Annotated in this window: 37 protein-coding genes (1 of these 37 running past the window's edge); 7 read left to right on the top strand and 30 right to left on the bottom strand. The window is 63.9% G+C overall.

Going from position 1 to position 50,343, the window contains the following annotated elements; all coding sequences use genetic code 11:
• From C3B78_RS19400 to C3B78_RS19485, 16 genes are all read right to left on the bottom strand, one after another.
• A protein-coding gene (locus tag C3B78_RS19400; RefSeq protein WP_104999514.1) for a hypothetical protein crosses the window boundary here: on the bottom strand, positions 1-737 show its 5' portion. The gene continues 364 nt to the left of window position 1, outside the view; 737 of the gene's 1,101 nt are visible here — the first part of the coding sequence; it begins with the start codon at positions 735-737; its stop codon lies beyond the left edge, outside the window.
• A gap of 76 nt (positions 738-813) precedes the next feature.
• On the bottom strand, positions 814-4,986 hold the full coding sequence (locus C3B78_RS20190) for a CBM96 family carbohydrate-binding protein (RefSeq protein WP_234005468.1): 4,173 nt from the start codon (positions 4,984-4,986) through the stop codon (positions 814-816).
• A 42-nt stretch (positions 4,987-5,028) separates the two neighbouring features.
• Positions 5,029-6,021: a glycosyltransferase gene (locus C3B78_RS19420; protein ID WP_104999515.1), complete on the bottom strand. Its 993-nt coding sequence runs from the start codon at positions 6,019-6,021 to the stop codon at positions 5,029-5,031.
• Between the two features lies 1 nt (position 6,022).
• The gene (locus C3B78_RS19425) at positions 6,023-6,886 is read right to left on the bottom strand and encodes a glycosyltransferase family 2 protein (protein WP_324778285.1); all 864 of its coding nucleotides are present in this window, start codon (positions 6,884-6,886) and stop codon (positions 6,023-6,025) included.
• Positions 6,887-7,174: 288 nt separating this feature from the next.
• Positions 7,175-8,482 (bottom strand): M18 family aminopeptidase, encoded by a 1,308-nt coding sequence (locus C3B78_RS19430; RefSeq protein ID WP_104999516.1) that lies wholly within the window; start codon positions 8,480-8,482, stop codon positions 7,175-7,177.
• A 35-nt stretch (positions 8,483-8,517) separates the two neighbouring features.
• Complete coding sequence (locus C3B78_RS19435; RefSeq protein WP_104999517.1) at positions 8,518-9,369, bottom strand: ABC transporter permease subunit; 852 nt, start codon at positions 9,367-9,369, stop codon at positions 8,518-8,520.
• Complete coding sequence (locus C3B78_RS19440) at positions 9,366-10,313, bottom strand: ABC transporter ATP-binding protein (protein ID WP_104999518.1); 948 nt, start codon at positions 10,311-10,313, stop codon at positions 9,366-9,368. Before C3B78_RS19440 ends, C3B78_RS19435 begins: the two co-directional genes overlap by 4 nt.
• A 155-nt stretch (positions 10,314-10,468) precedes the next feature.
• Positions 10,469-11,965, bottom strand: a complete 1,497-nt coding sequence (locus C3B78_RS19445) for a bifunctional phosphatase PAP2/diacylglycerol kinase family protein (RefSeq protein ID WP_104999519.1) — start codon at positions 11,963-11,965, stop codon at positions 10,469-10,471.
• Between the two features lie 55 nt (positions 11,966-12,020).
• The gene (locus C3B78_RS19450; protein WP_104999520.1) at positions 12,021-13,214 is read right to left on the bottom strand and encodes an MFS transporter; all 1,194 of its coding nucleotides are present in this window, start codon (positions 13,212-13,214) and stop codon (positions 12,021-12,023) included.
• Positions 13,211-13,981, bottom strand: coding sequence for a DeoR/GlpR family DNA-binding transcription regulator (locus tag C3B78_RS19455; RefSeq protein ID WP_104999521.1), 771 nt, complete (start codon positions 13,979-13,981; stop codon positions 13,211-13,213). Before C3B78_RS19455 ends, C3B78_RS19450 begins: the two co-directional genes overlap by 4 nt.
• 133 nt (positions 13,982-14,114) lie before the next feature.
• Positions 14,115-15,797 (bottom strand): ABC-F family ATP-binding cassette domain-containing protein, encoded by a 1,683-nt coding sequence (locus C3B78_RS19460; protein WP_104999904.1) that lies wholly within the window; start codon positions 15,795-15,797, stop codon positions 14,115-14,117.
• 70 nt (positions 15,798-15,867) lie between these two features.
• Entirely contained in the window at positions 15,868-17,310 is a 1,443-nt protein-coding gene (locus C3B78_RS19465; protein WP_104999522.1) for an amidase, read from the bottom strand.
• On the bottom strand, positions 17,307-18,572 hold the full coding sequence (locus C3B78_RS19470; protein ID WP_104999523.1) for a M20 family metallo-hydrolase: 1,266 nt from the start codon (positions 18,570-18,572) through the stop codon (positions 17,307-17,309). Before C3B78_RS19470 ends, C3B78_RS19465 begins: the two co-directional genes overlap by 4 nt.
• 45 nt (positions 18,573-18,617) lie before the next feature.
• On the bottom strand, positions 18,618-19,994 hold the full coding sequence (locus tag C3B78_RS19475) for an MFS transporter (protein WP_234005470.1): 1,377 nt from the start codon (positions 19,992-19,994) through the stop codon (positions 18,618-18,620).
• Between the two features lie 155 nt (positions 19,995-20,149).
• On the bottom strand, positions 20,150-21,094 hold the full coding sequence (locus C3B78_RS19480) for a LysR family transcriptional regulator (RefSeq protein WP_104999525.1): 945 nt from the start codon (positions 21,092-21,094) through the stop codon (positions 20,150-20,152).
• Positions 21,095-21,161: 67 nt separating this feature from the next.
• Positions 21,162-22,817: a PucR family transcriptional regulator gene (locus C3B78_RS19485; protein WP_104999526.1), complete on the bottom strand. Its 1,656-nt coding sequence runs from the start codon at positions 22,815-22,817 to the stop codon at positions 21,162-21,164.
• Between the two features lie 105 nt (positions 22,818-22,922).
• Here C3B78_RS19485 and C3B78_RS19490 point away from each other — a divergent pair, with 105 nt between their 5' ends.
• Positions 22,923-24,410: a CoA-acylating methylmalonate-semialdehyde dehydrogenase gene (locus C3B78_RS19490; protein ID WP_104999527.1), complete on the top strand. Its 1,488-nt coding sequence runs from the start codon at positions 22,923-22,925 to the stop codon at positions 24,408-24,410.
• A 28-nt stretch (positions 24,411-24,438) separates the two neighbouring features.
• Complete coding sequence (locus tag C3B78_RS19495) at positions 24,439-25,809, top strand: aspartate aminotransferase family protein (protein WP_104999528.1); 1,371 nt, start codon at positions 24,439-24,441, stop codon at positions 25,807-25,809.
• A 40-nt stretch (positions 25,810-25,849) separates the two neighbouring features.
• Here C3B78_RS19495 and C3B78_RS19500 read toward each other — a convergent pair whose 3' ends face one another.
• The 6 genes from C3B78_RS19500 to C3B78_RS19520 form a co-directional block, all read right to left on the bottom strand.
• Positions 25,850-27,838: a penicillin-binding transpeptidase domain-containing protein gene (locus tag C3B78_RS19500; protein WP_104999529.1), complete on the bottom strand. Its 1,989-nt coding sequence runs from the start codon at positions 27,836-27,838 to the stop codon at positions 25,850-25,852.
• Positions 27,839-27,908: 70 nt separating this feature from the next.
• Positions 27,909-29,357: a phytoene desaturase family protein gene (locus tag C3B78_RS19505; protein ID WP_104999530.1), complete on the bottom strand. Its 1,449-nt coding sequence runs from the start codon at positions 29,355-29,357 to the stop codon at positions 27,909-27,911.
• On the bottom strand, positions 29,350-30,816 hold the full coding sequence (locus C3B78_RS19510) for a glycosyltransferase family 87 protein (protein WP_104999531.1): 1,467 nt from the start codon (positions 30,814-30,816) through the stop codon (positions 29,350-29,352). The genes C3B78_RS19505 and C3B78_RS19510 overlap by 8 nt, the downstream gene beginning before the upstream one ends.
• Before the next feature lie 86 nt (positions 30,817-30,902).
• A complete protein-coding gene (locus C3B78_RS19920; protein WP_199775297.1) occupies positions 30,903-31,040 on the bottom strand; it encodes a hypothetical protein in 138 nt (45 codons plus the stop codon).
• 544 nt (positions 31,041-31,584) lie between these two features.
• Complete coding sequence (locus C3B78_RS19515) at positions 31,585-32,169, bottom strand: histidine phosphatase family protein (RefSeq protein ID WP_104999532.1); 585 nt, start codon at positions 32,167-32,169, stop codon at positions 31,585-31,587.
• Positions 32,166-33,722, bottom strand: coding sequence for a CCA tRNA nucleotidyltransferase (locus C3B78_RS19520; RefSeq protein WP_104999533.1), 1,557 nt, complete (start codon positions 33,720-33,722; stop codon positions 32,166-32,168). Before C3B78_RS19520 ends, C3B78_RS19515 begins: the two co-directional genes overlap by 4 nt.
• Before the next feature lie 159 nt (positions 33,723-33,881).
• Here C3B78_RS19520 and C3B78_RS19525 point away from each other — a divergent pair, with 159 nt between their 5' ends.
• The 5 genes from C3B78_RS19525 to trxA all read left to right on the top strand — a co-directional run bounded on the left by C3B78_RS19525 (position 33,882) and on the right by trxA (position 39,973).
• Positions 33,882-34,430, top strand: a complete 549-nt coding sequence (locus tag C3B78_RS19525) for an NUDIX hydrolase (RefSeq protein ID WP_104999534.1) — start codon at positions 33,882-33,884, stop codon at positions 34,428-34,430.
• Between the two features lie 72 nt (positions 34,431-34,502).
• Positions 34,503-36,662 (top strand): murein biosynthesis integral membrane protein MurJ, encoded by a 2,160-nt coding sequence (gene murJ, locus C3B78_RS19530; protein WP_104999535.1) that lies wholly within the window; start codon positions 34,503-34,505, stop codon positions 36,660-36,662.
• A gap of 164 nt (positions 36,663-36,826) precedes the next feature.
• The gene (locus C3B78_RS19535; RefSeq protein ID WP_104999536.1) at positions 36,827-38,395 is read left to right on the top strand and encodes an ABC transporter substrate-binding protein; all 1,569 of its coding nucleotides are present in this window, start codon (positions 36,827-36,829) and stop codon (positions 38,393-38,395) included.
• 257 nt (positions 38,396-38,652) lie between these two features.
• Positions 38,653-39,609, top strand: coding sequence for a thioredoxin-disulfide reductase (trxB, locus tag C3B78_RS19540; RefSeq protein ID WP_104999537.1), 957 nt, complete (start codon positions 38,653-38,655; stop codon positions 39,607-39,609).
• A gap of 37 nt (positions 39,610-39,646) precedes the next feature.
• Positions 39,647-39,973 carry a thioredoxin gene (gene trxA, locus C3B78_RS19545; protein WP_104999538.1) on the top strand — a complete coding sequence of 109 codons (327 nt, stop codon included), beginning with the start codon at positions 39,647-39,649 and terminating at the stop codon, positions 39,971-39,973.
• A 4,206-nt stretch (positions 39,974-44,179) separates the two neighbouring features.
• On the opposite strand, the gene C3B78_RS19550 is transcribed toward trxA, so the two are convergent.
• The 8 genes from C3B78_RS19550 to rpmH all read right to left on the bottom strand — a co-directional run bounded on the left by C3B78_RS19550 (position 44,180) and on the right by rpmH (position 49,895).
• Complete coding sequence (locus tag C3B78_RS19550; protein ID WP_104999539.1) at positions 44,180-45,457, bottom strand: ParB/RepB/Spo0J family partition protein; 1,278 nt, start codon at positions 45,455-45,457, stop codon at positions 44,180-44,182.
• 62 nt (positions 45,458-45,519) lie between these two features.
• Positions 45,520-46,587 carry a ParA family protein gene (locus C3B78_RS19555; RefSeq protein ID WP_324778291.1) on the bottom strand — a complete coding sequence of 356 codons (1,068 nt, stop codon included), beginning with the start codon at positions 46,585-46,587 and terminating at the stop codon, positions 45,520-45,522.
• 89 nt (positions 46,588-46,676) lie between these two features.
• Positions 46,677-47,327 carry a 16S rRNA (guanine(527)-N(7))-methyltransferase RsmG gene (gene rsmG, locus C3B78_RS19560; RefSeq protein WP_104999540.1) on the bottom strand — a complete coding sequence of 217 codons (651 nt, stop codon included), beginning with the start codon at positions 47,325-47,327 and terminating at the stop codon, positions 46,677-46,679.
• 21 nt (positions 47,328-47,348) lie between these two features.
• The gene (locus C3B78_RS19565) at positions 47,349-47,924 is read right to left on the bottom strand and encodes a Jag family protein (RefSeq protein WP_104999541.1); all 576 of its coding nucleotides are present in this window, start codon (positions 47,922-47,924) and stop codon (positions 47,349-47,351) included.
• Positions 47,924-48,901 (bottom strand): membrane protein insertase YidC, encoded by a 978-nt coding sequence (gene yidC / locus C3B78_RS19570; protein ID WP_104999542.1) that lies wholly within the window; start codon positions 48,899-48,901, stop codon positions 47,924-47,926. The genes C3B78_RS19565 and yidC overlap by 1 nt, the downstream gene beginning before the upstream one ends.
• A gap of 16 nt (positions 48,902-48,917) precedes the next feature.
• Entirely contained in the window at positions 48,918-49,313 is a 396-nt protein-coding gene (gene yidD / locus C3B78_RS19575; protein WP_199775298.1) for a membrane protein insertion efficiency factor YidD, read from the bottom strand.
• Positions 49,306-49,716, bottom strand: coding sequence for a ribonuclease P protein component (gene rnpA, locus C3B78_RS19580; RefSeq protein ID WP_104999543.1), 411 nt, complete (start codon positions 49,714-49,716; stop codon positions 49,306-49,308). The genes yidD and rnpA overlap by 8 nt, the downstream gene beginning before the upstream one ends.
• Positions 49,717-49,757: 41 nt before the next feature.
• Entirely contained in the window at positions 49,758-49,895 is a 138-nt protein-coding gene (gene rpmH, locus C3B78_RS19585) for a 50S ribosomal protein L34 (RefSeq protein WP_003800212.1), read from the bottom strand.
• Positions 49,896-50,343: the final 448 nt, after the last annotated feature.

Consider the following 50,343-nt stretch of genomic DNA (forward strand, 5'->3'; position numbering starts at 1 on the left):
AACGCGGTCCCGGCATCAACCATGCGGTGCTCCGGCGACCAACGCCGGGAGAAGTCCGCGAGGCGCGGGTAACGGATGACGTACGGATGCACCACCGTGGTGAGGCGGCCGACACTCTTCGAGAGCTGAGGCGGGACGAGGGGCTTCCGGACCCCTTCAAACAGGTGCGGGTAGATGTTCCGGTGGTGCGGCTTAATGAACATCGGCTTCGCGTAGCCGAGCAGCGTGGCGTCCTCGGCGAGGAAAGCCCAGTCATCGCCCATGAACGACCAACCCTCGCGCCTCATCAACTTGGCGGCGGTGCTCGTCTTACCGGTCCCTCCGGCGGCCGGAAGCGCGATCGCGTGCCCCCGGTACGCCATCGTTGCCGCGTGGATCATGCCCGCACCTCGAGCCACCATGGCGGCATCCAGAACAGGGACCACGGAGGTCAACAGCTCGCCCGGCCCGTGGATGCGCCACTGGTCTCCGTCCCGCACTACCTGGAGCCGCTCGGCTTGGAAGCGGACGCTGTTTTCCGTGTACGCGAGCTCGTGCTCGAGCAGGCCCGCATCCGTCATCGGCTCCAGTTTGTTGTCCACAGTGATGTCGGCCGGCCGTTCGGTTTCGGTTGCGAAACACGCCAACATGCTCCTGAGCTGCGGCGCTGCCGGCGCCTCTGCATCGACGCGGAGCGTGACGCGGCCATGGATGTCGAACTGCAGAGCCTTGGTGTTGGTCTTGGTCTGCTTGTACATGGTGTCCCCTGTCTAGTGGTGTCGATCGGTGATATTGCTGATGTGGACGGCGCCGGCCGTGTCGGCCGGCGCCCGCCTACTTCGTCAGCGTGAGGATGAGCTTGGGTGCGTTCGTGCTGCCGGCCTCCTTGGAGTTCAGGTCCAGTCCGTCGCTGCTGTTGGCGTCCATGCCAAGTGAGAGCAGTTGGCCAAGCTCACCGGCCAGGGCGGCGCGGTCCAACAGAACGGTGTAGTTGGTGTTGGTCGTTGTCGGGCCGAGCGTGCCGATGCGGGTACCGAGGGCCGGACGGAGGGGGGTTCCGCTGTACGTGATCCCGGCCTCGGTCCAGCTGTCATCAGCGACCAGCTTGACGTTCTGCGTACCCGTTGACCCGCTCCCGGCGCTCCGCAGCTGCAACGTCGCACTCTCCAGGGTCCTGCCCGCATAGGCTGACAGGTCGAACTTCAAGTACGTGACCTCCACCGGGCTGTTGTCCACACCCAGGATTGTGCTCGTGCCATAGTTCGTCCCGGGCGCCCCGCTCGAGACAAAGCTGTCAGCGATGGCCGTGAGCGTGACCGTTTCCGACGTACCGCCACCGGAGGTGACGCTCCAGGTCCGCGTCGCTGGTGTGGCATCGGTGTTGCCGGCTGCGTCGGTGGCCCGGACGCTGAAGGTGTGGGATCCGACCGACAGCCCGGTGTAATTCCGGGGCGAGGTGCACGCAACGTGCGCTGCACCATCCAGGCTGCACTGGAACGTCGAACCAGCTTCAGTCGAGGTGAATTCGAAGGTGGCGCTGGTCGACGTCGACGTCGATGCCTCAAGTGGTCCCGACGTGATCGTCGTATCCGGAGGCGTCGTATCACCACCACCGCCGCCACCACTCATGGTGAGCAGCAGCTTGGGTGCGTTCGTGCTGCCGGCCTCCTTGGAGTTCAGGTCCAGTCCGTCGCTGCTGTTGGCGTCGATACCAAGTGAGAGCAGTTGGCCAAGCTCACCGGCCAGGGCGGCGCGGTCCAACAGAACGGTGTAGTTGGTGTTGGTCGTTGTCGGGCCGAGCGTGCCGATGCGGGTACCGAGGGCCGGACGGAGGGGGGTTCCGCTGTACGTGATCCCGGCCTCGGTCCAGCTGTCATCAGCGACCAGCTTGACGTTCTGCGTACCCGTTGACCCGCTCCCGGCGCTCCGCAGCTGCAACGTCGCACTCTCCAGGGTCCTGCCCGCATAGGCTGACAGGTCGAACTTCAAGTACGTGACCTCCACCGGGCTGTTGTCCACACCCAGGATTGTGCTCGTGCCATAGTTCGTCCCGGGCGCCCCGCTCGAGACAAAGCTGTCAGCGATGGCCGTGAGCGTGACCGTTTCCGACGTACCGCCACCGGAGGTGACGCTCCAGGTCCGCGTCGCTGGTGTGGCATCGGTGTTGCCGGCTGCGTCGGTGGCCCGGACGCTGAAGGTGTGGGATCCGACCGACAGCCCGGTGTAATTCCGGGGCGAGGTGCACGCAACGTGCGCTGCACCATCCAGGCTGCACTGGAACGTCGAACCAGCTTCAGTCGAGGTGAATTCGAAGGTGGCGCTGGTCGACGTCGACGTCGATGCCTCAAGTGGTCCCGACGTGATCGTCGTATCCGGAGGCGTCGTATCACCACCACCGCCGCCACCACTCATGGTGAGCAGCAGCTTGGGTGCGTTCGTGCTGCCGGCCTCCTTGGAGTTCAGGTCCAGTCCGTCGCTGCTGTTGGCGTCGATACCAAGTGAGAGCAGTTGGCCAAGCTCACCGGCCAGGGCGGCGCGGTCCAACAGAACGGTGTAGTTGGTGTTGGTCGTTGTCGGGCCGAGCGTGCCGATGCGGGTACCGAGGGCCGGACGGAGGGGGGTTCCGCTGTACGTGATCCCGGCCTCGGTCCAGCTGTCATCAGCGACCAGCTTGACGTTCTGCGTACCCGTTGACCCGCTCCCGGCGCTCCGCAGCTGCAACGTCGCACTCTCCAGGGTCCTGCCCGCATAGGCTGACAGGTCGAACTTCAAGTACGTGACCTCCACCGGGCTGTTGTCCACACCCAGGATTGTGCTCGTGCCATAGTTCGTCCCGGGCGCCCCGCTCGAGACAAAGCTGTCAGCGATAGCCGTGAGCGTGACCGTTTCCGACGTCCCGCCACCCGCGGCCGCGGCCGTAGTGAAGGACCAGGTCTTGTCCTGCGCCAACGCGTTACCGGCAGCATCCTCCACCCCACCGGTGCCGCCCCTGACGATCGCCGTGTACGTCGTACCCGCCGTACCCGCCTTCAGCGCCTCATTCGGGTTCAACGTCGCAACGTTGCCCGCATACGACACAACCGCGGACACAGGCGTCGCATTTGGCGGCACCGGCGCCGTCCCCTCGTACAGCTCGAACGCACTCGACGTGACCGTCGCGGCATCCATCGGCTCCGAGAACGTCGCCGTCACATCCGCCGACACCGCCACACCAGTGGCACCAGCAGCCGGCGACGTACCCGTCACCGTCGGAGCAGTCGTATCACCACCACCCGCGGCAGCCGTAGTGAAGGACCAGGTCTTGTCCTGAGCCAGCGCGTTACCGGCAGCATCCTCCACCCCACCGGCACCGCCCTTGATGATCGCCGTGTATGGCGTATCCGCCTTCAGCGCCTCATTCGGGTTCAACGTCGCAACGTTGCCCGCATACGACACGACCGCGGACACAGGCGTCGCATTTGGCGGCACCGGCGCCGTTCCCTCGTACAGCTCGAACGCGCTCGACGTGACCGTCGCGGCATCCATCGGCTCCGAGAACGTCGCCGTCACATCCGCCGACACCGCCACACCACTGGCACCAGCAGCCGGCGACGTACCCGTCACCGTCGGAGCAGTCGTATCACCAGCACTGCTGGGATCGTAATAGTGCCAGTACCGGCTTGTGGCGTTCACATCTGCGAGCACCAGGAGACCGCTTTTCGCCGTGCCCCGCGCCGCGCTGTTGAGGTTCTGTTTCGTTGACGTCACGTTGTGGACGTACTGGTCGGCGTCGACAATACGATCCGTCTTCGAGGTCGTAAAGCGGATGTCGTCCAGTGGTGTGGACTTTTCGTAGATCGCTCCTCCCGAACTGGTGCAGACGCCGGCGTTCGTTGTGCCGCTGGGCTTCGGATAGGTAGCGAAGGTACGCAGCCTCTGGGAGCTCTCGTCAATCAGGACGATCACCCGGTTCGGGCACTCCGCCACCGTCGCGATCGTGTGCTCCGACCAGGCCGACGTCGTTTTATTCATTGCCAGGAGCTGGATCAGCGGCTGGGACGCGGATGTGAACGATGTCTTGATAGCGGCGAAAACCTGGCCATCCGTGGAGTCCAGCCACTTCAAGTTCATGTGGTCATCACCGCTGCGCTGCCCAGACACCGCCGCCACGGCAGGGGTCCAGTTGGTGTTGGATGCTCCATCGACGTGATGGCTCCAGTACATGCCGTCGGAGGCATCACCTACCTGCCGACTCCACATCAAACCCATCTTCCCGTCGAACGCGATCAGGGCCGAGGTGTCATCTACGGAGACGTTGCTCAACGACGCGGGATGCTGGAACGGTGTCCCCCAGGTCTTGCCATCCGTGCCAGTGACGTTCAGGTAGATCCGGTTCCCCTGCTGCCACGTTGCCCACACACGACCTGTCGAGTCCTTGTCGATGGTCAGGGTCTCAACGCGGTAGTTGTTGATCTGTGAAGAAGAACCTGTCGCCGAGTACTTCTTTGTACCCGAGTCGTAGGTGTAGCGCCGCATCGTTGTGGGGGACCCCGCTACAGCCTGCGAACCGTCGTTGACGAACCTATAGCTCGCCACATGCAACGTCGTTCCGTCCCACAACACGTCGTGATGAGTGTCGGCCCGTGTGTCCGTCGCCACACCCGTATCGACCCAGGAACGCGTCGAGGCATTGAACCGGAAGATATGGAAATCCGAGCTGGCAGTATCCCACAGGTTGCCCCACCAGGACCCGTCGTTGAACCACAACGCACTCGTAGCCCGCTTCGTACCCGTCGGCGTCCCCGTCCCCGAATGCGACGGTCCCTCATCCCCGACATCACCCGCAGCAGCCGACGCCGCGACCGGGGACACCAGAGCACCCACCACAACCAGCAGAGCTGTCAGCAGTGCATAGAGCCGCAGATTCCGCGACGCTGGTAGACCGAAGCCAGCCACATCGAGGGAATCGTGCACAGCCGCGCCTCCGCGCGCAAAATAGTTGTTCATTTTTTCATCCCTCCGACACATTCGCGCTGTGAAATTCTGACGGTTCCGCTTTCACGCTTTCACTCACTGGACGTCCCTCCAGGCAGCATCCATGCCAACCGCGCTTCCCAGGTGCGGCGAGACGTGGGCCAGGCGCCGGCCGCGCAGATAACCGGCAGCTGTGAAGGCAAGAACTGAAACCACGGCGCCGGCCCGTCCGAGCCCTCCCGGGTTTCCGTTTCTGCCCCAGTCATAAAGTCCGGCTACAACCGCGCGCGGCAGGACCCTGCGCACATACCGCCTTTCGGGTCCGAGCGCCCTTTTGTGGCCGACCACCTGGCTCACCTGGGCCTTCGACAGGCCTTCGGACCACGACCGGGACAGCATGTAACGGAACGTGCCCCTGCTGGCGGGGACGTGATGGCGCACCACTGCTGCCGGTTCATACACAATTCGGGAACCAGGCGAGCCCATCTTTGAGCGAATGCAGATCTCGGTCTCTTCGCACCCCAGGGGTACGGCACCCTGGCGTCCTAAAGCATGGTTGAATCCCCCTACCTGGCGGAGCACGTCAAGCCGGAAAGACATGTTTGCGCCGATGACGTTCCTGACCTCGCAAGCCACCCGTGGCATCCCCAGGTGGCTGCATCCAACGATCCAGTCCAGCTCCTCGCCGAAATAACCGGGGCGGCCGGTTTCCCAAATGGGCTCCACCCGGCCCCCGACGGCAAGGACGTCGGGATCGTCGTACAAGGCCAGCAAAAGCTCAAGCCAGTCCGGTGCCGCTTCGGCATCATCATCCAGGAAGGCGACAATATCCGTATCAGCCAGGCCGACGCCCGTGTTGCGGGCCCCGGAAAGACCCTGCGGCCCCGTGTTCTGGACGACCGTGACGTCATCAACCACCACAAGAAGCCGTTCATAAAGATCAACGTTGTGGTCAATTACCAGGAGAATCTCCTGCGGACTGACGGTCTGTGCCCTGACTGATTCGATGACATCAAGCAGGTTCGCCCAGCGGTCCTCGGTATAAGTGCAGATGACGACAGTAACGGTGGGCCTGGGAAAAGTCGTCATCTCAGGCTGCTTCCCGCAAGGAAAGGAGGCTCTGGGGGTCGGTGGGGGTCCGGGGGAAACTAACGTTTGCGTATGCATATTTGACGCGTCGCAGAGCCTCAGGACGGGCGCCGGCAGTGGGTGCCTCCCACAAGACGCACTCGCGGGCCATTGTCCCCAACACGCGCCAGCCGTCCCGGAACGTCTGCAGGTTCGAAGCCCCCGAGATGCGCTCCAGTTCGATACTCGGCACCTCTGCGATCCGAAGGCCCGCCTTGGCCGCCCTGACGATCAGCTCCGTCTCGATCTCAAACCCGTCGGATTCGAGCTGAAGGACTTCCAGGCATTCACGCCTGAAGGCAATGTAGCCGTAGCAGAGATCCGAATAGTTGCTGTGCAGCACCGCATTCGCCAAGGCCGTCAGTGCCCGGTTGCCCGTGCGCCGCAGCCACGTGAGGTCCTCGGACCCGCCGCCGGTTACGTGCCGGGAACCTTTGACAAAGTCGTAGTCGTGCTGGAGGGGGGAAACAAACCAGCCGATTTCCTGAGGGTCCATGCTGCCGTCGGCATCGAGCATGACGATGATGTCGCCGGAGGCTGCAGCGAAACCAGACCGGAGGGCTACACCCTTTCCCTTGCGTTTTTCCTCCACGATCACCACATCCTTGCGGAGGGCCCGCGCAACTCCCACTGTGTTGTCCTGGGAGCGGCCATCTACGATCACTACCTCATCCACGTATGAGGGCATTCGGCGAAGCACCCAAGGCAGGTTCTTCGCCTCATTCAGTGTCGGGATTACTACGCTTACTGACGCTCTCACTATCGACAACGTTGGCTCGGAGAACGTATTCGGAAGCTGGGTGGAAATGGACAAATGCCTCACCACTTCATGACATCGACGGAAACTGGACAATGCCGCACTCAGCTTGAAGCAGGTGCGTCACTAGCGCTCTATCCGGTCAAGGTCCTGTCTCTGGCCCCAGCAACTCATCAGCCAACGACTCTGCCCGTGACGAAGAGCCTACTTTTGGTCCACCCGGGTATCACCAGTAGTGAGTACTCGCTTTTGTTTAGCCATCTTTCGGCCTGTCAGTAAGTAACGGGGTTACCGAATGGTGAATTCGTTAGGTATAGGGGTTGTCCATCCCGTGAATTTCAATAGGTAGGGGGTTGTTTAAAGAGCCGTCCTGAAAAATACTTCCGTCACCGCGGCCAGCCGCCAGGGGTCTTCCACGCCGCACATCTCGCGCGCGGAGTGCATGGAAAGCAGCGGCACGCCCACGTCGACGGTCCGGATGCCCAGCCGTGTAGCCGTCAGCGGCCCGATCGTGGAGCCGCAGGGGATCGCGTTGTTGGACACGAATTCCTGGTACTGCACCCCGGACTCCGCACAGAGCCGGGCCCAAAAGGCCGCGCCGGGCGCATCCGTGGCGTAGCGCTGGTTGGCATTGATCTTCAGCAGCGGACCGCCGTTGAGCACCGGGTGGTTGACGGGGTCATGCCGCTCCGCGTAGTTGGGGTGCACGGCGTGGCCGGCATCGGCAGACATGCAGAACGACGACGCCAGCGCCTGCCGCCGCTGGCTCACCGTGGCGCCGAGGCCGTCGGAGATCCGCACCAGGACATCTTCGAGGATGGGTCCGCAGGCACCCGAGCGGGAGTTGGAGCCGATCTCCTCGTGGTCGAACGCGGCCAGGACAGCGATCGGCGCGCCGGCGCCGCCAGCAGCAGGCGCGGCGGCATGCGCGATCAGCGCCGCAAGCCCCGCGTGCGTCGAGGAAAGGTTGTCGAGCCGCCCGGAGGCGAAGAACTCACTGTTGCCCCCGAAAACCGAAGGTGCCTGCGTGTCCGCAATCACGACGTCGTACCCGCCAATCCCGGCGGGATCCACGGAGGCGCCTGAAACGTGGGCGGCCAGCACCGCCAACAGGTCAAAGTCGGAAGCATTCCCCAGGCCCCACACGGGATTCATATGGCGCTGCTTGTCCAAAGTGAGCCCGTCGTTCACGGCCCGGTCCAGGTGGATGGCCAGCTGCGGGAACCGGAGCATGGGCCCGGTGGCCGCCAAATGCTCGGTCCCGTCCAGCATCACCAGGCGGCCGGCCAGCTGCAGCTCACGGTCAAGCCACGAATTCAGCAGCGGCCCGCCGTACACCTCAACGCCCGCCTGGAGCCAACCGTGGGCGCCGGTGGTGGCCTTGGGCTTGAGCTTGAAGGTGGGCGAATCGGTGTGTGCTCCCAGGATATTGAACCCGGTGGCCGGACCTGCGCCCTCCGGCAGGACCCAGGCGATCAGCGCACCGTCCCGGATGATGAAGAACCGTCCGGGGCCACCCTCCCAGGGCTGCAGCTCGTCCAGGCGCAGGAAGCCGGCCTCCTCCAGCCGCCGGCCTGCCTCTTGCACGGCGTGAAAGCTCGACGGCGACGCGCTGACAAAGGCGCCAAGGTCCTGGATGTGGTCTGCGGCGGAGGAAGAAGGCATGGTCTTGAGTGTAGACGGCGATCCTCCCGGCCCTGCTAGACGTCGCGTTTCTTCAGCACGATCATCGCAGCCACCAAGGGGACTACCACCCACACGCCAAGCCAGGCGGCGGCCTGCCACACCTCCAGGGCGCCATCGGCGGGTGCAGACGTCACGATCCTCTCGAAGAGATTATCCGGAAGGTACTTCCGCGCCTCCTCGAAGAACTTGCCCGGGATGAGCTGGAAGGCGATAGGGACCACGAAGAAGAGCCCCACCAGGGACATGATTCCACCTGCGGAGTTGCGCAGCAGCGTTCCCAGGGACATGCCAATCGCCGCAACTGCCGCTACATACACCCCGCTGACCCAGATGAGGCGGCGGGACTGCTCGGACCCCAGGTCTATGTCAAAGCCGTAGCTGTCCAGGATGGGGATGGCCGCGATGTAGGCCAGGAAGGATGACACCACCGTCACAACGAAGGCACAGACCGTCACCACCAGCAGTTTGGCGATGAATGCCGGGATGCGCTTGGGGACAGCCGTGAAGGTGGACCGTGCCATACCCGTGGTGAACTCGGAACTCATAAGCAGCACTGCCAGGGATCCGATGATGAGCTGGGCAAAGGCGATGCCCGATGTCGGGACCCCCGCAGTCAGGTCGGCGCCCTGGGCGGCAAAGGCCGCGGCCGCCTGGGGGTCGGTCTCTGACGCTTCGGAAAATTGCCCGATGCCCCATGCATTCAGGGCTGCAAAACCCACCATCACCAGCACCGTGGACCCCACCAGAACCAAGGTGGAGAGCAGGGTCCTGAACTTGATGAACTCCGAATTGAGGACGCGCAGGAAGCTGGGGCCCGGGCCCAACCCGTTGTGCTGCCGGCGGGATTCAAGGGCTGCCGTGCTCATTGCTTTCCTCCGGCCTGGGCGGGCGCCTCGGCGCCGCCGGTGATGAGGGAGTGGTACTCCACTTCGTCCTTGGTAAGTTCCATGTACGCTTCCTCGAGGCTCGCCTGCAGGGGCGTGAGCTCGTAGACCATGATCTGGTTGTCCAGCGCCATCCTGGCAATCTGCCGGGGCGGCAGGCCCTTGACCTCGAGGAGTTCGTAGTCCTGGACCTCCACGGAGACGCCGTCGTCAGCGAGCAGGCGCATGAGCTGCTGCGGCTGGTCGGTGCGGACACGGGCACGCGACTGGCCCTTGCCCGTGATGATCTCGCCGATGGGGGCGTCGGCAATGATCCTGCCTCGGCCGATGACAATCAGGTGGTCGGCCGTCAGCGCCATTTCGCTCATCAGATGGCTGGACAGGAAGACGGTCCGCCCTTCCGAGGCCAGGTACTTCACCAGGTTCCGGACCCAGACCACGCCCTCCGGGTCGAGGCCGTTCACCGGCTCGTCCAGGATTATGGTCTGCGGGTCCCCCAGCAGGGCTGCGGCAATACCCAGCCGCTGCCCCATTCCGAGGGAGTACCCTTTCACCTTCTTTTTCGCGACCTCCCCCAGACCTGTCATCTCGATGACCTCCCGGACGCGCTTCCTGGGGATGCTGTGGGTCGCGGCCATGGCCAGCAGGTGGTGGTATGCAGTGCGGCCGGTGTGGACGGCCTTGGCGTCAAGGAGTGAGCCCACCTCTCGCAGCGGGGCGGCGTGCCGGGCGAACGGCACACCGTTCACGGTCACCGAACCTGCCGTGGGCCGGTCGAGCCCCATGATCATTCTCATGGTGGTCGACTTGCCGGCGCCGTTTGGGCCCAGGAAGCCGGTAACGCGACCTGCGTGGACAGTGAAGCTGACCCTGTCCACGGCGGTTTTGTCGCCGTAGACCTTGGTCAGCCCTGTTGCCTCAATCATGGATGTTCCTTAGGACGGCAGCCGCGGGCTGCGGGATGCACTTCGGAAGACTGGTAGGCACCACGCTACCCACGGCAGGGCAGGATTTCGCCGGTCTCAGGGATGATTCAGGGGCAGATCAGGGTAGTCCCGTTGGATGACCGGTGCAGGAATAACTAGGGGTGGGGGGAGTAGTAGGCAAGCGCCCGGGGCCGGACGGTGTACTCCGCGCTGAGGACGCCGACCAGCGCTTCACCGTCCACTGCCAGGGCCATGGGTGACCCGCCTGCGTCGATGCGCACCCGGGTGCCCTCCGAAAGGTGGGTAATGCGCGAGGTTGCAACGGTACCGGTCAGCACTGCCCACAGCAGCCGCAGCCGGGCAAACGACTCGTCCGCCGTGATCATGCGGACGTCCAGGACACCGTCGTCCATCACGGGCCGGAGCAGGGGGGCGTGGTCCCGCGGGTAGTACCGGCCCCGCCCCACGTACGCGATCCACACTTTATGCCGGCGCCCGTCGACAGTCAGGATGGTGGGAGTGCCGGCGGCGAAGGTGCGGAACATGGCCACCACACCGGCCAGCGGTTTTCCGAGGGCGGGCTGCAGTTGCTCCCGGCGCCGGACAAAGTTCGGGTACAGGCCAACGCTGGACGTGTTAAGCATTGTCAGCCGCGCCGTTTCCGGGTTGCCGGCGAGGCCGCGCTCAACGGTGACAATGCCGACGTCGGCCATGGCTGCCTCCCCCCTCGATGCGGCTGCAACGGCCTCCTTGAGGCTCCCGGTGCCGGCGTCCCGGGCAAAGTGGTTCAGCGTCCCGCCCGGGAGGACCAGCAGCGGGAGGGATCTTTCGACGGCGGCAGCGGCAGCCGCTCCCACGGTGCCGTCCCCGCCCCACACACCGAGTGCACGGGTGCCGGGGTGCTCCGCTGTCTTCCGGATCTCCTCAACCAGGTTCTCCTCCGGCTGGACGGTATTTATATACGCTTCGGGGAATACTTCCTGCAGCGCCGCGGCTGTCTCCTCAGTGAAGGATCCGCCGAGGGTGTTCACTACGATGCTCAGCCCTTGGCCGCCAGGCAGCTCCGGCGCCTCAGCCCAGGTGCGTGCAACCTGGGGAAAGGCCGGCCGCACCGGCCACCAGTGCCGGGTCACGAGTGCAGCCCCGGCGCCAAGTGCGGAGCCGAAAAGGACATCGGACGGCCAGTGGGCTCCAGTGTGTATGCGTGAGTACGCCACTCCCGCAGCCACAGGAGCCAGTACGACGCCAAGGGCGGGCCGGACCATTCCCGCCCCTACGGCAAACGCGACCGCCGACGCCGAGTGGCCGGACGGCATGGATGAACTTGTGGGCTGGGGGTGGACGAACCGGAACACCGGAAGGTGCTCCGGCAGCGGCCGGGTCCGGGGGAGCAGGGTTTTGAAGACGCCGTTCGTGACGGCGGATGCAACAGCCTGGGCTATGAGGCCATGGAGTGCCGCGCGGCGCGTCCTTCCCGGGAAGGCCGTCATCACCGCCGCGGCGCCCATCCAGAGCTTGCCGTGGTTGGCGGAGGCGGAGAGGCGCCGGAAGAAGTCGTCGTGGTTTCCGCCAGGGAGGTCCGAAACATGCCTCAGCAGGTATCTGTCAACCCGGCTGATCCAACGATGGCTTCGGCGCCATTTGCTCTGCATCCCCTCACCCTATCGCGCTGTTACAGGCGAACCGCGGCACGCACCGGAAGCTCTGCTACCCCGCCTTGAGGGGTTTGGCTGCCCCCGCCAGGAGCAGGGCAAGCAGGATCGGCGCAAGGATGGCCAGGAGCGCCAGGTGGATGCCGGTGAGGTCGCCCAAGTATCCCAGGAGGGGGGGTCCTGCCAGGAACGAGATATAGCCAAGGGTTGATACAACGGAGACCCTGGCTGCTGCATGTTTCGGATCATCCGCCGCCGCCGACATCCCCATGGGGAAGGCCAGCGCGGCCCCAACACCCCACAATGCCGCCCCCACGGCCGCCAGCCAAACGTTTCCGGCAAGCACAAAGAGGCACAGGCCCAAGGCGGCAGCTCCCATGCTGGCCCGCAGCACGGCAGTCCGGCCGTACTTGTCGATGACCCGGCCGCCGAGGAACCGCATGGCCGTCATCGCCAGGACAAAGAGGGCAAACATCAAGGCACCGGCGGACTCGGAGGTGCCCAGCCCGTCCACGGAGGCTTTCGCAATCCAGTCATTGCCCGCACCTTCCGTCAGTGTGGCCCCCAGGACCACCACGCCGATGAGCAGGGTCCGGCTGTCCCGCCATGCTGACGGGCCCTTGGCCGGTTTCGGTTCACCGTCCGGGGTGGACGTTGGGATGTGCGGAAGGAAGTAGCGGGGCGCGGTCAGCGTCACCAGAACCACGATGCCGGCGATGACCAGCAGGTGCAGGGGCAGGCCGATGCCGAGGTTGGAAAGGCCGGCACCGATCAGCGCGCCCACAAAGGCGCCGCCGCTGAATGCCGCGTGGAACTGGGGCATGATGGTGCGCCGCAGCTTGTGCTCGACGTCGGCGCCTTCAATGTTCTGGGACACGTCCCACAGGCCGATGGCTATGCCGAAGAAGAACAGCGCGATTGCCGTGCCGGGGACCGATGCCACGGAGAGCGACAAGGCGATGCCCACCCCTGCAAGGGCAGCCAGGAGCCCGCCAAACCGCACTGTGTTGGCGGTTCCAATCTTGCCCACCACCAGGCCCGCGGTGGGCAGTGCCAGCAGTGACCCCACGGCGGTACACAGCAGCAGCGTGCCCATCTGCCCGGAGGTGATGGCCAGGATCTCCGTGACGGCAGGGATCCTGGCGGCCCAACTGGCGAAAACCAGGCCATTGATGCCAAAGACCACGAAGGTGGCGGCTGCGGCTGCCCTTAGTCCGGCGTCCTGCGAGGTACGGGTATTGATGGTCATACAGTCACTACTTCCAGGGAGCCTTGGTCGAGTTGTGCGCGCTCTTCGGCGCTGAATTTCTTGTCTGTCACCAGAACGTCCACCCGCTCAAGCCCGGAGACCAGCGCCCTCGCCTGCGCATCCCATTTGGATGCTGAGACGGCAACCACCACGCGCCCGGCGGATTCCAGGCCAGCCCGTTTCACTGCTGCATCATCGATATCGTGGGCCAGGATGCCGTCCTTGAGGTCCACGGCGCAGGGGGTTAGGACGGCCGTATCAAAGCGCAGGGAACGGATATTGGATTCAGCCATGGGGCCGCGGAAGCTCAGCTCGCCCGGGATCAAGCCGCCTCCGGGCAGCAGCAAGGCAGGGCGGGTGCCTGCGGCGTCGCCACCCGCGAGGACGTTGAGAGACCGGAGTGACATCGGCATGATGGTCAGTTCCCTCGCGAATAAGGCGCGGGCAACCTCCGTGGCGGTACTGCCGCTGTCCAGCCAGACATGTTCACGGTCAACCAGCAGGCCTGCCACGGCGGCTGCGATGCGTTTCTTGGAGTCCCGGTCCTCCAGCTCGCGCTGGCCGTAGCCCGGATTTTCACCCCGCCCAATGAGGCTGCGCGCTCCGCCGTGGACCCGGCGGAGAACGCCGTTCGCTGCCAGGATCTCAAGGTCACGGCGGATGGTCGCCCCCGATGCGTCACAGGCAACCGTCAGCTCCTCCACTGTTACCTCCTGGCGCCGGCGGAGCAGTTCGGCAATGGTGCGATGCCGCTCGTCCGTCTTCATGATCAAATGATAGCAACTATTGATCATTTGATCATCAGACGCTCTCTCACCTAATGCCGGAAATTTCCCATCGCTCTCTCACCGGTGAGAGAGCGATGGCCCAAAAGCCGCAGGGAGTGAGAGAGCGTCGGGGTTAGCGGGCGCGCTCCACGCGTTTCTCGTCCCACACCGGTTCCGGCGATTCGTACACCTTGCCGTCGGATCCGAACACCAGGAAGCGGTCGAACGTCCGGGCGAACCAGCGGTCGTGCGTCACGGCGAGGACGGTGCCTTCGAAGTGGTCGATGGCCCGCTCCAGTGCCTCCGCGGAGTGCAGGTCCAGGTTGTCGGTAGGCTCGTCGAGGAGCAGCAGCGTTGCGCCGCTCAACTGCAGGAGCAGGATCTGGAACCGGGCCTGCTGGCCCCCGGAGAGGGACTCATACTTCTGCTCGGACTGGCCGGCAAGACCGTAGCCGTCCAGTGCCCCGGCCGCTGCCTCCCGGCCCAGGCCGGAGCGGTGCTCGTCGCCGCGGTGCAGGATTTCCAGCAGCGTCTTGCCCAGGAGGTCCGGCCGGACATGGGTCTGGGCAAAGAAGCCGGGACGGATGCGGGCTCCCAGCTTTACCGTACCCTCGTGCGGCACTTCGGCGATTTCCACGTCGGAGACGGGCAGGTGCTCGCGTTCCGGATCGGTGCCGCCTGTGGCGAGCAGCCGCAGGAAGTGCGATTTTCCTGAGCCGTTGGACCCCAGGACGCCCACCCGGTCACCGAACCACACTTCGGTGGAGAACGGCTTCATCAAGCCCGTCAGTTCCAGCGACTCGGCAACGATGGCACGCTTGGCGGTTCGTCCGCCCTTAAGCCGCATCCGGACGTTCTGCTCGATCGGCAGTGCCTCGGGCGGACCGATCTCCAGGAACTTTGCCAGGCGGGTCTGGGCCGCGTGGTACCGGTTGGCCATGTCGGAGCGGAAGGCTGCCTTGTTCTTGTACATGTTGACGAGTTCCTTGAGCTTGACGTGCTCCTCGTCCCAGCGCTTGCGCAGTTCCTCGAAACGCGCATTCCGGTCCGCCCGCGCCTCCACGTACGAGCCGAAGCCGCCGCCGTGGATCCAGGCTCCGGCGCCGTTGATTCCCGGTTCCAGCGTGACGATGCGTCCCGCGGCGTTGTTCAGCAGTTCACGGTCGTGGCTGATGAAGAAGACCGTCTTTTTGGACTCGTTGAGTTTGTCCTCGAGCCAGCGCTTGCCGGGAACGTCCAGGTAGTTGTCCGGTTCGTCGAGCAGCAGCAGGTCGTCGGGGCCGGCGAAGAGGGCTTCAAGCACCAGGCGCTTCTGCTCGCCGCCGGAAAGGCTCGACGCCGGGCGGTGCTGCGCGCGGTCAAAGGGGAGTCCCAGCGCGGCCATGCAGACCTCGTCCCAGACGGTCTCGACGTCGTAGCCGCCCGCGTCTCCCCAGTCCACGATGGCCTGGGCGTAGCGCATCTGGCTGGGCTCGTCGTCGTTCTCCACCATGGCGAGCTCCGCGTCGTCCACCTCCCGCGCCGCTGCGGCCAGGGCCGGCGGGGCTGCGGACACCAGGAGGTCGCGGACCGTGGAGCCGTCCCGGACCTGGCCCACGAACTGGCGCATGATGCCCATGGTCCCGGACCGTCCGATGACGCCTTCATCCGGCAGCAGGTCTCCGGCAATAATCCGGAACAGGGTGGTCTTGCCGGTGCCGTTGGGGCCGATCAGGGCAGTCTTGGTGCCGTCCGGGACCTTGAAGGTCACTCCGTTGAGCAGCTGGGTGCCGTCGGAGAGGAAGTAATCGATACCGGAAACGTCAATATGGGCCACGCGTTCCATCCTCCCACGCGTTGCCTGCCATCGTTTTTGGCGCCGGCTGATGCCCGCAGCCCCGCGGGCATCAGCCGGCCAGGAACTCCGGCCGCCGGTCACTCCACGGCCGAACGGCTTCCACAGCGCTGCCCACCCGGAAGACTGTCGCGTCATCGAACGGATGTCCCACGATCTGCACCCCCGTGGGGATTCCGCAACCGGCGGTTCCGCTGGGCACCGCGAGGACCGGGCACCGGTTGGCGATGTTGAAGGGCGCCGTCATGTGGCCTTCCCAGTAGTGCTCCAGGTGCCTCCCCTCGCCGGTTCCGTCAAGATCGATGCCGTCCAGATAGTCGCCGTCGGCATCGAGCGACGCCACCGCGGAGGCCGGGCAGATGAGGGCGTCGTACCCTGCCATCGCCGCGGCAAGTTCAGCCTGGATGCGGGTCTCCGCGCGCACGCCATCGAGGTAGCGGTTTTGCTCGGCAGCCCGCCGGGCGTCTGCCATAAACCTGCGGGTGTAGGAGGCGAGCGTTTCGGCGGTGCCCTCGGTTTCGTCCTCCATGGCCGGCCCTAGCAGGTAGCCGAAATGGGTGAATATTGTGCGGCTGATCAGCTCCGTGGTCCAGGGAAGTTCGATTTCCTCCACCACGGCTCCGGCCTCACGCAGTGCTGACGCCACGGCGCGGGTGTTGGCTTCCACGTCCGCGGCCACCGGGTAGTTGCCCAGCCTGACACACAGTGCGATCCGCATTCCGGCGGCGGCATCCGCAGCACCCGGGGCCGAGGCCAGGTGCGGTACTCCGGCAAGTGAGGTGTGGTCGCCGGGATGCTTTCCGGCCATGACGTTGGCTAGCAGCGCGGTGTCCGCCACGGTCCGGCCCATGGGGCCGTCGCCACGGTAGTGGTCCGCGGAGAGCGGAGCCAGCCCGGGAATCCGTCCGTACGGGGCCTTGAAGCCCACCGTTCCGGTGAACGCTGCCGGCAGCCTGGTGGAGCCGGCAATGTCCGAGGCTGTGGCCAGTGGAGCCAGCCCTGCCGCCAGCGCGGCCCCCGAACCTCCGGACGAGCCGCCCGGGGAGTACCGCAGGTTCCACGGATTCCGGGTGACGCCCCACAACGGGCTGTGGGTTACCGTGGCGCAGCTGTACTCGGGTGTAGTGGTGCGGGCATGGATGATGCCGCCGGCGTGCTTGATGCGTTCGATGACGGGATGGTCCGCCGCTGCGATGTCGCCCTTCCTGGCAAGCAGCCCCTGTGAAAGAGTGCGGCCACGGAGGCCATGCTTTTCCTTCGCGGCCACCGGGAGTCCCAGAAGCGGGGCGATGTCCCTGCCCCGGGCATAGCGGGTGGCCGCCTGCCTGGCGGCCACCCTGGCTTCGTCGAACAGCGTTTCGGTCAGGGCGTTGATGGACCCGTTGACCGCTTCCGTCCTTGCTATCAGCGCGTCGAGGAGTTCCACCGGCGAAAGCTCCCGCGTCCGGAACAGCCTCAGCGCGCTGGACGCGTCAAGGTAGTGCAGTTCCGTCATGCGAGGGCGGCCGCGGACGGAGCAGGCGTTTCGGCCAAGGCACCGGCGACGAGTTCGCGCGCAATCCCGGTGAGCATGTCCACCCCGGCCACCATGTCGGCGTCGGTGGTGAACTCCCGCTCGCAGTGCGAGACGCCGTCCACGCTGGGGATGAACAGCATCACCGACGGAGCCACCGTATTCATGGCCACCGAATCGTGGCCGGCCATGGTCTGGATCCGCCGTGCGGAGAGGCCCAGGTTGGCCGCAACCTTGTCCGCCAATTCCAGTCCAGCCTCGGGAAAGCGCCGGATGGGACGGATGTCGAAGTCCTTGACGTTCACTTTGATGTCGTGCTCGCGTGCCAGCACGTCGATGTCCTTCAGGAGCTTGGCCCGGGCTGCCTTGACGATGTCCGGATCGCCCGAACGCAGGTCCGCCACCAGATGCACCCGCCGGGCCACCACGATGGGTGAGTTCGGCTCCAGGGTCAGCTGGCCCACCGACGAGACGATCGCCTCGTCCGCGAAGTCCTTGGTGACATCGTGCACCATCAGGATGATCTTGGAGGCGGCCACCAACGCGTCGTGCCGGTCGGCCATGGCCGTGGCACCGGTGTGCGACTGTTCTCCCAGTACTTCGATGTCCAGCTTCTGGGTGTACCAGCTGCTGTCCACCAAGCCGATGTTGATGCCTTCCCGTTCCAGGATGCGGCCCTGTTCGATGTGGATTTCGGCGTAGCCGGCGGCATCAGGGGCCTCGGCCGTGCCGAGGTACCCGATGCCTGCCAGGGCCTCGCGGACGGTGGTCCCCTGCAGGTCCCCTACTGCCAGCATCTTTTCCCGGTCCAGCAGCCCCGCGTACACGGAACTGCCCATGATGCTCGGTGCGAAGCGCCCGCCTTCTTCGTTGAACCAGTTCACCACCGCCAGGTTGAACTGCGGCAGCTCCGCTCCCTCAGCAACCTCCGCATCCAGCCGGCGTGCCGCGTGCAGCGCGGCAATCACGCCGTAGGCGCCGTCGAAGCGGCCTCCCAGCGGCTGGCTGTCCAGGTGGGAACCGATAATGATGTACGGCGCCCCGGGCACCCACTCCAGCAGCCCGAACATATTGCCGATTCCGTCCACCCGGAGTTCCCACCCGGCGTCCTGCACCCAGGCGGCGAACCACTCGCGGGTGAGCGCGTCCTCGGCGGTTGCCGCCTGGCGGTCCACGCCGTTGTTCGCCGTGGCGCCGATGGTGGCCACATGATGGAAATCGGACAGGAAAGCTGCTGAATTCATGGGAAAGTCCTTTGTATATTGCTGTGGGAGGAAGGCGTGGGGCTTCTAGCCCATCCGGCCGCGCGTCTCCGGCACCTTGGTGAACAGCACCAGGAGGAGTACGACGGCGGCCGCGGCGGCCATGTAAAAGCCCGGCGCGTGCGGTACTCCGCTGCCTCCCACCAGGGCGGTGCCGATGAACGGTGCGGTGCCGCCGAACAGCGCGTAGGCGCCGTTGTAGCTGATCGCCGCGGAGGTGAACCGGGTCTTGGTGGTGAAGATCTCCACGAAGAACGTGTAGCAGCCACCGCCGTAGATGCACAGCGCCACCACGAACAGCGACTGGCCCAGGAGCGCCAGCGGCAGGCTGCCGCTGGTCACCAGCATGAAGCACGGCACGGATACCAGGGCCAGGACTGCGGAGCCGGCAATCAGCATCGGCTTGCGTCCCACCCGGTCACCAATGCGGCCGCCCAAGGGGAGCAGCACGGCGTAGAGCGCCAGCGCTGCAGCGTTGACCATCAGGGACTGTTCGCGGCTGAGCCCGCCCGACGTCTGCACGTAGGACACGAAGTAGGCAGAGAGGAAGTAGAAACCCATGGCCGTCAGGCCCATGACGAAGATGACCTGGACCATCCGCAGTTTGTTCTCCCGGAAGGCTTCGCGGACAGGGCTGAACTCCTTGGTCCGGCTGGCCTGGGCCTCGTTGAAGGCATCGCTCTCCACGGTGCGGCTCCGAATCCAGACCCCAAACAGCGCAAGCGGCAGTGCCAGCAGGAACGGAATGCGCCAGCCCCAGGCCATGAAGTCCTCGTTGGGCATGGACCTGCTGAGGATAAGGATCAGGGTCCCGGCAACTACGGAAGGCAGCGCGGTGGCGGCAATAGTGATGTTGAGCCAGAAGCCGCGGCTCTTGACGGGGGCGTGCTCGAAGACGAACGACGGCGCGCCCACGGACTCGCCGCCGGCCGAGAAGCCCTGGACGAGGCGGCAGAGCACCAGCAGCGCCGGTGCCCAGGCACCGATCTGGCCGTAGGTAGGCAGCATGCCCATGAGGGCGGTGGCCCCGCCAATGGCGACGAGGGTTATGGTGAGGACCCGGCGCCGGCCGATCCTGTCACCGAGCGCGCCGAAGAACAGGCCGCCGATGGGCCGGACCACAAAGGCGACGCCGAAAGTGGCGAAGGTGGCGAGCATAGCCGCTATCGGGTTAGTGCCGGGGAAGAACAGCTGCGAGAAAATCACCGCGGTGAGGCCGTAGAGGGTGAAGTCGTAAAACTCGATGAACTGCCCGATGCTGCCGCCGGCCAGCACGCGCTTCTGCATCTTGGTTATACCCGGGCGTGCGCTGGGGGTGCCGGGTTCAAGGACGGGAGCACCGGTTGCTGCTGCGCTCAGGACTGCTTCGGGTGCCTGCTGGGGTTGAGGGTGGATCTGAACCACTGAATCTCCTTTGATCAACATGGTTGTCCCGCGTTCGGAGGGGTTTGTGCACGCCGTGACCGGAAGGGCTTGACCCTTCCGGGAACCCTGCTGCGACCCGCGCTGGATCTACTGTGTGTGATCCATTCCACATCTGTCCAATTGATTGATCTGGACTACCCGATAGATTCCGTCAATGACGCTGCCGGTCCTGCCGATCCGTATACCCGGTGGCACGTTTCCTCGAATGCCAAAGTCCGGCGGGTCGGCTGCACCCCTTCGGGCCGGACCAGCATCACCTCGATGGGCGGAAAGTTGTCCGTCAGTGCCAGCACCACCACCTTCCCGCCGGAATAGGTCATGTCGTTGTTCAACCGCTGGTTGAGCATGGCGTAGCCGTGCCCCTTTGCCACAAACGACCGAACAGTCTCGTACCCCGCAAAGCGGTGCCGGACGTTCGGTACGACACCAGCCAACGCGTAGAGCTGCTCGTAGTACTCGCGGCTGTGGGGAAGGTCCAACACCACGGAGGGTTCGCCGTCGAGGTCCCTGAGCGCAATGCTCCGGTCCGGGCGCGCCGCGGCAGGGTGCGCTGCGTGCACCAGGACGTGGGGAGGAACGCGGTCCAGGACCTTGTAGGTAAAACCGCGGCCCAACCCCAGTCCGTACATGAGCGCAACATCGCATTGGCCGTCCAGCAGGGCGCTTTGGAGGGTGGCGAGGTCGGCCTCCAGGAAAGATACTTCCACTCCAGGATGCTGCACCTCGAAGGTTTGCAGGATGGCCGGGAGCCGGAAGGGTGCCAGCGGCGCGAACACGCCCACTTTGAGTTCGCCCACCAGGCCCGCAGCAAGCCCGCGGGCAGACTCGTAGAGGGAATCGGCATGCTCCAGCAGCACTTTGATGTCCTGGGCAAGGTGCCTGCCGGAGGGTGTGAGGCGCAGCCCCCGGGTGTGCAGCCGTACGAAAAGTTGGGTGGAAAGGCTTGACTCCAACTGGGCGATCGCCGTGGACAGCGTTGATTGCGTCACCAGCAACCGTTCGGCGGCCGCCGTCATGTTTTCGAGCTCCGCAACCACCGAGAAATAGCGCAGCTGCGTGAGGGTGAATGGCTTGGCCATCAGTTAGTATCCATATCCTGCGGCACGGGCCGCCTTTGAAGTCCGGTAGGTCCGGGATGACATGTGTTCAGACCGTCCGAAGCCTGTGGAGGAGCAGCGCCACGTGCAGTGACGTGCGGGATTCGGCATCCTCCAGGTCCAGGCCCAGGAGCTCCTCGAGCCGCGCCAGCCGGGCATACAGGGTGGGCCTACTGAGATAGCCGCTGCGTGCCATGGCTGCCTTGTTCCCGCCCGAGTCAAGGTACTGCGCCAGAAGGTCCAGGTGTCCTCCCTGGCCATGCGCTTCGGCCTGCAGCACTCCTTCCAGCTCGGATTCCACGAACTGCTGGACGCGCGGGTCATTCCGCAGGAGTGCCAGCAGCCCACGCAGGCGCACGTCCGTTGCCCGGTAGAAAGGTTTCCGGGCACCGCGCAGGGTGGCTGAGGTTTCCGCGACATGCGCTGCCTCATCAATCCCGGCCGCTGCATCAAGCAGCGTTGAACGTGCCTGGCCCACGCCGATGTTCCACCCCGGTGAGACGCTGTCCGGCTGGCGGTCGAGGGCATTGGCCAGGCGGTGCAGCGTAGGGTCTTCCAACTGCTTCGCCGGCAAGGCAAGGATCATCCCCACCGACCCGGAATGGATGCTGGCTGTCAGGGCTGTGCCGGAAATGGACTTGAGGGCGCGGCCCAGCTGCTCAAGGAGAACCCGCTCCTCCTCCTGGCCGGCAAGCGGATCGCGGGAGGACGGCCCGCCGGCCCGCGATCCCGGCCCGGCAGGGGCGGCTGCCTGCGGGCCCACTCTGCGGAACACCACCGGCATGTACAACGGGGAACGTTTCAAACCCAGGGCTCCTGCCCGGGCCAGTGCCTCGGCTTCATCGAGGCCGCGCGGCTGGCGGAGCGTATTGAGCAGGCCCGCCTGGGCCTGCTGGCTAAGTTCCCGCCGGTCCCTTTCGGCGAGCCGGTTGATCGCCAGCGCCTGTGCCGCACGCTCGAGCACCATCCCCGCCAGGCCGTCGTCGTCCACTCCGAACGGAACTACCAGCCTTCCCCAAAGCTGCCGCTGCAGTCCCACCCGGGTCTGCAGCCAGTCCTCTGCTCCCGCGCGCGCCGTTCCGGCCGGCGAGGGGGTTGTGCGGGACCGCCGCTCCCAGTCCTCCAACAGCTCGGTTGCCGAGTGGCCCGGGGCTGAGAAGGCAAGGACCAGGTGGGACAGGTCCTCCAGGACCACCGGAGCGCCGATCAACTCAGCCGCCTTTTCCACTACCAGCTCCGTCCCGGCATTTTCCAGGCTCAGGAGCGTGAACGCCTCGTGGACATCGCGCGCGTGTTCCACGCGTTCCAGCTGTTCGGCAACAATCATCCGGTGCACCACCTCCGTAACCTGGACGAAGCGGACCCGCCGCTGCACCACGGCAACCGGCAGGGTGGTCCCTTGCGCCGCCGCCCGCAGCGCGGCCAGGCTGCGGTCACGCTTGCCGGTGAGTTCGACGACGAGACCGGCGGCTCCCGCCTGTTCCAGCGACGCCACAAATGAGGCTGTCAGCCCGGGGTCCTTTTCCAATTCCAGGCCGGTAGTGAGGACCAGTTCCCCGCCGGCAAGCAGGCCGGAAATATCCAGCACTTCGCTGACGTGCACCCAGCGGACAGGCAGGTCCAAGCGGCTGGAACTGCCCAGGAGCTGGAGGGCGCCGTCCTGAAGCACAGGCAGCGCAAGGACGTCACGAACCGAGGGGAGCATTTACAAAGTGTAAACGATCCTGTGATTTGCCTTACACACCGTCCCTTCCGCCCGGCACCGGCTCCCTAAAGACTGGACGCATTGCACGCCCATCAAGGAGAAACTTTGAACACGATCGAGCACTGGATCAACGGCAGCTACGTCCCGGTCGGGGACCGCACCGCTCCGGTCACCAATCCTGCCACCGGCAAGGTCACCGGACAGGTGGCGCTGGCCTCCAGCCAGGAATGCGATGCAGCCGTGGCCGCCGCCAAGGCCGCTTTCCCCGCCTGGCGGGACACGTCCCTTGCCCGCCGCACCCAGATCCTTTTCGCCTTCCGAGAGCTGCTCAATTCCCGGAAGGGCGAGCTTGCAGCCATCATCACCTCGGAGCACGGCAAAGTCCTGGATGACGCGCTGGGCGAAGTGACGCGCGGCCAGGAGGTCGTCGAGTTCGCCTGCGGCATCCCGCACCTGCTCAAGGGCAGCTACACGGAGAACGCCTCCACCAGCGTCGATGTCCATTCCATCCGCCAGGCGCTTGGTCCCGTCGCGGTCATCAGCCCCTTCAACTTCCCGGCCATGGTGCCTATGTGGTTCTTCCCGCTTGCCATCGCGGCCGGCAACACAGTGATCATCAAGCCCAGCGAAAAGGACCCCACGGCCGTCAACTGGATGGCGGAACTGTGGAAGGAAGCGGGGCTTCCAGCCGGCGTCTTCAACGTCCTGCACGGCGACAAAGTCGCCGTTGACGGCCTGCTGAACAACCCCGATGTAAAGGCCGTATCCTTCGTCGGCTCCACGCCGATCGCCAAGTACGTCTACCAGACCGCTACGGCCAACGGGAAGCGCGTCCAGGCCCTCGGCGGCGCGAAGAACCACATGATTGTCCTTCCTGACGCGGACCTTGACCTGGCTGCAGACGCCGCAATCAACGCGGGCTTTGGTTCCGCCGGAGAACGCTGCATGGCCATCTCCGCCCTCCTGGCCGTGGGCGACATCGCAGACGACCTCGTCGCCAAGATCGCCCAGCGCGCCGCGGCACTTCGCACCGGCGACGGACTGCGCGGCTGCGACATGGGCCCGCTCGTCACCGCCCAGCACCGCGACAAAGTGGCCGGCTACATCGACGCCGGCGAAGCATCCGGTGCCACTGTCGTCGTCGACGGCCGGAACATCGCCGCGGACGCCGAAGGCGACGGTTTCTTCGTGGGCCCCACCCTCTTCGACAACGTCACGCCGGACATGTCCATCTACCAGGACGAGATCTTCGGCCCGGTCCTGTCCGTGGTCCGCATGGACACCTATGAGCAGGCGCTCAACCTGATCAATAGCAACCCCTACGGAAACGGCACGGCAATCTTCACCAACGACGGCGGGGCAGCCCGGCGCTTCGAGAATGAGGTGGAAGTGGGCATGGTGGGAATCAACGTCCCGGTTCCCGTTCCCATGGCCTACTACTCCTTCGGCGGCTGGAAGAATTCGCTGTTCGGCGACACCCACGCGCACGGCACGGAAGGCGTCGGGTTCTTCACCCGCGGCAAGGCGGTCACGTCCCGTTGGCTGGACCCCAGCCACGGCGGCATCAACCTCGGCTTCCCGCAGAACGCATAAGCGCCAAGACTCCCGAGAGGAAACTGCAATGACCTCAACCATTGAGTCCGGTCCGCTGCCGGACATTGATCCTGCCATCTCCCGGCGTGCCTATGAACTGGACCGCAAGCACGTCTTCCATTCCTGGTCCGCCCAGGACCTGCTGGATCCCATGGTTATTTCAGCTGCCGAGGGATCCCATGTCTGGGACGGCGACGGGAACAAATACCTGGACTTCTCCTCCCAGCTGGTGAACACCAACATCGGCCACCAGCACCCCGCGGTGGTATCCGCGATCGCGGCGCAGGCCACCAAGCTGTGCACGATTGCGCCCAGCTATGCCAACGACGCCCGCTCCGAAGCGGCCCGCCTGATCGCCGAGCGGACGCCCGGGGAACTGGACAAGGTGTTCTTCACCAACGGCGGCGCCGATGCCAACGAACACGCCGTGCGGATGGCCAGACTGCACACCAGGCGCCACAAAGTGCTCTCGGCCTATCGCTCCTACCATGGCGGCACCCAATTGGCAGTCAACCTCACCGGCGACCCCCGGCGCTGGCCCAGCGACAACGGCAGCACCGGAACGGTCCACTTCTTCCCGCCTTACCTGTACCGTTCGGCCTTCCACGCCACGACGCAGGAAGAGGAAAGCCAACGTGCCCTCGCCCACCTCGAACAGCTGATCAGCATGGAGGGCCCGTCCACCATCGCAGCGCTCATCCTGGAGTCCATTCCCGGAACTGCAGGCATCTACATGCCTCCGCCGGGCTACTTCGAGGGCGTCCGTGAGCTCTGCACCCGGTTCGGTATCGTCCTAATCGCAGACGAAGTCATGGCAGGCTTCGGCCGAACGGGCAAGTGGTTCGCAGTAGAGCACTTCGACGTGGTGCCTGACCTGCTCACCTTCGCCAAGGGCGTCAATTCCGGCTATGTCCCCCTGGGCGGGGTGGCCATCAGCCCGGAGATCGCCGCCACATTCGGGCAGCGGACCTATCCCGGCGGCCTGACCTATTCCGGCCATCCACTGGCTACGGCAGCAGCGGTGGCCACCATTAACGCCATGGAGGACGAGCGTATAGTCCAGCACGCGGCCACCTTGGGTAAGACGGTGATCGGTCCAGCACTCAGCGCCTTTGCGGAGCGGCACAGGTCTGTCGGCGACGTCAGGGGCGTCGGCGTGTTCTGGGCCATCGAGCTTGTCCGCAACCGGGAATCCCGGGAACCGCTGGCACCATACGGCGGGTCCAGCCCGGAAATGAACCAGCTTGTCGCCGCGTGCAAGTCCCGGGGCCTGCTGCCGTTCGCCAACTTCAACCGCATCCATGTGGTTCCGCCCTGCAACACGAGCGTGGCGGATACGAAGGCCGGCCTGGCCATCCTGGACGAGGTGCTGGAGATCGCTGACGGTTTCGCAGCCTGACGACGCTCACCGCCGCCGGCGGCGGGTTCTTGCCCCCGCGTCACCCGGCGGCGGTGAGGAACTCCTTCAGCAGCGGCCCGGAGGTGGTCGCGCCCAGTCCGCCGTCCTCCACGAAGACGGCCACGGCAAGGTCTCCGTGGACAGCCACGATCCACGCGTGCGTCTTCGGGGGACTCTCCTTACCGAACTCCGCCGTGCCGGTCTTGGCCCCTACCGGAGCGCCCGGAACGCTTGAAAGGAAGCCGGCATGCCCCGAGGTGACCACGGCGCGCATCATTTCCGCCAGGGAGGCAGCCTCCGCTGCCGTGATGGGCTCGGCTGAAGCCGTCACCGGAGCCTCAGCCGTTGCTGTGGCCGAGGGCTGGGCGGCCGGTGCCGTGGAACCGCTCGTTGTCCCGGCGGCTGCAGCGCCGCCGCCGGGATTCATCACCAGCTGCGGCGAGACGGGCGCACCCTTGGCCACGGAACCGGCCATCATGGCTGCTGCCAGGGGCGAGAGCAGCACCTTGCCCTGGCCGATCATGGAGGCGGCATGCTCCGTCCCTGTCGCCTCCCCGGGAACGGATCCCAGGAACGCCTCCGCCCCCAGTGAAGGTGCCTCGACGGCGATTCCCATGGCCAGGGCGGCGGCTTCCAGTTGCCCCTGCGACACAGTGTTCCTGGCGGCGATGAACGCCGTGTTGCAGGAGTGCGCAAAGGCGTCGCGCAGGCTGACGGAGCCGAGGGAGCCCTCCGGGTAGCCTTCGGCGTTCTTGAACGTCCGCCCGTCCACTGTCAGCGTGGGCGTGCATTCGACCTTGGAGTCAGGAGTCAATCCGTTGCGGAACATCGCCAGGGAATCCACCATTTTGAAGATCGATCCCGGCGCGTACTGGCCCAGCATGGCGGTGTTGTAGCCGTTGCTGCCCGGACCCGACGCCACGGCCAGGACTGCGCCGCTGGAAGGGCGCAGCGCCACGATGGCGGAGGCCGGAGCGACGCCTTGCAAGGTGCTTTCGGCCAACGACTGCAGCCTCGGATCGATGGTTGTCTTCAGCGGCGTTCCCGGCGTGGGAGCCACTTCGAAGAGGACCCGCCGGGGGTCCGTTGCCGCCGACTGGATCTGTTCGCGGGTCAGGTCCGCGCGCTGGGCGCGGATCACGACGGCGTCCGTCCCCCTGAGCTGTTCGTCGTACTGCTGCTGCAGCCCGCCGATGCCTGTCACGTCCCCCGCGGTCAGGGCGCCTTCGGAGGCTTCAATCTGCTCTGCCGTGGCCTCGCCGACGGTGCCGAGGACGGCGCGGGCGAAGGTCCGGCTGGGCGCCAGCGGCACCGAGGCGGGAATGGCACGGGCACCGGGAATGGCAGCGATCTGCTCATTGGTGATGGTCCGGCCCTCTTCCCGCAGGGTGATCGCGGAAACGAAGGCTTCGGCGCCGGAGGCCTGCACCTGCTGGACGTAACCGGCCGGGTCAACGCCGACGAGGGCGGCGAGCCTGGCGGCAGAGCCTGCGGGGTCGGCACCCACCAGCTGGGGCTTATCGATACCGACGTTCACCACCGGCCGGTACGTGACCAGCGGGACATCACCGGCTCCGAGGATGTCCGCGCGCTGCGGGGACTGGGAGCCTTTGGACAGGATCTCGCTGTCGGCAAGGCCGGGCGCCAGCGTGGCGGGGTCCCAGACCGCAAGCCACTTGTCCCCGGACTTCCGGAACTTTGCCGGAACCGTGTACTTCCACTCCGCCTCGCCGAATGTCCAGGTGTAGTTCAGGGGCGCGGAGGCATTGTCCCCGTCAAGGGTTACGTCGCCCGCTTCAACCGCCGGCTTCAGGGGGTCGAGTGCAGCAAAGACGTTTCGCAGCTGGTCATTGGCGGCTGCGGCGTCCTTGCCCTCGAAGGCCACCGGCCCCACGTCCAGGGACGATACGGCTGTGGCGAACTGCCTGGCTGCCGCTTCGGCCCCGCTCCTGCCGTCGTCACAGGCCACCAGCGACGTTCCCAGGATCAGCACGGCGGCGGCCATAGAAAGTTTTGTTGTTTTCCCCATCCGGTTATTATCACCCGTTGCGCCCAGTGCAATTGGCCATTCAGGGGCCCTTCGCAGGCGGCCCGCTTTCCTAGGGCGTGTTCAGGCCCAGCGCGGGAACGGGCAGTTGGAACATGTCCTTTAGCGCATGCGTTGCCGCGTGGAGGCCGGGCATGCCCGTAACCCCCGGGCCGGGCGGCGTGGAGGAGGAACAGAGGTAGACGCCCCGCAGCGGGGTGCGCCACGGGTGCCGCGACACCACCGGCCGCTGGACCAGGCCGCGGAGGTCCATGGTCCCGGCACTGAAGTCCCCGCCGATGTAGTTCCGGTTGTACTCTGCCAGCTGCGCCGCGGTAACCACGTTCGTGTCCAGCACCAGGTCCCGGAAGCCCGGGGCAAACCGTTCCAGCTGGGCGGTGATCGCCGCAGCCATGTCCTTGGTTGAGCCGGCAGGTACATGGCAGTAGGTCCACAGCGTGTGGCGCCCGGCGGGAGCCCGGCCGGGATCGAAGCGTGAAGGCTGGGCCACCAGCACATACGGCCGCTCGGGGTGGCGGCCCGCGCTGACTTCGTTTTCCGCATGCGCGAGTTCGGCCCTGGTGCCGCCCACGTGGACTGTTCCGGCCTCTGCCAGTTCCGCAGCTGTCCACGGCACGGGGCCGGAAAGAATGAAGTCCACCTTGCATGAGCCGTTCCCGTAGCGGAAGGACTCCAGGGCTTTGCGGTAACGGTGGGGAAGGGAATTCCCGGCCATGTCCGCCAGTCCCCGCGGCGCTACGTCAAGCAGGGTGGCCCGGGCGGCCGGGAGGTCCTGCAGCCGGTTTATCGGGGCGTTCGTGTGGAGGACCCCGCCGTGCGCCCTGATGTCCTCCGCCAGGGCGGCGGCAATGGCGGCGGAACCACCCAGGGGAATGGGCCACCCTTCAGCGTGGCCCAGCGCCCCCAGCATCAGTCCCGCCCCGGACGCGGCCAGTGACGGCAGGTGGGACACGGCGTGGGCAGCGACGCCGCTGAGGAGGGCGGGGGCAAGTTCTTCACGGAACCGGGTGTTCCACAGTCCCGAGCCCTGTTCCAGGGTCCGCAGGCCGAAGATGCCCGCAGCGACGGGATTCCGGGGGACACGGAAGAGCTGGTTCTGCGTGAAGTCCATGACGTCGTCAATGGCGCGGACCAGAGGTCCCATGAGGCGCCGGTAGGCGGCCCCGTCCCGCCCGAGTCCCGCTGCCGTCCGGTCAAGCGACCGGTAGGCAAGGGCGGACCGGCCGCCGTCCAGGGGAGAGCCGTAGGACAGCGCGGGAGTCGCGAGTTGCACCCGCCGGGACAGCTCGAAGGCGCGGAAGAAAGGCGATGCCAGGGCCATGGGATGGACGGCAGAGCAGACATCGTGGAAGTGTCCCGGCTGCATGAGTTCCGCAGTGCGCGTCCCGCCGCCGATTGCAGCCGCAGCCTCGAAAACCTCTACCGAGAGCCCTGCCCGTGCCATCACCGCTGCGGCTGCCAGCCCGTTGGGTCCGGAGCCCACTACCGCAACGTCAGGCATCGGACGCGGCCTTCCGCCGGACGCCCCGGTCCGCCGCCTTCCGCAGGTTCAGGCGGAACCGGTCCGGGGCGCCGGTGAAGGGTCCGCCGTGGGGATCGTCCAGGTGGTGCCGCCGGATGGGATCGTAGGTGGGGTCGTAGATGTCCCACGTCACCCGTGCAATCAGGTAGGCAACGGCCACCATGTGCGCCGCCACGGCCAGGACGTAGTAGGGCATATCCAGGTTGTGCTGGGAGGAACCTGCGCTGGTCACCTGTCCAAGGTACATCCACACCGCGGCCCAATGCAGGCCTTCGACGCCCTGCCAGACCAGGAAGTCCCGCCACCGCGGCCTGGCCAGCGCGAGCAGCGGGATCAGCCAGACAACATACTGCGGTGAGTAGACCTTGTTGGTGAGGATGAATGCCGCCACGGCCAGGAAGGCCAGTTGGGCCAGGCGCGGGCGGCGCGGCGCTGTGAAGGCGATCAGTGCGATCAGGACGCAGGCCGCGGCAAAAAAGCCGAGCGACAGCAGGTTCACCGCGTCGGCGCCCAGTTCCTGCCCCCTCAACCTGTTGAGCAGCAGATTGTAGGCAAACCACGGTGAGCCGTACCCGGCGCCGCGGTCGGTTGAGAACTGGAAGAAGTATGCCCACCCGGAGGGATTTGCGACGGCGAACGGCAGGTTGACTGCCAACCACGCGGCCCCCGCGGCGCCCGCCGTCTTCAACAGGGGCCGGAAGCGGCCGGTCCGCACGGCGAGCAGGAGCATGGCGCCCAGGATGAGCAGCGGATACAGTTTCACTGCCGTGGCCAACCCGATGAAGACTCCCGCAAGAACCAGCCGTTCCCGCGAGAAAAAATACATCCCCACCGCGAGCAGGGCCACCGCCCAAAGATCCCAGTTAATGGTGCCGGCCAGGACGATGCCCGGGGCCAGCGCCACCATGGCTGCGTCCCAAGGGCGACGGCTGGTCATCCGGGCCGTAGCCAGGACGGCAACCACCGTGACGGCGGCCAGAAGCGCAGCATTGATATCGAAATAGGCGAGCATCCGGGCGTCCGCCACTCCGGTCCCGGGAACCAGCCATGCCGTTACCCCCGCGATCATGGCGGTAAGGACCGGGTACTCAAACAGGCTTCCGCTGCCCGCGATGGGAAACTGTCCGTCCGCGAGCCCGCGGTTCCGGAAGAGTTCCGGGAAGTCTGAGTAGCAGGTGGCGTAAAACTGGGTGGGGGATTCCCATCCGTTGGCGCGGCAGTAGCCCTTGAGCAGGATGCCCGCGAGTGCCGCCAGCACGGTCAGCAGGATCAGTACACGTTCCACAGTGAAGACGCCGGGGGAGACGATTCCTGGAGATGCCCTGGATCCCAGGGGGCCGCCCACAACTTCAGTGAAGTTCCTCAGCAGGACATCGCTCCGGCTGGGAACCACCAGGTGCAACCTTCCTTGGTGCTCCGGCGGCTGGGACTCCTGCATGGCTTGAGCTTACCGCCGCACCGGGCAGGTACAGGGCGGGCACGCTTCCCGCGGACGGGCCGTGGTCCACGTGCCTGCCGTCCCGCCTACCGCGTACCGCCGATCTGCTGGTGCATCAGGACGAAGACGTCTTCGCGCTGCTTCTCCAGCAGGGGTTCGTTGATCAGCCTCCTGCCGCTGCGCCGGCCTTGTGCCGGCAGCAGGAGTTTCCGGAACTTTCTCATGGGTATCACCTCCTTTTGTACTGGCTGGCCCGCAAACCGGGCGCGGCAATTAATCCCTTTTCGCTAAATGCAATTGGGACTGGAATTAGGGCGCAAAAAACGCGCTTAGGAATAACCGGGATTAGGCAGAATTGCCGAACAAAACAGCGCGCGGACCGTTGGTTGGCAAGGCAGGGGGCACAGCGGGCTAAGGAAAGAGCGTGGCTCCGGCTTTACGGGCCGGCTCAGGGGTCCTGGCTATGGCGTTGCACGTGGGAGGATGTGTCCACCCAAACCAAGCAAGGCTAGGAGCCCGCGTGTCCCCAAAATGGGCGCGCAAAAGCATCAGAGGCCGGGGCCGCGGTGACGTTCATCTTCCGTCCGCTAGTCAAAGTAATCATTTTCCCAACCTCCTTTTCTGCTCTGCCATTGCTTAGGCCTTGGGCCTTGCAACATGCGCCGATACCCCCGGCAGACGCCCTGGGGTCAGGAACAAAACTACACTATGGCGAAGTATATCCGCCAGTAAGAAAACAAAAATAAATCCAACAAATTCCAGAAACCTTTAAAGGCCCCAGCGGACAATAGCGGGTGTCCTTTTGTCCCAGCCCAGCGTGCAGACCTTGGCGGTGCCCAGAATGAAATGGCGGCCTTCCATGGGCGGCAATTCCAGCCAACGCGCCGTGAGGATTCTCGAGAAGTGGCCGTGGGCCACAATCAGCACGTTATCCATGCCGGATTCCAGCACCCGGCCAATGATTTTGTCCGCCCTGGCCGCAACCTCGTCCAGCGTTTCGCCATTGGGAACCCCGTGCGTCCAGATCAGGTAGTCGGGGTTGTCCTTTCGGATCAGGTCGGAGCTGATGCCTTCGTAGTCGCCATAGTTCCATTCGACGGCAAGGGGTTCATGCTGGGCATCAGGGAAGCCGGCCAGCTCTGCTGTCCGCCGTGCCCGCCGCAGGGGAGACGTGAGCACCAGGTCGAAGTCGACGGGATCCAAGACCTTACGGGCCTCCACGGCCTGCTGTTCGCCCTCGACAGTCAACGGAAGATCCGTGAGCCCGGTGTACTGGCCGCTCTTGGACCATTCGGTCTCGCCGTGGCGGAGGATCCACAGCTGAGGGCGCGGGGCAAGGGCGGGAATTGTCACTTGGACTCCTCAGAAGGGAAAGGCTCGACGGCGGCGGGAGGCGTTCCAGCCTTCGCCGCGGCAGGTGCGGGTGCGGGATCGGCTTCAACGGACGCGGGTTCAGCTTCATCCGGGGTGGATTCCGGTTGTTGGGTCCACCAGCGGAGGAGCCGTGCTTCCGCTACTTCCGTGGGCAGGGGCCCGTTCTCCATCCGCTCATTCAGCAGGAACTTGTAGGCGCGGCCCACCACCGGCCCTGGTTTGAGCCCCAGCAGGGCCATGATCCGGGCCCCGTCCAGATCGGGGCGGACAGCCTCCAGCGACTCCTGTTCGCGCAGCGCGGCGATGCGGGCTTCGAGGTCGTCATAGGCGAAAGCGAGGCGTTCGGCCTTCCGCTGGTTGCGGGTGGTGACGTCCGAGCGGGTGAGCCGGTGCAGCCGTTCCAGCAGCGGCCCGGCATCGGTCACGTAGCGGCGGACTGCAGAATCGCTCCAGCCGGCGTCTCCGTACCCGTAGAAACGCATGTGGAGTTCCACGAGGCGGGCAACAGCTTTGGTGGTGTCGTTGTCGAAGCGCAGCGCCTTCATCCGCTTGGAGGTGAGCTTGGCTCCCACCATGTCGTGGTGGCGAAAGCTCACGGCGCCGCCCGGTTCAAAGCGGCGCGTAGCCGGCTTACCGACGTCGTGCATTAATGCTGCGAAGCGCAGCACGAAGTCCGGCCCCGGCACGGAGCCTTCACCGTCCGTCTCCAGCTCCGCTGCCTGCTCCAGGACCTGCAGGGAGTGCTGGTAGACGTCCTTGTGCCGGTGGTGCTCGTCAGATTCCAGGCGGAGCGCGGAAACCTCAGGCAGCACGAACTCCGCGAGCCCCGTATCCACCAGCAGGTCCACGCCGACGCGCGGGCGGGCGCCACAGATGAGTTTGACCAGTTCGTCCCGCACGCGTTCCGCGGAAATGATGGTGATCCGCTCCGCCATCTGCGTCATGGCCCGCCGGACGTCGTCGTGCACGGATACGCCCAGCTGGGCGGCGAACCGTGCCGCGCGCATCATCCTCAGCGGATCGTCGGAGAAGGACAGCTCGGGTGCCCCCGGGGTGGCCAGCACGGAGGCATGAAGGTCGCGGACCCCGCCGAAGGGGTCCACCAGTTCCAGTGAGGGCAGCTTCAGGGCCATGGCGTTGATGGTGAAGTCGCGCCGGAGCAGGTCATCGGTCAAGGACGAACCGAATGCCACCACCGGCTTCCGGGAATCGGGATCGTAGGCCTCTGCCCGGTAGGTGGTGATTTCGATCTGGAAGCCGGCTTTGCGCATGCCGATCGTGCCAAAGGCCCGGCCGATCTCCCAGTAGTTATCCGCCCACTTCTTGATGAGTGCCACGGTCTGGTCCGGGGTGGCGTCGGTAGTGAAGTCCAGGTCCGGGGACGTCCGGCCCAGGAAAAGGTCACGCACCGGTCCGCCTACCAGGGACAGTTCGTGGCCGGCGTCCACGAAGCGCCGGCCGAGCTCCAGGACCACCGGGTCCACTTGGAAATCGACGGTCTGGGAATCAGTCTTGTGATGTGCGTGCGCCATAGTTACTTAAGCTTGGCAGAAATCAGCGTGTCGGCAGGCCAAATTGGGGTCAAGATCGCACGGAATCGCTCGGTGCACGGCAAAGTGCGTCATATGCCGTCCATGTTGGTGTCATGTTCCGGTCATCACGAACGGGCAACAGTCGTTAGAGTGGACTCCATGGCCCATCCAGTACCGAGCGCTCCCGGCAGGAGGACAAACGCGCCAAAGCCATCGGCAATTGGTGCGCACGTTGCGCCTGCCCAGCATTCGGCACCGGCATCCCTGCCTACGGTGGAGGAGGTCTCCGCCGGCGGCGTCGTGGTGGACACGTCCGACGCCGAATTGAGGGTTGCGATTATCGCCCGCCTTAATCGCGGCGGGCGCCTGGAGTGGTGCCTTCCCAAGGGCCACCCGGAGGGCAAAGAAAACAACGAGCAAGCCGCGGTCCGCGAAATTGCCGAGGAGACCGGCATCGAAGGCGACATCCTCGCACCGCTGGGAAGCATCGACTACTGGTTTACCGTCAGCGGCCATCGAGTGCACAAGACGGTCCATCACTACCTCCTGCGAGCCACCGGCGGCGAGCTCACCATCGAGAACGATCCGGACCAGGAAGCCGTGGACGTGGCCTGGGTTCCCATCCAGGAACTGGCGCGCAAGCTGTCCTTCCCCAATGAGCGCCGGATCGCCGATCTGGCCAGGGACGTCCTTCCCGGGCACCTTTAGGGCTGCAGCCGCTCCGGGCAGCCGGTGCCTGCATTGCGGCTTTAACTGCCTTTGAGTGAGACGATGAACCCGATGTCAGCTACCAACTTTCCTTCCGATAAAGCCGGCCCGCCCGGCGATGCCGTCCCTGACGGCGTTCCCCCCGTGCCGGCCGGCGCGGACAGTTCCCCGGGCGGCACGGTTGCCAGCGAAACCAGGTCCAGCGCCATCATGGCTGCCGGGACACTCGTCTCGCGGTTCCTGGGCTTCGGAAAGACCTGGATGCTGGGCACCGCCCTGGGTCTTGGCTCCACCGTCAATGACACCTTCATTAACGCGAACAACCTGCCCAACCTGATCTTCCTGCTGGTTGCCGGCGGCGTGTTCAACGCCGTCCTGGTGCCGCAGATCATCAAGGCAAGCAAGGCTCCGGACAGGGGAGCGGACTACATCAGCCGGCTGCTGACGCTGGCTGTGCTCCTCCTGCTGGGCCTGACCGCCCTAGTAACCCTGGCGGCGCCGTGGGTCATTGAACTCACCACGCAGGGATACTCTCCGTCGCAGAAGGCGTTGGCAATCACCTTTGCTTTCTGGTGCCTTCCGCAGATCTTCTTCTACGGCCTTTACGCCCTCCTCACCCAGGTCCTGAACGCCAACGGGGCGTTTGGCCCCGCCATGTGGGCACCCATCCTCAACAACGTGGTGGCCATCGCCGGCCTGGGCATGTTCATCTGGATCTTCGGTGCGAACGAGCTGAATCCGCACACCCTGGACAACTGGGGCGATACCCAGACCCTGCTGGTGGCCGGGTTCTCCACCATCGGCGTGGTGTCCCAGACAGCCATCCTGATGATCCCCGTTTTCCGGCTGCGGCTGGGACTCCGCCCGCGGTTCGGCTGGCGGGGCGTGGGACTGGGCCAGGCAGCCAAGCTGAGCGTCTGGACCCTGCTGACTGCCGCCGTCGGGCAGCTCGCCTTCCTGTACGTCATGCGCATCGCCACCATCCCGGGAGCGGAACGCATCCGGCTGCAGCAGGCGGGAGACCCGGCCGCGAACATGCTGCCCGGCAACGCAGTGCTGGAGGTGGCCAGCCAGCTGTACCTGCTGCCGCACTCCATCATCGCGCTGTCACTGGCCACGGTGCTGTTCAACCGGATGACCCGGGCTTCGCAGGACGGAAACCACGACGAACTGCGCGACGCACTCTCGCACGGCCTGCGGACCATGGCGGTTGCCACCGTGTTTGGCGCCCTGGCCCTCTTTGCCCTCGCCGGGCCCCTGGGCATGTTCTTCTCCGGCGGGCTTCGCCAGGATGGCGTAATGCTGGCCCAGACGCTGACCATCCTCGCGCTCAGCACGCCGTTCATGAGCGCCAACTTCATGATGTCCCGGGTTTTTTACGCGAATGAGGACGCCCGGACCCCCTTCTACATCCAGCTGCTCCTGGCTGTTGTCTACGTGGCCGGTGCTTTCGCCATCCAGTTCCTGCCGGTTACCCAGATCATCTACGCGATCGCCGTCCTCTACATGGTGGGCAATATCCTCTCCGTGGTCATCAGTGCCTGGTTCCTGCGGCGCCTCCTGGGACACCTGGACGGGCCACGGATCGCCAACTCCTACATCCGCATGGGCTACGCGGCGCTTGGTTCCGCCATTGCCGGTGCAGGTGCGCTGTGGCTGATGGGCAGTTACAGCCCGGACGGTTTCGCCTGGCGCGACCGGATCACAGCCCTCATCACGCTCGTCGTGGTGGGCCCGGTCATGCTGGTGGCCTACTTCTTCCTGCTCAAGCTGTTCCGCGTTGCTGAACTGCGCGACCTGCTCCGCCCCCTCCTGGGACGGCTGGGCCGCGGCGCACCGCCTGCACCGTCCGCGGAAGCCGGGACCCCGCCGTCGGACTCTTCCCCTGGCGGATCCTCCAGTGAACGACGACGGCCCGCACCGGAGCGTGCCACCACCTCCGTGGATACCGGGCTCATTCCCCGGATTTCCGGCGAATTCGACGCCGTTTCCTTCAGGGCGGGGCCGGCTCCGGAACAGGAGGACGCTGAACACCACGCACGGCGGAGGCAGGCGCGCGACGGCGACGGCCCGGCGTCGTCCCACGAGGATTACCTTCCCGCGGAGGACCAGCCCAGTACGGCCCGGGGAGGTTTGCTGCGGGAAGAAATTCCGCTGCCAGGGCGCCGTACCTTCCAGGGGAAGCCCGGCGAGAACCCCTACTTCAAGCCTCGGCGCCCCCGAAAAAAGTGACTTTCGAGTCGCTCGCCGCTGCCTTTATCCAGGGAGCAAGGGGCGCAATCGGCTAGGATCGAGAAGGTACAGGGGTAGTTGCATCCAGGGCCAGCCGCCCGGCGGCTTCTGGATGGCGGTTGCATCATTCAAGCCGGCACTCCCGGACAGTCTAGGAGGAACACGTGTCCAACCCGATCGATGTCGGATCAGTACTGGGCGGCCGTTACAAGGTCACCGCCACTGTATTGGCCTCGCACGACCACGATCTGGTGCTGGACGGTGTGGACCAGGTCCTGAACCGTCCCGTCAGCATCCTCGTTGCCGGGCCCGGCAACACTGAACAGGTTGCCCAGAGCGCCCGGGAAGTGGCCACCGGTGAACGGCCCGGCACCGTCCAGGTCCTGGACCTTGGCATGACCGAGGCTGCCACCTACCTCATCACCAACCACACGTCGGCTGCGGATCTGCTTGACCTGGTGGTTGCGTCGAATCCGCCGTACGTGGAACCCTTTTTCACCGACACGCTGGGCAGCGAAATCTTCGGCCAGCCGAGGTCTCACGAACCCGAGCCCTACGACGATGAAGACCACATTGAAGCGGGCTACATCAAGTACTCGGACACACACCCAAGCCAGGTGGACCCCTATCGGCAGGCACCGGCTGTGCCGCCGAAACCGCCCGCGAAGCCAGCAGCGTCGCCTTCCTCCGCCCGCAAGTCCGCCGGGGCCTCCGCAGTGGGCGGGGCAGCCACCGTGGGTGGAGCGTTGGGCGGTGCTGCCGGGGCTGGCTCCGGAGCCCGTAACGCCAGCGAAGCCGCAACCCGCGCTACTGCGCTGAACACCGGCCAGGCACGGGACCAGCAGGTCCCGACTCCCGGAAACGTGGAGGGCACTCCAGGCGGAAGGCCGAAAGTGTCCCTATGGTCCGATGCCGACTACGCCTACGCCGAGGACCAGCCTTCCGGGACCGCGCCGGTTGAAGACGAACCCCAAACGGCCAACAAGAAGCCATCCTCTTTTGCGCGCTCCGCCGCGCCTACTGCCGCGGCTGCTGCGTTTGACAGCCAAGGCGAGTATGACGATGACCGTGACGAGGCCGGACGCGAGCCCAGGTCAATGCGATGGCTCGTAGGCGGGTTGCTCGCTGTGGTCCTCATTGCCGGTCTTGTTTTCGCCGTGACCAATTTGGGCAGCCTTTTCTCCCCGCAGCCGCAGGCCGGCTCCCCCGCCCCTGCCACCAACGGCGGTGCCCCGGAAACCACGGCACCCGGAACACAAGCGCCCTCATCGGCTGCTCCTGCCGCCCCGCCTGCAATTGAAAACATCAGCAGGCAGGGGAGCTTCGATTTCGCGGCCACCTTCGATGGTGACTTGGTGAAGGCCTATGACGGAAACGCTGCCAGCTACTGGTCGGACATGGAGTTTGCCACCGAAAACTGGGGCGGACTGGCACCCCAGGGCGTCCCGCTGGTGGTAAAGCTTAAGAAGCCCGCCAAGGTTTCCTCCATCACGCTCTCGCAGTTGGGAGGGGCCGGTGGCAACATCACGGTATACACCAACGACCGGCCCGCCCTGGATGGTGCCAAAGCCGTAGGGACCAACAGCTTCACGTCAACGGACCTGACAATGCCTTTGGCCGAGCCGGTCCAGGCACAGTACGTGATTGTCTCCATCAACTCACTGCCACGGCTTGCTGCTCCTAAGACGCGCTACGGTTACGGCGTCCGACTCGCGGAGATCAAGGTCCAGTAAACTCCATCTATGTGAGGGGCGGCAGCTGCAGTGGAGTGGGCTGTTGCGTTGGTTGTCGCCGCCCACGGCTGGGGCAGGCGCGGCGCCTGCGCGGTTGGACTGTAACCTTGGAAGAGCGCCTCCGGTGACTGCTGTCCGCTGTCCGCCGGCGTTTCACCACTGCCAGGCGCCGGAATATTCAGGATCAAGTAACAGTTGTGCCATGTGGCCGGCCTCCACGGGGAGGCGCGTCAAATAAGGAAGAGGTTCACCGTTCAGTGACCATCGCAGAAAACACCGCGTCCGAAGTACGTGATGTCATCATTGTGGGCTCTGGCCCGGCTGGTTACACGGCAGCTGTCTACACCGCCCGTGCCAACCTCAAACCGCTTTTGCTTGCTGGCTCCGTCACCGCCGGCGGTGAGCTGATGAACACCACCGACGTCGAGAATTATCCCGGCTTCCCGGAAGGGATCATGGGCCCGGACCTGATGGAGAACTTCGAGAAGCAGGCCGCACGCTTTGGCACGGAGATCCAGTTTGAGGACGTGACTTCGCTTCACCTCGAAGGTTCCGTAAAAACGGTGACCATCGCCACGGGTGAGAGCTTCCGTGCGAAGGCAATCATCCTCTCTACGGGGTCCGCTTACCGGGAACTCGGGCTGCCGAACGAAAAGCGCCTGTCTGGCCACGGCGTTAGCTGGTGTGCAACCTGTGACGGTTTCTTCTTCAAAGACCAAGACATTGCTGTGATCGGCGGGGGAGACTCCGCGATGGAGGAAGCACTGTTCCTCACCAAGTTCGCGAAAACGGTGACGGTTGTCCACCGGCGCGACACCCTGAAGGCATCCAAGATCATGGCCGACCGCGCTTTGGCCCACGAAAAGATCAACTTCATCTGGAATAGCACCGTGGATGACGTCGTGGGCGAGGATAAAGTCAGCGGCCTGAAGCTGAGGAACCTCGTTGACGGGACAGTTTCCGATCTTTCGGTGACCGGCGTATTCGTGGCCATCGGCAACGACCCCAGGACGGAGCTTGTCAAGGATGTCCTTGACCTGACACCCGAGGGAACCATTGCTGTCGAAGGCCGGAGTTCGAAGACAAGCATCCCCGGGGTTTTCGCCGCCGGCGACGTTGTTGACCCCACTTATCGCCAAGCTATTACGGCATCCGGCTCCGGTTGTGTAGCTGCAATTGATGTTGAGCACTACCTGGCAGATTTGCCCGCATAATCATCGCAAACAGTATCCGAAGAGAGAGACAAGGGTTATGAGTAACGCCAAAGACGTAACAGACGCTAGCTTCAGCACGGACGTTCTTTCCTCCGACAAGCCGGTTATTGTTGATTTCTGGGCCGAATGGTGCGGCCCGTGCCGCAAGCTCGGCCCTATCCTGGACGAAATTTCGGTGGAATATAGCGAGAAGGTTGATGTCGTCAAGGTGAACGTGGACGACAATCCATCCATCGCCGCCGAATACGGCATCACCTCCATCCCTGCTGTGTACCTGTTCCAGGGTGGTGAAGTGAAGAACACCGTTATTGGAGCTAAGCCGAAACAGTTCTTCGAAAAGGAATTCGCTGACGTCCTGTCCTAGGGTCCGCGCTTTCAGCAGTTTAGAAGTGGCCACTGCCTTCCGGCGGTGGCCACTTCTTTGCTTCGGGCATTCTGGCGGTGCGCTCTGTGGCATGACAGGCCGACGAGCCCGGGGCTGACATCGGTGCCAGTTCGAGCCAGTCAGTGCGTCCTCTGTGTTTCACGTGAAACGGTGCCGGTACGCGGCTGGCCGCAGTACTGAGAAGCAGCGTTTCTTTTTTGGGGGGCGGGGTCCAGCGAAAGGGAGCCCGCATTCCTTGCTGGAGTCAGTCGCTTCCGGGCAGGGTACGGCCACGGAGCCACACCACGACACACCACGCCACGCCACGCATGAATTCATCGCGTTTCTTTCGATGATCGGGAGGGAGGCCACCGTACTTCGCAAACAAGGTGACGAGATTTAGTACTGCGCATACCCTCTCTTGGTTCATTCGGCCTTGGCTGCAGACCAGACCAGTCCGTTTCACGTGAAACACGCATCAGTGCCTTGGAGCAACAGCGAATTCGCCCTGGTAGACCCCGAGTGAAGCTGGCCCCCGATGTCTCATCAAGGGATTGCTGGCGTGCCCCGTTTGTCTGGAAACGCGCCACACCTGACACGGTGGATCGCTTGAACCGTCTCTCCACCAGCAAACGCGGTTCTCCGCACAGCGCCAACGCCGCACCGTTCAATTCCGAGGACCTCATCGCAATTCGCTCCTCGTCTCTGAATACCATCCCTGAAGCGGCGGAGAAGCGGTGGGCCGTGATTGGACGCCCCGAAACAAAGGCTGCGACGAACGACAGGGATGGCCTAACCCACAGGCGGCCACATAATGCCCCGACTTATGCCAAACTACTACATTCAAGAAATCACGCCGAGTTGGCGTCGCCCTGCTGTTCGTCTGGTACCCAACCAAGCCCAACGAGGTGACGCCCACCTCTGATGCATCGACAGAACTCAACGACGCCCGCCTCACCCCCCGCTCAACGTCACCTCGTGCCGCTGCACTTGGATCAAGCCCACATAGAGTCCCAAGACAACCTGGCTGCCAGATCCTTTCTCGACAGTTCGTACAAGCATCGCCGCATCACGTACTTCTCGCCGGCGTCTCAGCCCGCTTGCCGGGGATCTGGTGGCTGAGCAATCCGCGAGAGCGGCGCCTCCGACATGCGCCGGCCCACTTCCCTAAAATGCTGATCCAGCCCGGCTAGCACAACCACATCTGCCCATTCTTGCCTGGACTCACAAGCTAGTTCATGGCAACGCCCGGATCCGTTTCACGTGAAACATTCCCTTGGTCGCAGGCGGGAAAAGGCCGCGAGAGGCATGCCGAAAAACTCGACAGCGTACCCACAGCCGGTCGCCCCTCCGCTTCCTCTGTAGTCGCTGGCAAGTCTCATTGATGTCATTTGGCGGTACCGCCTAGTGACTGTCGCTTGGCCCCGGGACGTCGATTCGTGGGGGACACCCGACAGCCATTGGAAAAGGTCCGCTGTACGGCCATACGGTCACCGGGCGCCCTCGACGTGAACTGCGAGGCCAGCCGACAGGGTCTGCATCAGGTCGCTTCTTCCTAGGCAAGAAATCTACCAAGCACCCTCGTACACACTCACACTGACAGCGTCACGGCGTGGCACACGACCCGTTGCTGCACCGACCGTAATTGTCATTAGCTTCCTCCTTGGCTCTGTACCGTGGGTTTCGACTCAAAACGATGGCGCCACCCATGTGTGATTCACCGCTCGGATTCTCACCCACAGGTCTACACGCCTAATTGTCCGCCGGTCCTGCATGTGCTGATCGAGCATAGGACGCATAATTGGCTCCTGGAGCCCTCAACCGACCGCTCGTCTATCCACAAGTTATCCACAGTGCCATTTGCGCTTTATTCACAGCCTTATCCACAGGTGCGTATGCGCCAGCCCACAGTGGCCACTAAGCCTCCAGGCGAGTCACAGGACGCACGCACAGCTGACGGCCCTATTCATGAGCCAGCAATCGGTCACCAGCGCGCTCCTAGCCTCGTTCACCGACTCCATTTATGCGCCGATTAAACCGCTGGCAGTAGATCGGTGCTCAAGAAGCAGTCCAGAAAGTGCCCCTGGCTTTGTTTCACGTGAAACCGGGTGAGGGAGGAACTCCTGAACGATCGTCGACGGATGAGCGGACCGTGATTTGTTGCTTCATGGGCCCATACACGCTGCGTTCTTAGGACCGCAATCCACAGAGTTATCCACAGCACAATCCACAGGGATATCCACCACGTTCGGCCGACATGTGGAAAGACTAAATACACTAGGGAGCATCCCAGACGACAACTAGCCCAGTTCTTCCTAGCCACGAGGTGGAGCACACCGGGGACACCTAGCGAGGATTGTCGCGATGCTCCTGAGCGGTGCGTCGTGCCTAAGCAGGGCGCGGTCTCAGACTCACAGGCATCATGGCCCCCGTTGTCATACCAGCCAGCGCGCAGGCCCGGAAACCTGGCCGTTGCGTTCACGTGTAGATGCCCCGCACAGACCGTCCGCAGCTGGGTCCTTGATGACTCCTTGGGCGCCAGGACGTCAGGTGGGTAGAGGAAGCGGCGGCCCGCGTGCCCGCAACTTGTACGCGGCTATAAGGTCCTCCCACCGGCAGGTTCGTAGGAACGTTGTCGGGAGAACCCTCGTACAAGACCTCTGTCCCACCAGAGCCACTTACTCGGCGGCCGTACAGTGGGCGGCCGGGGCTTACGACCAGTCAGGGGAGCGGGGACATGCGCCAGCTCTGCAGAAGCCTGTTGGCTGGGGAAACGGACTTGATACCCGGGTTAGTGAAGAACTGCCTCTCGGACCTCTGTCCGCTTTGGGACATCCTTTTGAGGACGCATCCTCCTGCCGCCTAAGAAGCATTAGAACCCCGCCATATGGGCTTGCCGGTCGTATGTCGGTAAGGAGCTTCTCACCTTAAGCTGTCCCTCACACTCACTCGTCCTTACGTGTTGTACCCGCTACTCATCCCAGTGCGCCCACGTCAGCTGTCTACACGTATCGTGCAATTTGTGAAGTGCGGCCCTCCTGTGCCGGGCATTGTTTCACGTGAAACAGAGAAGTTCGTCCCGGGATGCGGCGGGGGACCGGGCGGACCGATGTAGGACGCGGTGCGAAAGGGCCATCCGCAACATTTGCAGTGAGGCATCTAAACGCAAACCAGCTCCTCGGCCTGCGCACGGGGAACGCTCGCTATCCAAGCTGACCCGACCCCCTGGACCCATGTCCAAAAGTGACGGGACCACGAAAGGAACGCGTCTCTGCACCCTGCTCATGCGGACATTTTTACCGTGGAGGATACGGCAGCAACCAAAGCCTAAACCACGTGTAGGCATGACGATTTCGGCTCTCTACAAATCCAGATTTCTGCAGTCTAGTAAAGATCACACCAACCTATCCACGGTCCTCGCGGCTCCACAGCGCGTTTGTTCCACGTGAAACAGCGCTGCGCTACCACCGCGGAACTGCGTTTCGGCGGCGAGCTACAGACAGTCCTAAACGAATACACCACGCGAGCTGAACACGAGCGGAATCGTTCCATTGGACTAACAGCACTAAGTCGATGCAGGGCCGGTTCGGATAGCACTTGAGGAACTCGGTGAAGATGGCTAGCCTCCCCGAGGCGAGCGGCAGAACACAGCAGTAAGCGCAGTGGTTGCATACGCATCGCGGGCTCTCCTATTCGCATCCCGGCTCCAGTGCTAAAGAACTACCGCTACCCACGTGCCGATGGCGATTAAGCAGCCCGCAGCACAGTGGAAAAAGCCAAAAGTTTCACGTGAAACATGCTGAAAATCTTCGAAGTCGGCGGTCAGCGTGGGGCCGAGCCACCCTGCAAAAGTACCACGTCGAAGGTGCACCTCTTTCGTCCTATTAGCTCTATGGGACGGTGTCCAACCGCTGATAAAGGACGAATACAAGAGACCGCACCACCGCCCACACGGGCCGTAGCCTAAGAAATTCATCTGAGCTTTGGCTGCACTCACGGGCGTGGGTGCCGCAACATTCATTACGCCCCAGAGGCAGGACCAAAATCGGGATACTTAGGGAAACGGCGCCTGACCGGCATCCGCTGAACCGCTGCAGGTTCACACGACAACCGGGATAAGCGCGGTGAACAAACGGCAGCCTTTGCTCAAAAAATGAAGGCCTGATCCACAAGGAATCAGGCCTTCAAGCTACGGAAAGATGCGCTTTAGTTGTTCGAACCAGGTGCAAGGACATCCATAATCCGGTTTAGATCCTCTACACTTGCAAATTCGATACTGACCTTGCCTTTGCGGACACCAAGGGAAATTTTCACGTTGGTATCAAGACGGTCAGAAAGCGAGGACGCCAAGTAGTCGAGCCGCTCGTGGCGTGCCCCAGGGCGGGGAATGTTGTTCTTCGCAGGCTTGGCGGGATCCTGGTACATCGTCACGGCTTCTTCGGTGGCTCGCACAGACATACCTTCGGCCACGATCTTTTGGGCCAGTCGCTCCATTGCTGCTGCGTCTGGCAGGGCCAAGAGCGCCCGGGCGTGGCCTGCGGACAATACACCTGCCGCAACCCTGCGCTGCACTAATGGGGGTAGCTTGAGCAACCGCAGCGTGTTCGACACCTGGGGACGGGAACGGCCAATACGATCGGCCAACTGCTCATGGGTTGTTCCGAAGTCTTCCAGGAGTTGCTGGTAGGCCGCCGCTTCTTCGAGAGGGTTCAGCTGGCTCCGGTGAAGGTTCTCCAGCAGGGCGTCCCGCAGAAGGTCGTCGTCCGTGGTATCCCTGACAATTGCAGGGATGGTATCAAGGCCTGCAGCCTGTACCGCCCTCCAGCGGCGCTCACCCATGACGAGCTCAAAGGGTTCACCACCGGGTTCGGTTGATTTCCGGACAACAATTGGCTGGAGGACGCCTATTTCGCGGACGGAGTGAACGAGCTCAGCCATCTCGTCTTCGTCAAAGACCGATCGTGGCTGTTTGCGGTTGGGGTGGATATCCGAGACCGGAATTTCAGCGAAACGAACACCGGGAACCTCTACCAGTTCCACGCCCGAGTCAGTCCAGGTGGGTTCGTCGTTCCGTTCACCGCCATCACCAGATGCCGGCGCGGTCGCAGTCATACCTGTCTGCTCCTGCTGGTCAGGAGCGGCCTCAACCTTGTCAGGGGATTCACTGACCTTTTCAGTTTCAGCGGAAACACTGCCTGAGGAACTGGACTTGCCCGCCGCGCTTCGTCCAGCCGGGCTCTTGCCCGCAGGAGATGCCGATGACAACTGCTTAGCGGACGGACCAACGGTCCGTCCACTTGCTGCCTCATCAGAGGACTGGCTGTTCGTGGCGTCTTCGGCTGGTTCCGTCTTCTTGCGTCCCTCAGGGAAGAAGAGGTCTACCGGTCGGGAAACAGCTGTACCATTACCCGAACCGTTGGCGGCGGCGGAACTTGGAATCAGCGCGCCAAGACCGCGGCCCAGGCCACGTCGCTTCTCGCTCATTGGTAATCCCTCCAGTGTTAGAGCCCGGCCTTGCCGTTCTCCGGTCGTTGCAGTTTGAAGATTCAGCGTTCTGCTATTTCAGCGGCGGCTTCCAGATAAGACAGGGCTCCACTGGAGGAAGGGTCGTACGTCATGACAGTTTGCTGGTAGCTCGGTGCCTCCGATATCCGCACGGAACGCGGAACAACTGCAGACAGCACCTGGTCCGGGAAGTGCTGGCGAACCTCGGCCGCAACCTGGGCGGCAAGATTTGTCCGTCCGTCATACATCGTCAAAAGAATGGTGGAAACGACAAGATCCGCGTTGAGGTGCTTCTGGATCATCTCAATGTTCTTGAGGAGTTGGCTCAATCCTTCAAGGGCGTAGTACTCGCACTGTATGGGAATCAGCACCTCATTGGCAGCACAGAAGGCATTGACCGTCAGGAGTCCAAGGCTTGGCGGGCAATCGATAAAGATGTAGTCGAGCCGCTGTTCGCCGTTCTTCTCGCGCACCTTCGCATAGACGTCAATTGCGCGGCGGAGTCGCTGCTCACGGGCCACCAGCGAGACCAGTTCAATTTCCGCCCCGGCAAGGTGGATGGTGGCGGGTGCACAGATCAGATTGTTGATGTCGGGGCAGGGCGCCACTACGTCGGCGAGCGGGACATCGTTTATCAGGACATCGTAGATGCTGTCCACATCGGCATGGTGCTCGATTCCGAGGGCGGTGGACGCGTTGCCCTGGGGGTCGATATCGATGACCAGGACATTCAACCCGGCCGCGGCCAGCGCGGCAGCAATGTTGACGGTGGTGGTGGTCTTTCCCACTCCACCCTTCTGGTTTGAGACAGTAAAGACGCGCGTCTTCTCAGGGCGGGGAAGCTGCCGGCCCACCAACCGTTCACGGCGCTTGGTTTCGTGCGCCAGTTCGCGGGCGATCGGGCTGGAATCATCAATTCCATCAATGATGTTAGATCTACCGGCGGTGGTTGTTTCACGTGAAACGGCCATGGCGTTAGCGCCTGCAACAACCCTTTCCGGGTGAATTCCACCCCTGGCCGGGACCACGATGGGACCAGCGACGGAACGTGCTGACCCCAAGGACACGAACGGCGGTATCCGTTGCGTGGAGGCTTCGCTACTGGTCACTGGGGCACACTCACTCTCGTTCGGCCAAATTTGCTGCCGATGTCTAGCCTAACCGCTGGACCCGGCAGAGTTTGGTCACCGGGCCTGAACTAGGCTTTCTTTTGGGACTTGTTTACAACGATGCGCACCACAGTAGTAGGTTCCTCGAGCAGGCTCTCGCCCACAGTCCGAACAGACGTTTCAATGCCGCCCAGTTTGCGGATGGTCTTGGCGGCCTTTTCGATTTCCTCAGCCGCACTGCGACCCTTGATGGCCACAACTTCGCCCTTGCCGCCGAGGAGCGGAATCGTGAGGCCGGCGAGGTTGCTGAGTGCAGATACCGCGCGGGCTGTCACCACATCAGCCTCCACGTGTCCCACTGCCAACTCGGCCCGGGTCCGCATCACGGTGACGTTGTCCAGGCCAAGATCGTCAACAACTTCCTGCAGCCAAATGACCCTGCGCTCCAACGGCTCAATCAAGGTCAGTTCAAGGTCCGGACGGGCAATGGCGAGGCAGAGGCCCGGCAGGCCTGCGCCACTACCGACGTCGGCCACATGGCTGCCCTCGGGAATCTCGCTTTCAATGACAGCGCAATTGAGGACATGCCGGCTCCAGAGCCGGGGAATCTCACGCGGTCCAATGAGGCCGCGCTCCGTTCCGGACGTGGCCAGGTGTTCCACATAGCGCTTAGCCAGGTCCAACCGGTCACCGAATATTTTCTCAGCGGCCACGAGTTCAGCTGCCGTGATGTCAACCATGATTAGCGGGTTAGCAATTCTCTAGTCTGCGGACACAACAATGTGGCGTCCGTCGCCTTCGCCCTCGGACTCACTGACCAGTCCCAGGTCGGCAACGGCATCATGGACAATCTTGCGCTCGTAGGCGCTCATCGGTTCCAGTGCCACCGGCTTGCCGTTTTCCTTAACCGAAGCTGCCGCATCTTCCGCGATCTTCTGCAGATGGCCGGTGCGCTCCTGGCGGTAGCCGTTGATGTCCAGGACCAGCCTGGACCGGTTGTCAGTCGCCGAGAGAACAGAGAGCCTGGTGAGCTCCTGAAGTGCCTCAAGGACTTCTCCGTCCTCACCCACCAGGCTATCCAGGGCATCGGACTCTTCCTCGGTCACGATGGAAATGTAAGTGCGGCCGTTGCGGACTTCAATGTCGATATCGCCGTCGATGTCGGCAATGTCCAGCAGCTCCTCCAGGTAGTCCGCTGCCACGTCGCCCTCTTCCTCCAGGCGGCTGGCTGACGATCCCTTGGCTACGTCAGTCCCCAAGGATTCGCCATGCGCGGACGCAGCCTGGCTCGCGATGATGTCCTCGGAAAGGGCGTGTTCGGTGCTCTCGGCAGACATTACTTCTTCTTCCTGTTCTTGCGTTGTGGCTGGATGCGCTGTGCTTTGGCCTGAGCGACGGCCGCCGCGGCGGCGGCCTCGGCCGCTTCGTCCTTCTTGCCGCCCAAGATGGGCAAGGCCGGAAGGCCCTTGGCGGCACGGCGCTCGGCGAGGGCCTTGGCGGCGGGGGATCCCGGCGTCGGCATGCGGCGGATGACGAAGAACTGCTGGCCCATGGTCCAAAGGTTGGTGGTGGTCCAGTAGATGAGGACACCGATGGGGAAGTTGATGCCGCCCACGCCGAACACGATAGGCAGGATGTAGAGCATCATCTTCTGCTGGCGCATGAACGGGCTAGCCATGGCCTCTTCGGACATGTTCTTGGCCATGATCTGCTTCTGCGTGATGAACTGCGAGGCCGTCATGGCCAGGATCATCAGGATGGAGAGAATCCAGACCGCAACGACGTTGCCACCCGGCGGCGTTCCGTGCAGCAGCGTCGCAGACAGCGGGGCCCCGAAAATGGTGGACTGGTCAAACTGGACCACCTGTTCGTGGTTCATCGCACCAATGCTTTTGCCCTCACGGCTAGCCGTCGAAATACCGGACAGTACGGTGAACAGTGCAAAGAAGAACGGCATCTGGATCAGCATGGGCAGGCAGGCGGAGAACGGGTTGGTCCCGTGCTTCTTGTACATGGCCATCTGTTCCTGCGCCATGGCCTGGCGGGACAGCTGGTCGGTTTTGCCCTTGTACTTGTCCTGGAGTTTCTTCAGGTCCGGCTGCAGCAGCTGCATGCCGCGCTGGGCCTTGATCTGCTTGACGAATACGGGAATCAAGGCGGCACGGATGACCAGCACCAACCCGATGATGGACAGCGTCCAAGTCCAGCCCGAAGCCTCCGGCAGGCCAATGGCGGTCAGGCCCTCGTGGAAGCCCACCATGATGATGGAAACAAGCCACTTGAACGGAAACATGATTGTTTCAAAGAAGTCCATACGATATCCCTATTCGTCAGGCCGCAGTGCGGCCTTCTCCATCAGACTGCGCAGCCAGGTACTTGTCCGGGTTGTTCAGTACAACAATTGTGGGGGTCTGGTTTTCAGGCCAGTGTCGGTGGCCTGCGGGGACGTGGTCCACACCGCCGGCGTTCCAGGGATGGCAGCGCGCCAGGCGCAGGGCTGCCAGCCAACTTCCCCTGACGGCGCCGTGCACCGTAATCGCTTCGAGGGCATAGGCCGAGCACGAAGGAAAGAAACGGCATACCTGGCCGTACAAGGGTGAAATCACCTTGCGGTAGGCCATTAACAAAAGAATGAGGATGTTGCGGGGCAGGTTCCAGAGGAACAGCGCAACTGCTGCGGCACTACGTCGGAGACAGGTAACGACGACGGCGGTGGCGTTACGCACGCAGTGTCCCCTCCTGTGTAGTACCGGCCGAACTGTTTGCGGCAGCCCCTGCAGGACGGCCGGCCAGCCGGGTGATCGTTGATTCCAATGCGGCATTGTAATCCGACAGCAGCTGGTCCCAGCTGGCAGTTGCGGACGCGGGAAGCGCCCGGACCACTATGGCAAACCCGGTGCCGTACTCGCGCAGCGAGGCAGCACCTGCTTCTCTCAGTCTCCTCTTAACGAGGTTCCTGGCCACAGCGTTCCCTACACTCTTGGAAACGATGAACCCGATCCGGCTGGGTTCGTCGGCAGCAATAGCTGCCGTATATAACACTACGTTCCGGCGTCCATTGCGGACACCGGAACGTACGGTTGTTGAAAAATCGGTCGCAGTCCTCAAACGGTTACGGGTGGCCAGCACCTTTAAACTCGCAAAGAAATGTCTACCGACAAGTCAGTTATTTACGCCGACAGCTCGGTACGGCCCTTGCCACGACGGGCTGCCAGGATGGCGCGGCCGGCACGGGTACGCATACGAAGGCGGAAGCCGTGCTTCTTGGCTCGACGGCGGTTATTCGGCTGAAAAGTCCGCTTGCTCACGTTAGTTACTCCAGTGGATCAAAGGTGCGCCCACCCGATCAGTATGGGGAAGAACTGGCCGACGCTAAGTTTTGTATATGCACGCTTCCCCCGGCTGCTCAAGCGCACTGCGCCTAAGAGATTCAGATGGGGCCAAAAAGCGGACACAAAGGACTTCACAACGTTAGGGCAATCGGAACCCCTGAGTCAAACCGACGCACCCCCTGCCGGCTATCCCCAGCTGTGCCTAACCCGCCGTCCAGACCTGTGGATGAAGTGGCTCACAAGGCTGATTTCGGAACCACATCCATGTAATTATCCACAAGCTCCTTGCCAGCTATCTTCTAGGCTTTTCATCCCCTAGAGTGGCCCAGTAGCCGATTATCCACGTGCTGTGCATAACCCTGTGGATGAAGCTGAACCCATCCTGGTTCAAGACTCGCGGCTGCAGGCAATGCAGGCAAAGCAA

The organism is Arthrobacter sp. PGP41, assembly GCF_002953935.1.
Lineage (GTDB): Bacteria > Actinomycetota > Actinomycetes > Actinomycetales > Micrococcaceae > Arthrobacter.

Coding starts and splice junctions, on each gene's coding strand:
- C3B78_RS19495 (WP_104999528.1), top strand. CDS start 24,439: ATGACCTCAACCATTGAGTCCGGTCCGCTGCCGGACATTGATCCTGCC.
- murJ (WP_104999535.1), top strand. CDS start 34,503: ATGTCAGCTACCAACTTTCCTTCCGATAAAGCCGGCCCGCCCGGCGAT.
- C3B78_RS19420 (WP_104999515.1), bottom strand. CDS start 6,021: ATGACGACTTTTCCCAGGCCCACCGTTACTGTCGTCATCTGCACTTAT.
- C3B78_RS19520 (WP_104999533.1), bottom strand. CDS start 33,722: ATGGCGCACGCACATCACAAGACTGATTCCCAGACCGTCGATTTCCAA.
- trxA (WP_104999538.1), top strand. CDS start 39,647: ATGAGTAACGCCAAAGACGTAACAGACGCTAGCTTCAGCACGGACGTT.
- rsmG (WP_104999540.1), bottom strand. CDS start 47,327: ATGGTTGACATCACGGCAGCTGAACTCGTGGCCGCTGAGAAAATATTC.
- C3B78_RS19440 (WP_104999518.1), bottom strand. CDS start 10,313: ATGATTGAGGCAACAGGGCTGACCAAGGTCTACGGCGACAAAACCGCC.
- C3B78_RS19465 (WP_104999522.1), bottom strand. CDS start 17,310: ATGACGGAACTGCACTACCTTGACGCGTCCAGCGCGCTGAGGCTGTTC.
- C3B78_RS19480 (WP_104999525.1), bottom strand. CDS start 21,094: ATGGCCAAGCCATTCACCCTCACGCAGCTGCGCTATTTCTCGGTGGTT.
- C3B78_RS19510 (WP_104999531.1), bottom strand. CDS start 30,816: ATGCAGGAGTCCCAGCCGCCGGAGCACCAAGGAAGGTTGCACCTGGTG.
- C3B78_RS19450 (WP_104999520.1), bottom strand. CDS start 13,214: ATGACCATCAATACCCGTACCTCGCAGGACGCCGGACTAAGGGCAGCC.
- C3B78_RS19445 (WP_104999519.1), bottom strand. CDS start 11,965: ATGCAGAGCAAATGGCGCCGAAGCCATCGTTGGATCAGCCGGGTTGAC.
- C3B78_RS19455 (WP_104999521.1), bottom strand. CDS start 13,981: ATGAAGACGGACGAGCGGCATCGCACCATTGCCGAACTGCTCCGCCGG.
- C3B78_RS19500 (WP_104999529.1), bottom strand. CDS start 27,838: ATGGGGAAAACAACAAAACTTTCTATGGCCGCCGCCGTGCTGATCCTG.
- C3B78_RS19525 (WP_104999534.1), top strand. CDS start 33,882: ATGGCCCATCCAGTACCGAGCGCTCCCGGCAGGAGGACAAACGCGCCA.
- C3B78_RS20190 (WP_234005468.1), bottom strand. CDS start 4,986: ATGTGTCGGAGGGATGAAAAAATGAACAACTATTTTGCGCGCGGAGGC.
- C3B78_RS19470 (WP_104999523.1), bottom strand. CDS start 18,572: ATGAATTCAGCAGCTTTCCTGTCCGATTTCCATCATGTGGCCACCATC.
- yidC (WP_104999542.1), bottom strand. CDS start 48,901: ATGGACTTCTTTGAAACAATCATGTTTCCGTTCAAGTGGCTTGTTTCC.
- C3B78_RS19550 (WP_104999539.1), bottom strand. CDS start 45,457: ATGAGCGAGAAGCGACGTGGCCTGGGCCGCGGTCTTGGCGCGCTGATT.
- C3B78_RS19505 (WP_104999530.1), bottom strand. CDS start 29,357: ATGCCTGACGTTGCGGTAGTGGGCTCCGGACCCAACGGGCTGGCAGCC.
- C3B78_RS19435 (WP_104999517.1), bottom strand. CDS start 9,369: ATGAGCACGGCAGCCCTTGAATCCCGCCGGCAGCACAACGGGTTGGGC.
- C3B78_RS19485 (WP_104999526.1), bottom strand. CDS start 22,817: ATGCTCCCCTCGGTTCGTGACGTCCTTGCGCTGCCTGTGCTTCAGGAC.
- C3B78_RS19430 (WP_104999516.1), bottom strand. CDS start 8,482: ATGCCTTCTTCCTCCGCCGCAGACCACATCCAGGACCTTGGCGCCTTT.
- C3B78_RS19565 (WP_104999541.1), bottom strand. CDS start 47,924: ATGTCTGCCGAGAGCACCGAACACGCCCTTTCCGAGGACATCATCGCG.
- C3B78_RS19920 (WP_199775297.1), bottom strand. CDS start 31,040: ATGAGAAAGTTCCGGAAACTCCTGCTGCCGGCACAAGGCCGGCGCAGC.